This is a genomic window from Anaerovibrio sp. (assembly GCF_024697385.1).
GTDB lineage: Bacteria > Bacillota > Negativicutes > Selenomonadales > Selenomonadaceae > Anaerovibrio.
The window spans coordinates 1-51304 of record NZ_JAILFV010000037.1; the positions used below are offsets into that span (position 1 = coordinate 1).

43 protein-coding genes are annotated in these 51304 nt (G+C 43.9%); 4 read left to right on the forward strand and 39 right to left on the reverse strand.

The annotated features are described in order from the left end of the window. Nucleotides 1-158: 158 nt before the first annotated feature. Both K6C05_RS01815 and K6C05_RS01820 read right to left on the reverse strand, forming a co-directional pair. A complete protein-coding gene (locus tag K6C05_RS01815; RefSeq protein WP_296730662.1) occupies nt 159-407 on the reverse strand; it encodes a hypothetical protein in 249 nt (82 codons plus the stop codon). Next, nucleotides 400-2298: a hypothetical protein gene (locus K6C05_RS01820; RefSeq protein WP_296730664.1), complete on the reverse strand. Its 1899-nt coding sequence runs from the start codon at nt 2296-2298 to the stop codon at nt 400-402. The genes K6C05_RS01815 and K6C05_RS01820 overlap by 8 nt, the downstream gene beginning before the upstream one ends. Between K6C05_RS01820 and K6C05_RS01825 the strand changes: the two genes are divergently transcribed. Beyond that, nucleotides 2269-3483: a Fic family protein gene (locus tag K6C05_RS01825; protein ID WP_296730666.1), complete on the forward strand. Its 1215-nt coding sequence runs from the start codon at nt 2269-2271 to the stop codon at nt 3481-3483. The two genes, K6C05_RS01820 and K6C05_RS01825, sit on opposite strands and share 30 nt — an antisense overlap. A 270-nt stretch (nt 3484-3753) precedes the next feature. On the opposite strand, the gene rd is transcribed toward K6C05_RS01825, so the two are convergent. The 8 genes from rd to K6C05_RS01865 form a co-directional block, all read right to left on the reverse strand. Beyond that, nucleotides 3754-3918, reverse strand: a complete 165-nt coding sequence (gene rd / locus K6C05_RS01830) for a rubredoxin (RefSeq protein WP_296730667.1) — start codon at nt 3916-3918, stop codon at nt 3754-3756. A 101-nt stretch (nt 3919-4019) separates the two neighbouring features. After that, entirely contained in the window at nt 4020-7808 is a 3789-nt protein-coding gene (locus K6C05_RS01835; RefSeq protein ID WP_296730669.1) for a PolC-type DNA polymerase III, read from the reverse strand. A 126-nt stretch (nt 7809-7934) separates the two neighbouring features. Beyond that, nucleotides 7935-9338, reverse strand: coding sequence for an FAD-linked oxidase C-terminal domain-containing protein (locus K6C05_RS01840; protein WP_296730670.1), 1404 nt, complete (start codon nt 9336-9338; stop codon nt 7935-7937). Continuing rightward, entirely contained in the window at nt 9335-10531 is a 1197-nt protein-coding gene (locus K6C05_RS01845; RefSeq protein WP_296730671.1) for an electron transfer flavoprotein subunit alpha/FixB family protein, read from the reverse strand. Before K6C05_RS01845 ends, K6C05_RS01840 begins: the two co-directional genes overlap by 4 nt. Before the next feature lie 12 nt (nt 10532-10543). Then, complete coding sequence (locus tag K6C05_RS01850; RefSeq protein ID WP_296730673.1) at nt 10544-11335, reverse strand: electron transfer flavoprotein subunit beta/FixA family protein; 792 nt, start codon at nt 11333-11335, stop codon at nt 10544-10546. Between the two features lie 107 nt (nt 11336-11442). Continuing rightward, nucleotides 11443-11619 (reverse strand): hypothetical protein, encoded by a 177-nt coding sequence (locus K6C05_RS01855; RefSeq protein ID WP_296730674.1) that lies wholly within the window; start codon nt 11617-11619, stop codon nt 11443-11445. A 44-nt stretch (nt 11620-11663) separates the two neighbouring features. Continuing rightward, a complete protein-coding gene (ldhH, locus tag K6C05_RS01860; protein ID WP_296730676.1) occupies nt 11664-13826 on the reverse strand; it encodes an L-lactate dehydrogenase (quinone) large subunit LdhH in 2163 nt (720 codons plus the stop codon). Beyond that, nucleotides 13826-14440, reverse strand: a complete 615-nt coding sequence (locus K6C05_RS01865) for a lactate utilization protein (protein ID WP_296730677.1) — start codon at nt 14438-14440, stop codon at nt 13826-13828. The genes ldhH and K6C05_RS01865 overlap by 1 nt, the downstream gene beginning before the upstream one ends. 379 nt (nt 14441-14819) lie before the next feature. Here K6C05_RS01865 and K6C05_RS01870 point away from each other — a divergent pair, with 379 nt between their 5' ends. After that, a complete protein-coding gene (locus K6C05_RS01870; protein WP_296730678.1) occupies nt 14820-16454 on the forward strand; it encodes an L-lactate permease in 1635 nt (544 codons plus the stop codon). Between the two features lie 318 nt (nt 16455-16772). Here the strand turns inward: K6C05_RS01870 and K6C05_RS01875 are convergent, their stop codons facing one another. From K6C05_RS01875 to K6C05_RS01905, 7 genes are all read right to left on the reverse strand, one after another. Beyond that, nucleotides 16773-17174 carry a zinc ribbon domain-containing protein gene (locus K6C05_RS01875; protein WP_296730680.1) on the reverse strand — a complete coding sequence of 134 codons (402 nt, stop codon included), beginning with the start codon at nt 17172-17174 and terminating at the stop codon, nt 16773-16775. Between the two features lie 92 nt (nt 17175-17266). After that, nucleotides 17267-18187: a protein translocase subunit SecF gene (gene secF, locus K6C05_RS01880; RefSeq protein WP_296730732.1), complete on the reverse strand. Its 921-nt coding sequence runs from the start codon at nt 18185-18187 to the stop codon at nt 17267-17269. A 28-nt stretch (nt 18188-18215) separates the two neighbouring features. After that, entirely contained in the window at nt 18216-19463 is a 1248-nt protein-coding gene (gene secD / locus K6C05_RS01885) for a protein translocase subunit SecD (protein ID WP_296730681.1), read from the reverse strand. 148 nt (nt 19464-19611) lie between these two features. Further along, nucleotides 19612-20199, reverse strand: a complete 588-nt coding sequence (locus tag K6C05_RS01890) for a 5-formyltetrahydrofolate cyclo-ligase (RefSeq protein ID WP_296730683.1) — start codon at nt 20197-20199, stop codon at nt 19612-19614. Continuing rightward, nucleotides 20199-20543, reverse strand: a complete 345-nt coding sequence (yajC, locus tag K6C05_RS01895) for a preprotein translocase subunit YajC (protein WP_296730685.1) — start codon at nt 20541-20543, stop codon at nt 20199-20201. The genes K6C05_RS01890 and yajC overlap by 1 nt, the downstream gene beginning before the upstream one ends. 15 nt (nt 20544-20558) lie before the next feature. After that, on the reverse strand, nt 20559-21689 hold the full coding sequence (tgt, locus tag K6C05_RS01900) for a tRNA guanosine(34) transglycosylase Tgt (protein ID WP_296730686.1): 1131 nt from the start codon (nt 21687-21689) through the stop codon (nt 20559-20561). A 163-nt stretch (nt 21690-21852) separates the two neighbouring features. Next, nucleotides 21853-23190 carry an MATE family efflux transporter gene (locus tag K6C05_RS01905; protein WP_296730688.1) on the reverse strand — a complete coding sequence of 446 codons (1338 nt, stop codon included), beginning with the start codon at nt 23188-23190 and terminating at the stop codon, nt 21853-21855. Between the two features lie 355 nt (nt 23191-23545). Here K6C05_RS01905 and K6C05_RS01910 point away from each other — a divergent pair, with 355 nt between their 5' ends. Then, nucleotides 23546-24004, forward strand: coding sequence for an Hsp20/alpha crystallin family protein (locus tag K6C05_RS01910; protein WP_296730691.1), 459 nt, complete (start codon nt 23546-23548; stop codon nt 24002-24004). Nucleotides 24005-24164: 160 nt separating this feature from the next. Here K6C05_RS01910 and K6C05_RS01915 read toward each other — a convergent pair whose 3' ends face one another. From K6C05_RS01915 to K6C05_RS01980, 14 genes are all read right to left on the reverse strand, one after another. Beyond that, nucleotides 24165-25337 (reverse strand): MFS transporter, encoded by a 1173-nt coding sequence (locus K6C05_RS01915; RefSeq protein WP_296730693.1) that lies wholly within the window; start codon nt 25335-25337, stop codon nt 24165-24167. Nucleotides 25338-25365: 28 nt separating this feature from the next. Beyond that, entirely contained in the window at nt 25366-28803 is a 3438-nt protein-coding gene (locus tag K6C05_RS01920; protein ID WP_296730695.1) for a DNA polymerase III subunit alpha, read from the reverse strand. Between the two features lie 294 nt (nt 28804-29097). Further along, the gene (locus K6C05_RS01925; protein WP_296730697.1) at nt 29098-29580 is read right to left on the reverse strand and encodes a hypothetical protein; all 483 of its coding nucleotides are present in this window, start codon (nt 29578-29580) and stop codon (nt 29098-29100) included. 234 nt (nt 29581-29814) lie between these two features. Next, the gene (gene rbsK, locus K6C05_RS01930) at nt 29815-30726 is read right to left on the reverse strand and encodes a ribokinase (protein ID WP_296730699.1); all 912 of its coding nucleotides are present in this window, start codon (nt 30724-30726) and stop codon (nt 29815-29817) included. A 6-nt stretch (nt 30727-30732) separates the two neighbouring features. Continuing rightward, entirely contained in the window at nt 30733-31740 is a 1008-nt protein-coding gene (locus tag K6C05_RS01935) for a LacI family DNA-binding transcriptional regulator (RefSeq protein ID WP_296730701.1), read from the reverse strand. A 10-nt stretch (nt 31741-31750) separates the two neighbouring features. After that, the gene (gene rbsD, locus K6C05_RS01940) at nt 31751-32146 is read right to left on the reverse strand and encodes a D-ribose pyranase (protein ID WP_296730702.1); all 396 of its coding nucleotides are present in this window, start codon (nt 32144-32146) and stop codon (nt 31751-31753) included. 12 nt (nt 32147-32158) lie between these two features. Then, nucleotides 32159-33205: an ABC transporter permease gene (locus K6C05_RS01945; RefSeq protein ID WP_296730703.1), complete on the reverse strand. Its 1047-nt coding sequence runs from the start codon at nt 33203-33205 to the stop codon at nt 32159-32161. A gap of 18 nt (nt 33206-33223) precedes the next feature. After that, the gene (locus K6C05_RS01950) at nt 33224-34783 is read right to left on the reverse strand and encodes a sugar ABC transporter ATP-binding protein (RefSeq protein ID WP_296730705.1); all 1560 of its coding nucleotides are present in this window, start codon (nt 34781-34783) and stop codon (nt 33224-33226) included. A gap of 14 nt (nt 34784-34797) precedes the next feature. Then, complete coding sequence (locus K6C05_RS01955; RefSeq protein ID WP_296730706.1) at nt 34798-35439, reverse strand: DUF2291 domain-containing protein; 642 nt, start codon at nt 35437-35439, stop codon at nt 34798-34800. Nucleotides 35440-35528: 89 nt separating this feature from the next. Beyond that, nucleotides 35529-36521 (reverse strand): D-ribose ABC transporter substrate-binding protein, encoded by a 993-nt coding sequence (locus K6C05_RS01960; protein WP_296730708.1) that lies wholly within the window; start codon nt 36519-36521, stop codon nt 35529-35531. 82 nt (nt 36522-36603) lie between these two features. Next, a complete protein-coding gene (glpK, locus tag K6C05_RS01965) occupies nt 36604-38091 on the reverse strand; it encodes a glycerol kinase GlpK (RefSeq protein ID WP_296730710.1) in 1488 nt (495 codons plus the stop codon). Nucleotide 38092: 1 nt separating this feature from the next. Next, complete coding sequence (locus tag K6C05_RS01970; RefSeq protein WP_296730711.1) at nt 38093-39022, reverse strand: transketolase C-terminal domain-containing protein; 930 nt, start codon at nt 39020-39022, stop codon at nt 38093-38095. After that, on the reverse strand, nt 39015-39836 hold the full coding sequence (locus K6C05_RS01975) for a transketolase (RefSeq protein WP_296730713.1): 822 nt from the start codon (nt 39834-39836) through the stop codon (nt 39015-39017). The genes K6C05_RS01970 and K6C05_RS01975 overlap by 8 nt, the downstream gene beginning before the upstream one ends. Nucleotide 39837: 1 nt before the next feature. Continuing rightward, nucleotides 39838-41238, reverse strand: coding sequence for an L-fucose/L-arabinose isomerase family protein (locus K6C05_RS01980; RefSeq protein ID WP_296730716.1), 1401 nt, complete (start codon nt 41236-41238; stop codon nt 39838-39840). Between the two features lie 397 nt (nt 41239-41635). On the opposite strand from K6C05_RS01980, the gene K6C05_RS01985 reads away from it, so the two are divergent. Further along, nucleotides 41636-43396, forward strand: coding sequence for an NFACT RNA binding domain-containing protein (locus K6C05_RS01985; protein WP_296730717.1), 1761 nt, complete (start codon nt 41636-41638; stop codon nt 43394-43396). A gap of 142 nt (nt 43397-43538) precedes the next feature. Here the strand turns inward: K6C05_RS01985 and K6C05_RS01990 are convergent, their stop codons facing one another. From K6C05_RS01990 to K6C05_RS02025, 8 genes are all read right to left on the reverse strand, one after another. Then, nucleotides 43539-45200 (reverse strand): DUF6056 family protein, encoded by a 1662-nt coding sequence (locus tag K6C05_RS01990; RefSeq protein ID WP_296730719.1) that lies wholly within the window; start codon nt 45198-45200, stop codon nt 43539-43541. 14 nt (nt 45201-45214) lie between these two features. Next, nucleotides 45215-46243: a glycosyltransferase family 2 protein gene (locus tag K6C05_RS01995; protein ID WP_296730722.1), complete on the reverse strand. Its 1029-nt coding sequence runs from the start codon at nt 46241-46243 to the stop codon at nt 45215-45217. A 19-nt stretch (nt 46244-46262) separates the two neighbouring features. Beyond that, nucleotides 46263-47111 (reverse strand): ChbG/HpnK family deacetylase, encoded by an 849-nt coding sequence (locus tag K6C05_RS02000; RefSeq protein ID WP_296730723.1) that lies wholly within the window; start codon nt 47109-47111, stop codon nt 46263-46265. 119 nt (nt 47112-47230) lie between these two features. Further along, nucleotides 47231-48559 carry a replication-associated recombination protein A gene (locus K6C05_RS02005; RefSeq protein WP_296730724.1) on the reverse strand — a complete coding sequence of 443 codons (1329 nt, stop codon included), beginning with the start codon at nt 48557-48559 and terminating at the stop codon, nt 47231-47233. Between the two features lie 2 nt (nt 48560-48561). Next, nucleotides 48562-49026, reverse strand: a complete 465-nt coding sequence (gene dut / locus K6C05_RS02010; RefSeq protein WP_296730725.1) for a dUTP diphosphatase — start codon at nt 49024-49026, stop codon at nt 48562-48564. Between the two features lies 1 nt (nt 49027). Further along, a complete protein-coding gene (gene hfq, locus K6C05_RS02015; RefSeq protein WP_296730727.1) occupies nt 49028-49267 on the reverse strand; it encodes an RNA chaperone Hfq in 240 nt (79 codons plus the stop codon). Between the two features lie 18 nt (nt 49268-49285). Next, nucleotides 49286-50230: a tRNA (adenosine(37)-N6)-dimethylallyltransferase MiaA gene (miaA, locus tag K6C05_RS02020; RefSeq protein ID WP_296730728.1), complete on the reverse strand. Its 945-nt coding sequence runs from the start codon at nt 50228-50230 to the stop codon at nt 49286-49288. Between the two features lie 84 nt (nt 50231-50314). After that, nucleotides 50315-51304: aspartate-semialdehyde dehydrogenase (locus tag K6C05_RS02025; RefSeq protein WP_296730730.1), on the reverse strand; the 990-nt coding region annotated here is incomplete at its 5' end.

Genomic DNA, 51304 nt, shown 5'->3' on the forward strand with positions numbered 1-51304 from the left:
AAAGGTCAATACGCTATCCTTGCTGGTATCAGTTACCTCCAGCCCCAGCAAAGGCTTTAAATCGTTAATATCCAGTGTCACCTTTTACCACCTCCCGAATTTCTGCAATATAAAACCGCCTGATTTCTCAGACGGTTTATTATGGCGTTACGATAATATTATGCAAAGTATGGTTCTATATCAAATTCTGAATCAATATAGAGAGCACCAATGTAATAATCATTACTTACCATTAATTCTTTACCAGTATGATAATACAATCTCGATAAACTGCCATCAACATCTTCCAGTTCTTTGCCTTTCATAAGACTCGGAATATGTTTTTCAAGTGCAGCACACTGTCTAGCATAAAGTTCTTTATCTGGTACATTACAAATGGTGTAATGAAATTTATATTCTCTAGCCATTATGATCACCCAACCCATACTTAGCGTTTACAGTGGCATTAGTTTTCATCGCCGTATTGTAAATATCCTCAATTGCTTGCTCACGAGTCATTTTCTTATCACGCATTTTATCTTTTAATAACTGTTCAAAAGACTTATTCGGATGCTTTATATCCAAATCTTTACGTGCCTCTTGATCCGCCATTAAATCTCTAGCTTGTGTGCGATAATTATTCCTCAACGAACATGCTTGACGTGCTTGTTCTTCCGTGGATTTAGTCTTATCAACCTTTTCATAAATCCGCTCATCGTGATAAACATACCACTCACGAACTGTTTTGTTATCTAGCTTACCAATATATTCCTTCAGCTCATCGAAATTCTTTTTCTTGATTATATCAGCTTCTAAACCATCTTTCCATGCTTTTCCGGAAGAATTTTTAGGAATTTTAGCCCCTGTTTTTTCAAAGGCTTCCCTCATCATTTTATCCAATGAATCAGGGAGCTTCTTGCCCTTCATGAACGCATTGAAAGATTCAGCAAAACACTCCAGAGGGTTTTCTGTAGCATAGCCACTGACCTTTGCGGCCTCAACCTTACCAGCCAAGGAGTTATTCCAAAAGTATTCATTGTTGATCTTTACAGATTTCATGCTTTTACTACCAAACAGATGGAACCCTTTTTCCCAATAGCTTAGAGTATCATGCAAGTAATGTCCGTACTCGTGAATAAGGGTATCATCTATAGTTTCTGCAACAGCATATCTATTCTGTGTTAATTCAGCTTTCGCATAATTGATAGAACTCTGAGCCATAGCCTTACGGCCTTTATCCTCGGCATTCTTGTAATTCTCCTCTGCACCTTTAAGCTGATTTTCATATACTTCCTTCAGACTGGCCTTTCGGTCCTTATACTGCTGCTCAACAAATTTCCTGTGCTGAACATACTCAGCAGGATTAGCAAAGGTTTCATTCAGATATATTTTCTTCTTGTTCCAGTCATAAGTCGCATGTGCTTTACTGCCCAACATTTTGAAGAATCCTGGACGATATTCAACACCTGGCAGCATAGGCAAATTGTAATCTTTAACCAGCATCTTGGCCACATTATAAACAGTGTCCATTGCTTCTATGTCCATTTCAGGACTAAGTTTAATACCACTGGCAAGGTTCTCTCCAAGTATCTTACTCTCAATTTGCGCTTGGTAAACACTGCGAGCCGCTTTTATAGCCGCCTCAGTTTCCTGCATGGCTTTGAGTGCCTTATCCCTTAATTCAGATGCCTTAAGCGCAGCTTTATGAGACTCCTCAGTAGCATTAATAATAAACTCCAAATCAAGCTCGCTTGCCTTCTCCTGTGCCTTTTCATATTCAGCCAGTCGTTCAGCATGAAGCTTTTGTACGGCATCATAGTCGGATTTGAAGAAACGTTGCTCCAGTGTATGCCCATTAAGCTTATCTATCACTGAATCAACAGATGGTACCTTACTTTCCACAGGTTCATCTGATATCGGATTTGAATCAGTTCTCTCGGTTTGTTTACCGGAAATAGGAGCCTCATACTTCTTCTCCCATTCCCGATAAGTCATATCCTCTGAGACAAGGATAGTTTTCCCTGTTTCCGGGTTCCTGGCAGCTCGTTTTCCCAGCATTTCCATATCATCAAAGTATGGTGCGATGCAGGAACGGCACCAGCAATGCATAGGCGGGGCATTTGTCCCCGGCTTATAACGCCATTGTTCAAATTTTTCTTTTAAAAAGAAAAATCTTCCAATTAGCGTTTCAACGAGGTGGGAGATATGCTCACCACCTGTTAAAGCTTGTCTCCCCCCACCTATAGAGGGAGGGGACATCTTACACCGAGTTATAAAAGGAGAATAAAAATGGAATATGTTAGCCTGAAAAAAATACATTATACACAACCGGATAAAGAAGATATTACATATCTACAGCGTTTTAATTCCGAATTTTCACGGCATTTTGGTATCGACATAAAACAATATAATCATAAAAAAGCATATCCAGCTTTTATGTGTTACACGGAAGTTATGATGCTTCTACAAGAAAAAATCAATCAGAAATATGAAAAGTTCTTGTATATAATAAATTCCGTTCCGCCTGTAGTACTTCAGCAATTTTCGTTAATGTGTATCGTAGATGAAGTTCAATCTACTAATGACATAGAGGGTGTAAAAAGCACCCGTAGAGAAATTGCCAAAATTCTGAATGAAGCTTCTTCCACAAGCAGCCGCATGGGTAGTGTTGTTCATAAATATCAAAATTTACTTACTAAGGATGATATTCCGTTTAGTACATGCCAAGATATACGAAACTTCTATGATAGTTTTGCGCATGATGAAGTTGTAAAAGAAGTTCCAACCAATAGACTTGACGGTAATATTTTCCGCAGAGATTCGGTTGATGTTACATCAGCTACCGGAAAGGCCATCCATCGTGGGCTTTATCCTGAGTCAAAAATTATAGACACTATGGCACAAGCTCTATCCATATTACATAATGAAGATATACCAGCTCTAGTTCGTATTTCTATATATCATTATCTTTTTGCTTATATACATCCATTCTATGACGGCAATGGACGGACAGATAGGTTTATAACAGCATATTACCTAGCCAAGCATTTTCATCCGTTGATAGCCCTTCGATTATCAGTCACAATAAAACGCTACCGGAAAAAATACTATTCTTTATTTGAAGAAGCTGATAGTGAATTAAATCGTGCAGATCTAACCCCCTTTATTGAGGGATTTATGGCTATGTTCTTAGCTTCATTTGAAGATACCATCAGATTATTGACAAGAAAACGGGAGCAATTGAAGCGTTATGAAAAGAAACTAAACGATATCTATTACGGAGACGAGCTAACAGAAAATATATATTATATTCTGTTGCAAGCCGCGCTCTTTTATGGACAGGGTGTTACCATACAAGGTTTGATGTCAGTTACCGAAAAATCACGAGTAACCATCCAAAAAAGAATTGACGCCATTCCTGACCACCATTTAATAAAAACAAAGATTCAAAACAAATATTATTATAAGTTAAATCTAATAATTCTCAAGACAGAAGAAGCATAAAAAAACCGCCCCCTGCGCCAACAGGAGACGGCCCGGAGCAATCAGTCCACAGGGGCCCAATCACACTACCCAGTATGATTATAACGCCATTGTTCAAATTTTTCTTTTAAAAAGAAAAATCTTCCAATTAGCGTTTCAACGAGGTGGGAGATATGCTCACCACCTGTTAAAGCTTGTCCCCCCACCTATAGAGGAAGGGGACATCTTACACCGAGTTATAGTTTATCTTAATAAGCGTATCAATTTTATCCGTGAATGCCGGATAAACCATTAATCATCCATCTTGACAAACACATCCTTGCCCAGACCACATATAGGACATACCCAGTCTTCAGGCAAATCTTCAAAAGGAGTACCAGGAGCTATCCCGCTGTCCGGATCACCCTCCTCAGGATTATAAACATAACCACATGGCTCACACTGATATTTGCTCATTACTAACCCTCCCTTCTCACATTTTTGCTGTTAAACCAGCATTCTATACACTATTAGTTTTCTACATAATAGACAAATTTCCTGTCTGCGTAATAAACAATTTAAAACAGGCTGAGCTGATCACTTTCATCCATACCGTCCAAACAGCCATGAACCCGTAGGGCCTCTATGCTTGTTTTTGTTATTCCCGTTCTCTTTTTAAGGTTTTCAATGGAGGTAAAGGCCCCGACCTCACGCTTTTCCACTATTGACTTAGCATCTACGCCACCAAGCCCGTTAAGTGTGGTAAATGGTGGTAACAGGGCATTTTCCTCGGTGACCATCTGAAACCGGTCAGCCCCTGATTTATACAAATCCACCTTTTTTACCTTGAAGCCCCGTATATACATTTCCCAGGCCAGCTGGAGAACTATGTAAAGCTCCTCCTCCTTATTATCCATCTTATCCTTGGCTTCCAGCTCCTCCATTTTCTTCCTTACGGCTTCCTGTCCCGCTGCAATTATATCAGAATCAAAGGCAGCCGCACGAATGGAGAAATAAGCTGCATAATAAGCCAAAGGATAATGAACCTTACAAAAAGCAATACGATAGGCCATCATAACATAGGCCGTAGCATGTGCCCTAGGGAACATATACTTGATTTTCTGGCAGGATTCTATATACCATTCAGGGATACCGGTTTTTCTCAATGATTCTACCACATCAGGAGCTATTCCCTTGCCCTTGCGGACCTTTTCCATGGTTTTAAAAGCCAGAAGAGGTTCAACACCATTGTGCATCAGATACATCATGATATCATCACGGGCAGCAATGGCATTTTGCAGGGTACAGGTCCCGGCCTTAATAAGGTCCTGGGCATTACCCAACCATACATCTGTACCATGGGAAAAACCTGATATGCGAACCAAGTCCGAAAAACAGCTTGGGTTGGTATCGGCAATCATCTGTCTGGTAAAGTTGGTCCTAAACTCAGGTATTCCAAAGGTACCGGAATTAGCCCCTAGCTCCTCCTCTGTCACCCCAAGAGCATTGGTGCAATTAAACAGGCTGAGCGTTGCCGGATCATCAAAAGGTATTGTCTTTGGATCACGGTGAGTAAGATCCTCCAGCATCTTTATCACTGTAGGATCATCATGGCCCAGAATATCCAGTTTTACAAGACGGCTGGATATGGAATGATAATCAAAATGGGTGGTGATGGTAGCTGATGTCTTGTCATCTGCCGGATGCTGCAATGGAGTAAAGAAATGAACATCCATATCCCTCGGTACAACCATGATACCTGCCGGATGCTGTCCTGTGGTACGCTTTACACCATTACAGCCAATAGCAACCTTGTTTATATAGGCCTCCCTTTTGGTCTGCCCCTTTTCCTCATAATACTTTTTGACAAAACCATAGGCTGTCTTATCGGCCACAGTACCAATGGATCCCGCACGAAATACATTATCCTTGCCAAACAGCTCCTCGGTATACTTATGGGCAACAGGCTGATATTCACCAGAGAAGTTCAAATCAATATCAGGTACCTTGTCTCCATCAAAGCCCAGGAACACCGCAAATGGTATTTCATGTCCGTCCTTGATCATATTGGTGCCACAGATAGGGCAGTCCTTGTCCGGAAGGTCATACCCACAGCCATAGGAACCATCAGTAATAAATTCGCTGTGCTTGCAATGTGGGCAGCGCCAATGAGGTGGCAACGGATTAACCTCGGTAATATCCGTCATGGTAGCCACAAAGGATGAGCCTACAGAACCTCGGGAACCTACAAGATAGCCATCAAGATTGGACTTGCGCACCAGTTTATGGGCTATGAGATACAACACGGAGAAGCCATGGGCAATAATAGGCTTTAATTCCTGATCTATTCTGTCCTGAACTATCTTTGGCAGCACCTCACCATAAAGACTCTTGGCCTTATCATAGGTCATCCTTGAGATTTCCTCATCTGCACCTGGAATCATCGGTGAATACAGCTCATCAGGAATTGGCTTAAATCTCTCACACATTTCTGCTATTTTGCGGGGATTGGTAACAACAGCCTCATAGGCCGCCTCTTCTCCCAAATACTTAAATTCTGCCAGCATTTCCTCCGTTGTCCGCAAGAAAAGCGGTGGCTGAAGATCAGCATCAGAAAAGCCCTTTCCCTTCATGAGAATCGCACGGTAAATCTGATCCTCAGGATTGAGAAAATGCACATCGCAGGTAGCAATCAGCGGCTTATGAAGCTCCCTGGCCAGTTCTGCCACCTTTAAGTTAATTTTTATCAAATCGTTGTCATCCCGGATATCAGGAAAATCATCACTGCGTACCAGGAATTCATTATTGCCTATTGGCTGAATCTCAAGATAATCATAGAAATCAGCTATCTTCAGAAGCTCCTCATGACTTTGCCCGGCAACGATAGCACGGACCAGCTCACCAGCCTCACAGGCTGAACCGATAATAAGTCCCTCCCGATACTCCTGGATAAGCTGCCGTGGCAGCCTTGGAGTCCTGTGGAAAAATCTGAGATGGGACATGGTGATAAGCTTATAAAGATTGCGCAGCCCATTGGGATTTTTCGCCAGAATTATAATGTGATTTGCCCTTTTCTGCTCATAATCCTCCCCCACCAGATATCCTTCCACACCATAAATAATCTTGATATCAAGCTTGTTACGATGGACAGTCTCCATGGCTTCAGGAAAGGCCTGTACCACACCATGGTCGGTAATGGCAATGGCTGGCCAACCCCATTTTTCCGCAGTTAGTATGAGGGATTCTGCCGAAGCTACAGCATCCATATTGCTCATGGTAGTATGACAGTGAAGCTCCACTCTCTTTTCCTCAGCTGTATCCTTGCGTTTTTCCTCATCTATCAGCAGGACACTGTCTGCAAAGAAAACATAATCATTATCATACTTGTCATAGCGCACTGATCCGCTCACCTTGATAGTGCGTCCTTTTTTGGCAGCACTTTTAAGGCGGTCCAGGACCTTATCAAAATCCTCAACTGCTTTGAAGAAGGCTTTACAGTTAATTCCCTCGGAATTGTCAGCTATAGCAAAAAAAAGCAGGTTGGTAGACTGAAAATTTTTACCGTCAACACCAGCAATGGTTCCCTGTATGATTACGCTTTTCATTTCACCGGCAATCTCGGAGATAGGCGTTATTTCCCCAAAAATACTTTCCCCGTATACCTGTGGCGAATCATCAGCGCCAATATGCACAGTCTTGCGCCGTTTACTAAAGCCTTTATTCCCCTTCTTGTCGGCATGCTCATGATCAGAGCCACCCCCCTGGGTTGTTTTCACATTGGAATTTAACGCCGCTGCAAGGGCAGCCTTGTATTCTTCAGTTTCATAAAAATCCTCTTCATCAGGTACTTCGATCTCTTCGAATATAGCCTGACATCTAAGATTGATAGGATAGCCTATTATCTTGATTGCAGCGTCCTTAAGCATCTGAAAGATATTATGCTCCTCCAGAAGATACTTGCCGAATTCACCATGCACCTGCAATAATATACTGTCCTTGTTATATATGCGTTTTGAATGAAGCAGCACAATACGAATGCCCTGATTCCCCCTGGACACATTTGCCACCAGTTTTTCCCAGTTCTGTTCCACTATTTTGCTCAGCTTCATAACAGACTGGTATATAAGTACCCTGGCCACCTTATTTTTCTCTGCTACAAAGTCTGCTACCCGATCCAACAGGGACTCGGATACCTCCGGCATTGACCATACCAGTATTTCCCATGTGTTGCTGCTGAGGGAAATTTCTACATGACGAATAAAGCTCCCACTAAGCAGCTTTTCCTCTTCGCTATTTAAATTCATTCCCTGGGCCAGATCTGATAAAAGCCTGCTACTCTTGGGAACAATACAATATTTACCACTCATATCCAAAACAACTCCAAAAATATCACTCGTTATTATTATACAAAAAAAAGAATCCGTCGCAAAATTTCTTTTGCAACGGATCCAAAAAGAAAGGGGAACTATCAAATTGACAGCTATAAAATACAATTAATCAAAACATACCTTGTGAGGATTCAAAATGTTGTTTGGATCGAAGGCCTTCTTGATACCCTGCATCAAAATCATGGATTCCTTAGGGAGACTCTCCTTCAGATAAGGCTTTTTGGCAAAGCCGATACCATGCTCACCGGATACCTGGCCTTTAAGCTCACGAGCCTTGATATACATACGCTCCATTGCATTGCCAAGCATTTCAGCCCACTTCTTGTCGTCCATATCATCACGAAGGATGTAAACATGCAGGTTACCATCACCGGCATGACCAAAGCTCTTAATGCGGATACCCATTTCCTTCCTCAGGTCATGGATGAATTCAACGAACTCATTTACGCAGCTTCTAGGTACAACTACATCAACCTCATCCATCATAGTGGTGGAACCCTTGATAGCCTCAAGGAATGCACCTCTGGCCTTCCAGATGGATTCAGCACGCTCGTCAGTATCTGCAATAAGGAGATCCAATGCCCCCTGCTCCAGACAGATCTGAGCTACACTGTCATAGTACTGACTGATTTCATCAACAGTTGCACCATCAAACTTGAGAAGGAGATATGCATCTGCCTGATTATCCGGGAATTTCTTGCCCAGATACTCCTCAGAGTCCATAATAACCTCGCGCTCCATAAACTCAACTGCAGTAGGAATAACCTTGGAGCTTACAATAAGTGGAACAGTACCGATTGCCTGTGCCAAGGTAGGGAATGGAATCAAAAGTGATACATTCTTCTGAGGCAAAGGCAACAATCTGAGAATTGCCTTGGTAACCAGGCACAAAGTACCCTCGGAGCCAACAATCAAATCTTTCAAATCATAGCCGGAGCTGTTCTTAACAACCTTGCCACCCAATTCCATAATGGTTCCGTCGGCCAATACGACTTCAAGTCCACGTACATAGTCTCTGGTAACACCATATTTAACAGCTCTCATACCACCGGCATTAGTGCTGATATTACCACCGATAGTGGCGGTCTTCTCACCTGGATCAGGTGGATAGAAGAGACCCTTCTCTTCAACATACTGTGCAATTTCCATCAGCAGTACACCTGGCTCTACGGTGAGAGTCAGATTTTTCTCATCCAGCTCAAGGAAATGGTTCATGAGAGTTGTATCAATCATGATACCCTTTTCAACAGCAACAGAAGAACCTACCAGACCGGTACCTGCTCCTCTAGGAGTCACTGCAATATGCTTATCATTGGCATATTTCATTACCTTGGAAGCCTCCTCGGCAGAGGTAATACGAACTACCATCTCCGGATAGGAAGACTCAGAACTCAACTCATCATGACTATATTCTTCATTGATTTCATCAGCCCACAGAATGCGCTCACGAGGCACAAACTGGCTAATCGCCTCTAAATCGGAAGCATCTAAAACCTTGTATTCGCTCATGCCGTAACACCCTTTCCCTGTTTAACCTGTTCAATTAGCTTTGGAATCACATCGTAAATATCACCAATAACAGCATAATTTGCTACTTTAAAGATGCTGGCATTAGGATCGGTATTGATAGCAAAGATATTATCGGAATTATTCATACCTGCCACAAACTGAATTGCACCGGATACACCACAGGTGATAATAAGTCTTGGACGAACGGTACGACCGGAAAGGCCAATCTGATGCTTGGCATCAAGCCAGCCAGCTTCGGCCAATGGTCTGGTGCATGCAATGTCACCGCCAAGGGCATCAGCCAACTCCTTGACCAAATCCAAATCTTCCTTTTTCTTCAGGCCACGGCCTGCAACAACGAGGATATCAGCATTTTCAATGCTCTTCTCCTTCTGTTTCTGGGTAATACCAAGAACCTCAGTACGGGTCTTGAGCTTGTCAGATGCCACCTTAAGAGTAACGATTTCACCTTTGGCATCTGCAGTGCGCTCAGGAGCATCCATGATCTTGTAACGCACGGTAGCCAGCTGAGGTCTGGAATTTGGTGTCAGGATTTCGGCCATGATGTTACCACCAAATGCAGGACGAATCTGAACCAAATCAGTATTCTCGTGAATATCAAGAATAGTGCAGTCTGCAGTAAGACCGGTATTGAATCTTGATGCAACTCTTGGTGCCAGCTGACGGCCTACAGGAGTAGCACCTACCAGAATGGCAGTAGGCTTGATTTCGTTTACGAAGGTCTCAAAAGCTGCAGTATAGGATTCCATCTGGAATTCCTTCAGCTCCGGGGCATCAATGACAAATACCTTGTCAACGCCATAATGAAGCAATTCTTCAGCCTTTTTGCCAATACCGCTGCCGATAAACAAGGCATAAACAGGATGATTGATCTTCTTGGCCAACTCACCGGCTTTACCAAGAAGCTCCAGGGTTACCGGATGTATTTCACCATTTACATGGTCAACATATACAGTGATACCCTTCCACAAAGACTTGTCTACGGACTTTACTTCTTCCTCGATATATTCCATTACGCCAGGCTGACCCTTTTTCACACACAGCTTACAGAGCTTACAGCCTGCATTAACTTCCAACTTGCCATCATTTTCTTCCAAAGCGTTAAAAGGGCAAATGGAAATCATTTCCTTGATATCAGTAATTTTTTCCTGATGTACTACCAGTTTTCCCATTTTTAATCCCCCTTATCCTAACAATTTTCTGCTCTTAATAGCACCGTAAATTTTCTCTGCCAAAACATCAGCAGGATCATCCCAGGTAACCTGAACCTTGTCGGATGTAGGTGGGAATATACGCTGAACCTGAGTAGCGGAACCATTCAGTCCATAGTTATTCTTATTCTGGTCTTCCATATCCTTTAAGGTATACATCACAATCTCACGACTCTCAGTATCCTTCTTCTTCAAATATGATGGAAGGCGTGGCTGAACAATATCCTTCTGAACAGTAATCAGGCATGGAAAGGAAACCTTCAAATGCTCAATATCTTGTGCCATTTCCATATCTACAAGTATATTGTCACCCTCAACACCTTTGATTTCTTTTACATTACATACACAAGGGATATCCAGCTGTTCGGACACCTCAGGACCAACCTGAGCTGTATCTCCGTCTGTAGTCTGGAGCCCACAAAGAATAATATCAAATTTACCGAATTTTTTTATACCCTGTGCAAGGGTATGTGCAGTAGCCAATACATCAGCTCCGCCGAAGGCACGGTCGGATACGATTGCACCTGCGTCTGCACCCATTGAATACGCTTCCTTAATGATTGCCTGTGCTGGTGGTGGTCCCATGGTAATTACACTCACTCGGCCACCATATTTCTCCTTCAGCCTAAGTCCACATTCAAGCGCATACAAATCATACGGATTCATCTTGCTGTCTGCACCATTACGCTTTAATACTCCGGTAACAGGATCAACCTCTACTTTGTTAGAGCCTGGAACCTGTTTAATACACACCAGAATTTCCATGAATAGTCCTCCTCAATTACACCTCATACTTTCATTACATCACCTGTGGCAGGAATCCCCCCGCCACAGGCAACAAACCCTTATATTGTATAATATTACGCCATTGTTTAAATTTTTCCTCTTTTTAAGAAAAATCTTTCAATTAGCGTTTCAATGAGATCCGAGAAAACCCGCCCCATATCATGGTGAAAATTTCCCTGATACAGGTGAGAAACAACACCTCCGACCTCATCATAACGCCGATATACTGATTGAACCGTGTCATAACCAATAATCAACGCCATTAACTAATTAAGAAACAAGCATCGACGGCACCTCTCCGTCTGTATTACAGCCTTTCAGCCAGCACATCAGCGATATGCTTAACCTTGATACCGGTATCCTGCTTATCAAGACCTCCACCTATCTGCATCATACAGGATGGACAGGCAACTACACAGGTAGTAGCACCGGTGGCCTTTATATTTTCAACCTTTTCCTCCAGAAGTGGGATTGAAACCTCTGCATACTTCATACCGAAGGAACCGGCCATACCACAGCACTTGTCACAGTTCTTCATCTCTACAAGCTGAACTCCAGGAGTTGCATCCAGCAGTGCCCTTGGTTCTTCAAATACGCCCAAGCCACGCTTCATATGGCAGGAATCATGATAAGTAACCTTCTCCCCACCACTTGCAGGAATCAGCTTGCCCATTGCTTTATATTCCTCAGCAACAAAGCTGGAGAACTCACGAACCTTTGCACAAAATGCCTTGGCTCTAGGTCCCCATACAGGATCATCCTTAAAGAGACTCTGATAGGTTTCAGCCAAAGTTTCAGCACAGGTTGGACATGCTGAAAGAATAACATCCGGATTAACGGACTCCAATGCCTCAATATTGCGCATAGCAGCCTTTTTACCGGTTTCACGGTCACCCACACCGATGATAGGCTTACCGCAGCAGCTCTGTCCCATTGGATAAACGACTTCCATACCCAAATTCTGCAGAACCTTGACAACATTTTCACCAGTGTCTGCAAAGACAAAGTCTGTATTACATCCGCTGAAGAAGGCAATCTTCTTCTTTGGATTGGAAGGATTCTGCTTTTCCAGTCTGGCCATGCGGTCTCTCAATGGATTATCGGCAATTGTTGGCAAGCTTCTGCCCTTGGTCATTCCGGCAAAGAACAATGGCAGGTGACGGATGTATTTACCTGACTTGAATGGTGCCTGACCAACGGAACCAGCCTTTAACAACAGCTTGTGGAACAATCCTCTGTCGTTAAGTACCTTATCAAAGAAGGACTTATCCATGGTAGGTGTACCATGCTCCTTCACATAACGATTTCTGAGCTCATCAATAAGATCAGGAATCGGTATCTTACCAGGACAAACCGTAGTACAGGTACGACAGCCAATACACAAATCACTAAACTGACTGAAGTTGTCGATACCATTCAACAAACCTGTAAGAATAGCACCTATACCACCTGAGTAAATGTGTCCATATACATGTCCACCAACCAGAGTCCATATTGGGCACACATTAAGGCAGGATGCACAGCGTACACACTGGTAAACCTGCTTCATGACAGGATCATGGGCAGCCTCCAGACGACCATTGTCCAACAGGATAACATACTGTTTTCTGTCTTCCTCTACCCACTTACCATCCTTTTTAGTCATGACAGGAGTAGGTCCATCAATCATGGTCATATAACTGGTCATCTTCTGGCAGGTACCATTTCTTGGCAACAGGCGAAGAATCTTTGCTGCGTCCTCAGTCTTCGGAATCAGCTTTTCATAACCAATGAGAACCACATGGATCCTAGGCAGTGTAGTTACCAGACGGGCATTACCCTCATTGGTAACAAGTCCTATGGCGCCATTTTCAGCGATGCCAAAATTAGCTCCTGTAATACCCATATCTGCCTGCAGGAATTCCTGACGCAGGGTCTGACGGGCTTTTTGAATCATATAAGGAATATCTTCTCCTGGAACCTCTTCCTGTAGCTCCTTCTCGAACATTTCCGCACATTGATATCTATTAAGGTGTATTGCCGGCATTACCATATGGGATGGTTTGTGTCCGGCTATGGCAATCATCCACTCACCCAAATCGGTTTCCTTTACGCGAATATCATGTTCGGTAAAGCATTCGTTCAGGTGAATTTCCTCAGATGCCATTGATTTTGATTTAACGACTCTCTTAACGCCATTTTCCTTACATATTTTAATAAGGAACTTTTTGACCTCGTCGCCATCCTTGGCCCTGAAAACTTCACCGCCGCGAGCTTTGACATTTTCTTCAAACTTGTCAGCCAGCTCTTCAATATGATCCACTGCATCCAGCTTCATAAGGCGTAAGTTTTCACGAAGCTCTTCAATGTCCTGTCCAGCATAGGATTTCAGGCGGGAACCTGGATACTGATCTGCAAAGCGGGATAAAGCATCCTGCATGATGTCATCGTTCAGCTTTGCCTTTATTTCTTTTTTCAGATCACGAGCCATTACTCAGTCCCCCCTTCATTCTCTACAGCAATAATTATCAGTTTGTTCGGGCCATGAACACCCAGACTCAGAACTCGCTCAATATCTGCTGTACGGCTAGGACCGGTAACGAAACCGCAATATCCTTTTTTGAATACTTTACCAATTATCTGGCAGGCTGTTGTAACATTTTCTACCATATAATTAGCATTGACAAAAACGATATTTACAAAAGGAAGCATGCTGGTAACCCTTGCCTCATAGGAATAATTATCAACACACAGGCTTCCCGTTTCTCCTACACCAAATTCTGCTGTTGAAATTCCCACATCCGCACTTGCTGCATGCTCTGCAATATCAAATTTGTCGGTGTAAACACTCGTCTGGGCAGTAGACAACCGGGAGTAAATTCCGGCCAGGACAGGATTTTCCTCTCCTCCTACCGCGATGATTTCTTTTGGAGAAAATTCCTTTAAAACTTTCTTCAACGCTTCTTCAGCGGCAGCATAATCCTTTACCTTGTAGATTTCAGCAGCTGCTGCTTTGGCGTTATCTGCGAAATCCTGCCAATATTTAGCATTTACCAACCCATCAATAAATGCCTCCTTAGGCCAATTCACACACACCTTTTTCATTAAATACTCTCCCTTCAGAGAAATTCATCCAATAAAATCATCAAACCATTTCTACTTGTTTTTTATTATAATATGACTGTAATTGTCTGTCAATATGATTAAATGCATGCGAAACAATTCTCTTTTTATATTAAATAATTTTAAAAAAAACAAAATAATTCAAGTTTTTTCCATTTTTTACTTGATTATTATTGACTAATAAAATATAATTATGACCAAATCATACTACAATATTTATTTTTAATAAATATGCGTAAGAATCATCTTACAAATTGAGGTTCATTCATAGTGTGTAACTGTCAAACCATTTCTATTACAGTTTCGTCTAATGCCATAATACATTAGATATTTATGAGTGAAATGTGAGGAGATGATGTTTGTGTTAGCTATCATTGCCGCAATACCAATTATTCTTACCATTATATTGACAGTAGGCGTCAACATGCCAGCCAAAAAGGTACTGCCAATTGCATGGTTCTCAATTTGTATTATTGGTCTTTTTTACTGGCAGATGGATTTTCTCCATATAGCTGCCTATACCATTACCGGATTTCTGGGGTCAATTGATACGCTGTTAATTATCTTCGGTGCGATCTTACTTATGAACATGCTGAACGAAGCAGGCGCAATGCGCAGAATCGAAGCCATGTTCAATGGCATCTCTGAAGATGCCCGCATCCAGATGATAATCGTTGGTTTTGCCCTATCAGCATTTATTGAAGGTGCTGCAGGCTTTGGTACCCCACCGGCAATTTGTGCACCATTATTGATTGGACTTGGTTTCCCAGCCATGGCAGCTGCTACAGCCTGCCTGATACTGGATTCTCCACCGGTTTCCTTCGGTGCAGCCGGTACACCAACTAATGTATGTGCAGAAATTCTGAAGGATACACTCCCTACTATCGGAGTAACTGACCTTGAAGCGTGGAAGCTGGATTTGTCCTGGGCTACTGCAGTTGGTCTTTCTGCCGGTACCTTCTTTGTAATAATGGTTGTTTTAGCAATTATCACCAGACAATACGGTGAGGAGAAATCCTTCCTGAAGTATTCTATGCCGGTATTACCATTTGCATTATTCACTTCTATTGTCTTTGATATTTTCTATCTTATTGTTGCTAGATTCATCGGTTCTGAGCTGGTTTCCATCTGTGCAGCTGCTGTTACTATATTTGCTACTCTTGCTGCAGCAAAAACCGGCTTCCTGGTACCAAAAACCATCTGGCGTTTCCCTGGTACTGAACGAAAGGCTTCCGATTCCGAAGCAGATGATGGAAAGCCTACGATGTCACTGTTAAAGGCTTGGACTCCATATCTTCTGATTGCCCTCTGGCTGGTACTTACCAGAATACCTGAGGTTGGTCTCAAGGGTCCAATAACCAGTTTTGTATTCTCAATGAACAATATCATGGGTGTTGAAGGTGCTGGCTTTGCCATGAAGTATCTGAACAACCCTGGTCTGTTCCCGTTTGTACTGGTTGTATTGATTTCAATTCCTCTCTATGGTCTGAATATGTCCCAGGTAAAGGATATTGTAAAGAAATCCTACAATCAGCTCTATGGTGCTACCATAGCCCTTCTCTTTGGTTTCGCAATGGTTTACATTTATCGTTATTCCAATGCCAACCCACTGGGCTGGGATTCCATGCTGGTATCCATGGCAAAGGGCATGGCAGATCTGGCAGGTGCCAATTATGTATTTGCCGCACCATTCATTGGTACCATCGGCGCATTCATGTTTGGATCCAACACAGTATCCAATATCATGTTTACCCCACTCCAATTTGAAACCGCTACAATCCTTAACATACCTCAGGTATTCATTGTAGCCCTTCAGAATCAGGGTGGTGCTGTCGGCAATATCGTCTGCATCAATAATATTGTTGCTGTATGTGCGACTACGGGTATTATAGGTGCAGAAGGAAAGCTGATAAAAGCAGCCGTAGTTCCTTGGATTATATGGTTTATTGTACTGATGGCCGCAATGCTTGGCGCATTACACTTTGGTATAATTTAACCAGTTAATATATTAAGCAATCTTTGTTAGTAAGTGGTTTACCACCCCGATAAATCATTTATTATATATTCCCTTTATCTAACTAATCCTAGTTAAAGAGCGCTGACAAATTGTCAGCGCTCTTTACATTGCAAGCATTTATACCATAGTATTCCCTCCTCCATAGTATCAATATTTTATCTCCCTGGATAATAGTTTGACTGCAGACAGAAAAGGCCATCACCCCGTCTTCATTTGGTACGGGATGATGGCCTTTTTCTCGCCTGCTGCCGGGACAACCGCCTTAGCAGGTCATCATGACAGAAATTTATTCACTTTTCAGAGCTGTTCGCCATTATTTATCTTTTGGACATCAATATAGGTCCAAACCATACTGGCAATCCAACAAGGGAGTCCCACAAGACCACCGGTGAGCACTCCACCAACAATTGCTATAACAATCAAAATAGCCGCGTGCTTTACATTGGTGTAGAGCATCCCCAAAGGGCCAAACAAAAAGCTCAACAGCATGGCTACCACCATATTTTTTCTGGCTGGTGGATCCATCATAGGTGGCTGCTGATACATCTGATTATTTTGTACCGTAGGATTATATTGTGGTTGTGTTAATTGTGGCTCCTGTGCTGCCTTATCAACAGTAACTGTTGTGCTACCACAGAATGGACAAAACTGTGCATTGTCTTCTATGGACTTGCCACATTCAGGACAAAATTTTCCCATTTTAATCACGCTCCTCTGTACAGTTTTACTTCTATTGTTCAACCTTTGCTCCCCTTCAGGTAAAGCAAAATTTCCAAACGACTGAATCTTTTTTACACCTCAGCTGGCTCAGCAGGCTTTTTTGCAGCCTTATCCTTCTCACCCATATTACGCAATATTACCCACAATGGGCTTGCAATAAAGATTGAGGAATAGCATCCGCTGAAGAATCCACATATCAGTGCAAAGGCAAAATCCTTGGTAGTATCTCCGCCAAAGAAATACAGGGCAAAGGTAGTAAACAGACAAGTGAACACCGTATAGAGGGAACGGGTCAAAGTCTGGAAAATACTTCGGTTTGCCAAAGCGTAAAGATCACCGCCACGGCGGAAATGCAGCTTCAGATTTTCCCTGATGCGGTCAAAAATAACGATGGTATCGTTGATTGAATAACCAACAACTGTCAGAACTGCAGCAACAAAGGATGAATCCACCTGTTTCTGGGTAAATGAGAAAATACTCAATACCACGAGAATATCATGAACCAGGGCCATAACTGCAGAAATACCAAAACGCCATTCAAACCTGTATGAAACATAGATAATAATCAGGACCCAGGAGATGACAGTTGCCAGCAGAGCATCCATAATAAGCTCGCCACCAATTGTAGCACCAACCTTTTCCTCACGCAGTACGGTATAGTCACCTATCTTTTCCCGCAGGCTGGCCATGACCTCCTTGCGTTCATTCTCCTCAATATCCACTGTACGAATCATGACATTTTCAGAAGATTCTACATTACTGGCCTCTCCTGAAAGCTGAATAGTAGCATTATCCAAGCCATATATTTTCAGTACATCACGAACCTCCGGCAGGGTTACCTGCTTCTCAAAACGCAGGTCCATTATAGTACCACCGGTAAAATCAATACCAAAATTGAAGCCATTGGTAAACATGCTGATAATACCAGGTATGATTATCAACAGTGAAATGGTGAACCAGATCTTGGACCGGTGCATTATATCAAATGGAATTTTAACCTCAGGTTCAAGCTTCTTTACCTTAGCCAAGTTTGGTCACCTCCTCAGTTTTTTCCGGCAGCTTGTTTATGCCATATATCCTTGGATTAGCAAACAGGTTGGCTGCTATCAGATTCTTAATCATAAACTGAGTCAAGGTAATGGCCGTGAACATGGACAAAACAACACCCAAACCCAAGGTGATGGCAAAGCCCTTGATGCTTCCGGTACCAAAACAGAACAATACTGCCGAGGCAATAATTGTAGTGATATTTGAATCGAATATTGTAGTAAACGCCCTACTAAAGCCGGCGTCCATGGAAAGTCTCAGGGTTTTCCCCGTGAGATATTCTTCCTTGAAATGCTCAAATATAAGCACATTGGCATCAACCGCCATACCAATTGACAGGATGATACCTGCCACACCAGGCAGTGTCAGGGTAGCATCCAGCATTTTCAGGCTGAACAAAAGAATTATTACATATGCCATAAGGCTGATGTCTGCAATAAAACCAGGCAACCGATAGAAAAGCATCATAAACAATACTACAGCACCCAGACCAATAGCAAAGGCTACAACTGACTTATCCTTGGAATCCTGTCCCAGGGAAGGACCAACTGTACGAGTCTCAATTATATTTACCTTTACAGGCAACGAACCGCTTCGCAGGAGAATAGCCAGATTGTGGGCTTCCTCCAGGGTCTTGTTGCCGGTGATAACAGCCTTGCCGCCCATAATAGGCTCATTGACTCTTGGATTGGTCAGAACCTCTCCATCAAGGAGTATGGCAATATTTCGGCCTACATTTTTTGATGTCAGATCAGCGAACTTATCGCCACCCTCAGGACTGAATTCCAGCTCAACCAGATTCTGCCCCTGCTGGTCAGTCTGTTCACGGGCATCCTTCAGGTCAGTACCTGTAAGAACGGTTTCTCCCTTGTCATTCTTGAATTCCAGCATAGCCGTCTTACCAATGACCTGAATAGCCTTATCCGGATCCTTGATACCAGGCAACTCAATGATAATTCTGCGCTCACCCTGACGCTGAACGATTGGTTCGGCCAGGCCAAGCTCATTTACACGCTTTTCCATGATGCGAACTACGCGCTCCATGGCATCCTCATTAACCTGAGCTTCAGGTGTATCCTCTGCTTCCAATACCACATGGGTACCACCCTGAAGGTCAAGTCCCTGTCTGATGGACTGTGCTAACGGCGATACGAAAGCAAAGAATATGCCGATTGTAATTCCAACAGCAGCCAAGACCTTTAATAAACTGTCCTTTCTCAACTACTTCCATCCTTCTTTCAAATATTTTTTGGTAAAGCATTTTATGAGTCTTATTCAGCGACAGCTTCATGTCAACTGAATTCCGGCGGGATTTCCACATCCACTGCAGGTTGCATATTTCATGCAGCAAACAAGGCGATATGCCCCCTTAACACCGGAGCAGTCCAGCTTTGGTAAGAATATAATCAACCGTAATATCATGGTTTTCAGTTTCAAACTCATCCAAAAGCTGGCACTCATAGGCCACAGCAAGTTTATCAGCATTGGGGCAGCCATGGAGAAATATATCATAATATCCCCCGCCCATGCCGATCCTATGACCCTTTTTATCAAATGCAGCACCAGGAACTATGATCAAATCAATTTCATTTTGGTCTATTTCCTGATACAAATCATCCCTGACGGTCATTATATCAAAAGCACCCGGGACAAGCTCAGTGATGCTGTGCAAGGCTGCAGCAGTCATAATTCTGCTGTCTGCATCATAAATATATGGCACACACACCCTTTTACCATCCATTATAGCCTGACAAAGAATATCCCGGGTGTGGACCTCATCTTCAACAGATACATAACAAAATACTACCTGAGCATCCTTGTATAAGTCCATTTCCTTAAGCTGCCCGGATATTGCCAGACTTTCAGCAACGCGTTCTCCATGAGTCAAGGCGCGTCTCCTGGCTAATGCTTCATGGCGCAGTTTTTTCTTGTAAAACCTTAAGGACTCGTCCTGCATTATTTATCCTTTGCCTGGGAAGCCTTGTAAGCCTCAGCCGCTTTTTGCTGCTCCTGCTCCAATTCTTCCTTGTTTTCATAATCAGTACCAATCATTGATTTGGCAATTTCAATGGAAACCCCTTTAGCCACCTCGAGCATAACAGTGTTTTCCTTGACCTCATCCACTACCCCCAGAATACCGCCACGGGTAACCACCTTGGTCCCTTTTTGCAGTCTGGACAGCATATCCTGCTGCTTTTTTTGCTGCTTTTTCTGAGGACGATATAACAGCAGATAGAAAAGTACCACCATGAATATAATAGGCGCATAACTGGTAAGTACCGCAAAATCATTCTCATCCATTTCCTTATCCCTCCTTTAGTCTGCGTTCCTGGCAGAATAATTATATGAATCGAGGAAATTTCGACGAAATTCGCCAAATCGTTCCTCAATAATTGCCTGACGCATCTCCTGCATAAATCTTTGTAAAAATCTGAGATTATGCAATGAAAGCAACCTAAGGCCAAATATTTCGTTGGCCCTCACCAGATGTCTGATATAAGCCCTGCTGAAGTTACGGCAAGCATAACAGTCACAGCCATCTTCTAGTGGGCCAAAATCACTGGTATACGCGGAATTTTTAATCACCAGCCGTCCCTGCCATGTCATGGCAGTACCATTTCTGGCTACGCGGGTAGGGAACACACAGTCAAACATATCTATTCCGTGCATTACACCCTCCACCAGGCAATCCGGGGTTCCAACTCCCATGAGATACCTTGGCTTATTGGCCGGCAGCTGTCCCACTGTATGATCAAGCATCTCATACATCAGCTCCTTGGACTCCCCTACACTAAGGCCTCCCACTGCATACCCCGGAAAATCCATTTCCACCAGTTCATTAACACTACGGGTACGCAAATCCTTGTACATTCCGCCCTGAACAATACCAAAAAGCCCCTGGTGCTCATTGGTCATGGCATCCTTACACCTCTGGGCCCACCTTGTAGTCCTGGCCGTAGATGCCTTTGCGTATTCATAATCCGCAGGATAAGGAATACATTCATCAAAAGCCATGATAATGTCCGAGCCCAAATCCATCTGTACCTTCATGGATACCTCAGGTGACAGGAATTTTCTGGAGCCGTCAATATGCGACCTGAAGGTCACTCCCTCCTCGGTGATTTTTCTGAGCTCCCCCAGACTAAACACCTGAAAACCGCCACTATCTGTAAGAATAGCCCCATCCCAGTTCATGAATTTGTGAAGTCCACCTGCTTCCCTTACCAGGGCTGAGCCCGGCCGCAAAAACAAATGATATGTATTGCTGAGTACAATACCTGCCCCCAGTTCCTTCAACTCCTCAGGAGATACCCCCTTCACTGACGCCTGGGTTCCTACCGGCATAAATATCGGAGTAGGAAAACTGCCATGAGGTGTATGTATAATACCGGCCCGTGCTCCGGTGAGCGGATCCTGCTTTATCAATTCATATGTTATTGCCGGCAAGTAATCGCCTCACTTTCAATAAAAATAGTATTTATCAATACTCTAACTGAATTATCATATCATAAAAAGCCTGTTCTTTCAACAAATGCAAAAGAACAGGCCTGTCCCCCCTTCGCGAGACTATACCGAAATATTATGTCCAATATGCAGTTTATTATCTACATCAATAATATTGATAACGCTCCCGATATCTTAGTACCATAAACACTCCTAAAAAGATGGAAAGTACTTCCACCACCACTATTATTGCCCATAAAGAATTACCGCCAAAATACAGTGGCAACAGTATAATCAGCGACACCTCAAAGACAACAGAGCGCATTATTGAAAGTATGGCAGATATTTTGCCATTATTCAGGGCAGTAAACAGCGTAGAAGCAAAAACATTGAGCCCCATTAAAATGAATGCCAGATCAAATATCCGCATGCCGATGCAGGCCAGATCATACAGCTCTGCATCATAGCTCACAAAGATATCGGCCAACAGATTGACGGAAAGTTCGGCCAGTACAGTCAGGATTACCCCTGAGAGAAACATCAAAACAGTGCTTCGGTGGCACAGACTTTTTAATTCCTGCACATTGTTTGCCCCATAATGATAACTGATAATAGGTGATACCCCCATGGCATAACCAAAGTATATACCCACAAAAATGAAGTTTACATACATTATTACACCATAAGCAGCTACCCCATTAGTTCCCATATATGCAAGCAGCTGGATATTATACAGCATCCCCACCAATGATGAAGCCGCACTGGAAAAGAATTCACTGGAACCATTGGTACAAGTCTTATAAATAACCGGCCAGTTCCAACTTGTCTTCCCCAAGCGCAGAACAGTTTTATTAGGCATAAGAAAATATATGATTGGAATAAAACCACCGATAATTTCGCTGATGGAAGTGGCCCAGGCAGCACCGGCCAGTCCCCAGTCCCAGACTCCAATAAACAAAAAATCAAAAATAATATTCAGGACGCCGGCCAACACAGTAATCCAAAATCCAAACTGAGGCCTTTCTGCCGTGATTAAAAAGCTCTGGAACAGGTGCTGGAGCATAAATGCCGTCATTCCGACCATACTTATACGGGCATACAGTACACTATGCGGAAGCAGCTCTTCATTTGCTCCGAGAATGACAGCCACCTCCGGAGCCAGAAAATATCCCACCACGGATGTTAAAAGTCCCAACACTATCAATGTATAGGTAATCAATGAAAAAGCCCTGTTGGCCTGTTCTTTTCGCTGTTGTCCCAGCTTCATTGATACCAGGGCTGCACCACCGGTTCCAAACATAAATCCCACAGAGGAAAGTAACATCAAAAATGGCATCATCAGATTTAGCGCGGCAAATGGTACTGCTCCGGCATAATTTGATACAAAATAGCCATCAACTATAATATATATTGATGTAAAAATCATCATTAAAATTGAAGGCCGAGTAAAGCGCAGCAGCCTTTTATAATCATAATGGTCTGATAGTTTTAGCTGTCTGGACATAATCAACCTCCTTGTCTGAAACAATAAAAATAATATGACTCATACAAAATGAATTACAGCCTTCGCTGCCAGTTTTTCATCAACTTTTACCAGTGAAATAGTATTTATTGTATACGAGTATTAATAATTTGTCAAAAATACACTACGACCTCAAAGGTCAAAATGCTTTTCAAAAGGAAGAAAGCCTGTATTGATCAGCCTCAACGCAAACTACATAAAATTTTTAAAAATTTATTTTTTGACCTATTGACTTTTTGACTTTTAGTTGTATAATAACAATCAAGGAAGGGGAAAAAGAAAAAGACCCCGACCTTACCAAACAACAAAAATATCTGAATGAAAGGGGATCGTTATTATGTTTGGCATTGTTCCATTTGCAGGAAGAAATAATCTGGCAAGAGAGGAAGACGGTTTCGATCGCCTGTTCAACTGGATGAATCAACCGCTTTCAAGCATCTTCAGCGACACAGGTTTCAGCGGAAAATCTTTCAATGTAGATGTTAAGGATAATGGGAGCAGCTATGAATTAAAGGCTGAACTTCCTGGCTTCACTAAGGAGGATGTTCATCTTTCCTACCAGGATAATTATCTGACCATCTCAACCAGAAAAGAAGAATCAAAGGATGAAAAGGATGATCAGGGCAACTATATACGCCGCGAGCGTTATTGTGGCAGCATGAGCCGTTCCTTCTATATTGACAATATCGACGAGAATAAATGCAACGCCGAATTCAAGGACGGAATTCTGACAATTACCATGGAGAAAAAGGATGCTGCACAGATTGAAGCCTCCCACGAAATTCCAATCCATTAATTGTTCCTTCTTATCCAAGCATCAATATGCACCATGTTTTCATGGAGGTGATGCTGAATAATAAAAATACACTTCAAAGCAAAATCCGACTTCACTTATGATTGAGGAAGCCGGATTTTTGTTGTCTGAAAATAATAATACCGACATAGCCCGGATAATGTCATCTATCCCTGTAAGGTGTGGCGATTATGAGTATAATGGCCAAAAATACCGGAACAATGCTTATTAAAAGGGACGCATCCAATCCGATATAATCCCCTAACACAGCTGTTACTGCGGCACCTATACTACCAATACCATAACAAAACCCCATCATCATACCACTGGCTACACCAATATAATCAGGCATAAGATGTCCAGTCCAGACTATAGAACTAGGCTGGGGTGCCATCAAAAGGGCCCCGGCCAGAAACAGGGCAATTATTGCCATTATTCCCGCATTTGGCATCAGGAAAAAATATACTACCGGGAATATTGATAATACCAAGGAATAAATCATGACCTTCTTGTGATTTGTCCTGTCCCCTATCTCACCGCCAAAAAGTCCGCCTATAGCAGAACCTGCCAAAAAAACAGCCAAAAGAGTTCCTGACATTATAGCAGACAGGCCCTTGCTCTGCATAAGCAGTGGCAAAAATGTCACCACAGAGACATGGGCCCAGCACCTGAACCCCATGGACAGATTCAGCCATACCACATCCCTGTTTTTGAGTATCCCCTTAAAGTCTGTTTCCACGGCATCACCTGCGGTACTCCTGCCCTTTGATGGCATATTCCACAAGTTGGTATAAATATATGCTGCGGCCAGGATAACCCCGGGCAAAATAAGTACCGGTAAAGTCTCCAGGGAAAAACGGTCCAAAAAAGCCACCACCAGCACCGGAGCAAGTGCAAAGCCTATGTTACCACCTGCTACATAAAAGGATACGGAACGCCCCATATTCAGCTTATTGCTGACCTTTCCCAAAAGGGAGGTCCCCAAAGGATGGTATGCCGAAACTGCTACCCCCAGCAAGGCACACAACAGAAACAATACCGGTTTATTAGGTGAATATCCTACAAAACATATGAACACTCCGGAAAGGGCCACTGCATACACCATAGCCCGACTGTAGTTATGCCTGTCAAAGAAATAACCAAAAATAGGCTGCAGCAGATTTGCCGTTATTGACAGCACCATGACCAACAGGCCACACATGGTGAGTGACATATCCATCTTCACCATGATTATCGGCAGCAAAACCGGCAAAAAATTATTATAAAAATCAATCATGAAATGGCCACCGGATAACAGGAAAACTCCCATCCCCGGACTACATTTTATTTCATCCATACAAAAGTCCTCAACTTTCTCTAATAAATCATCTGGACTTAACAGAATCATCTCCCAGGATTTCCTTCAGCAGGGAAAATGCTTCCTCTGAACCATCAATCCACATGGACTGCTCCGTCTTTATCATTTTCTTTTGTTCAGGATAATAAACATACACCACATGGTCCCCATGATGGGTTGTAAGCACATTCTTTACGGCTTTATATACAGCCTCATTATCATGTGCCGGACTGATTGCCAGATAGACATCCGGCTTATAATCCTCCAATAGGCATATCCTGTCCGCCAGCAGCTTGACACCCTCATCCGTATAATTGACCTTTCCTGCTATCATAACTGCAGAATCAGGCTCCAGGTAATTAATACTGCTGTAAAATACCTTTGGAAATACCACAACTTCAATGGAATGAGAAAAATCTTCCGCCGTCAGGAAGCACATGGTATCTCCTTTTTTTGTGGCAATGCGCTTGGCAGATGTAATCATCCCACCTATTTTGACAGTTTTACCATTCTTGATTTTTCCGGCTATCACATTGCCAATCCCGATGAAGCCTTTTATAACATCGGCATATTCATCCAAAGGATGTCCTGTAATATAAAATCCGGTTATTTCCTTTTCCCACATCAGCATGGTCCTCTGATCCACCTCAGGAATATCCCGCAGCTTCACCTCGGAAACATCACTGATTTCCTCATCATCAAAAAGTCCCAGTTGACCTGTAGCTTTATCCTTCTGAACCACGGCAGCTGCATCCACTGTCTGGGGCAGGACATCCAGCAGCTGCGAGCGGCGTGCCCCTATGGAATCAAATGCCCCACATTTTATCAGACTTTCAATTACCCGTTTATTTATTGTCCGCATATCCACCCGGGTACAAAAATCCATAAGGGATGTAAATGGTCCCCCGTTATTTCGCTCATCAACAAGATTTTTCAGTGCTGCCTCACCCACATTCTTGACAGCTGCCAGACCAAAGCGGATAGCAGACCCATCTACGCTAAAGTTGACGGAGCTGACATTAATATCCGGTGGTAATACCTCTATTCCCATACGGTGGCACTGTTCTATATATACACTCACCTTGTCAGTGGTGTCCATGACGCTTGTAAGCATGGCAGCCATGAATTCCTCGGAATAATTGGCCTTGAGATAAGCTGTCTGCCAGGCAACATAGGCATAAGCGGCACTGTGGGATTTATTAAAGCCGTAATCAGCAAAATGAGTGAGCAAATCAAATATCTTGTTGGCCAGTTCACCATCTATGCCATTTTCTTCACAGCCCTTCAAGAAATTTTCTTTCTGGGCCATCAGGATAGCTGCCTTCTTTTTGCCCATGGCACGGCGCAACAAATCTGCCTGTCCCAGGGAAAATCCGGCCAACACCTGAACAATCTGCATAACCTGTTCCTGGTACAGAACCACACCAAAAGTTTCCTTCAATATGGGCTCAAGGAGTGGATGCATATAGTGAACCTTTTTGGTGCCATGGCGGCCATCAATAAAATCCTCCACCATGCCACTGCCCAAAGGCCCCGGCCGATACAGGGCCACCAGTGGAATAAGGTCAGTAAACCCCTCAGGCTTCAGTTCTTTTATTATATTGGTCATGCCGCTGGATTCCATCTGAAATACTGCAGAGGTATCCCCACGGCACAAAAGATCGGAGGTTTTTTTATCCACGAGAGGAATATGTCGAAGATCAACATCAACCCCCTTGTTATCCCTGATATTTTTAATGGCATCATCGAGAACCGTAAGGGTACGGAGCCCAAGGAAGTCCATTTTCAGCAGCCCCAGTTCCTCCACATGATCCTTGTCATACTGAGTAACCAACGTCCCCTCTGACACCATCACCGGCAGATAATCTGTCAGTGGATTGCGGGCAATTACAATGCCGGCTGCATGGGTTGATGAATGCCTAGGAAGGCCTTCAACTCCCATGGCAAAATCCAAAAGGCGATGAACTTCCTGTGAATCCTCATATAAGGCTTTCAGCTCCTTGGTATTATCAATTGCCTTGCGGATGGTAATACCCAATTCATTTGGAATAAGCTGGGTCACCTTCGATACATCACTGAAAGACATATTAAGTGCCCTGCCCACATCCCTGATGGCGCCCTTGGCAGCCAGAGTACCAAAGGTCACTATCTGGGCCACATGATCCTCTCCATAACGCCGTTTTACATACTCTATGACCTCTTCACGGCGGACATAGCAAAAATCTACATCTATATCAGGCATAGTAACACGCTCAGGATTAAGGAAACGCTCAAACAGCAGTGAGTACTTCAAGGGATCAATATCCGTTATCCCAAGCAGATATGCCACAATACTGCCTGCAGCGGAACCACGCCCTGGTCCAACAGGAATATTTTCCCCACGGGCATAATTTATAAAATCCCATACTATCAAAAAATAACTGTCAAAGCCCATGGTGTGAATAACACCCAACTCATATTCCAGTCGGTCCCTGACTTCTTTTGTTTCTTCCGGATAATGGGAAGACAGATTTTCCTCACACAGACTCCTGAGATACTGCTCATCAGTCATTCCCTCAGGAAGGGGGAAATTAGGCAGATGACGGCTTTCAAAATCAAATTCTACATGACACCGTTCGGCAATCCTTACTGTATTGCTTATTGCCTCAGGATAATCCCCAAACAAGCCGGCCATTTCCTCAGGGCTCTTCAGATAATATTCATCACTGGAAAAACGCATTCTCGCCGGATCATCCACAGTCTTTGCCATCTGAATACACAGCAAAATATCATGAAACTCACTGGCTTCCCTGGTAAGATAATGAGCATCATTGGTGGCCACAAGGCCGATATCATATTTATGGGCCAACTCAATCAGGCCCTTATTGGCCTGGCTTTCCTCAGGCATCCCATGATTTTGTATCTCAATAAAATAATTTTCCTTGCCAAAAATCTCAAGGTATTCCTTCAGTGCAATTTCAGCCCGTTCCATATTTCCGCGGAGGATCCATGCCGGAACTTCGCCGGCGATGCAGGCGCTAAGACATATTATCCCCTCACTGTGCTGGCGAAGGAGCTCCTTATCAATTCTCGGTTTATAATACATGCCTTCAATGTTGGCCTTGGATACCAGCTGGACAAGATTTCTGTATCCCACATTGTTTTCGGCCAACAATATCAGATGATAATACCTGGTTCCATCAACCTCATAGTTTTCCCGCCTGTCCCTTGGTGCAATGTAAACTTCACAACCGATGACAGGATTGATACCTTCGTTTTTTGCCGCCTTATAAAAATCGATAACACCAAACATGGAGCCATGATCAGTAATAGCCAAATGCTTCATCCCCAGCTCCCTGGCCTGTTTTACCAGAGGCTTGATTCTGTTGGCCCCGTCCAACAGGCTGTATTCCGTATGAACATGAAGATGGGCAAATTGGATATTGTCGGTTTTGTTTTTATTATTTTCAGGCATACTTTCTTCCATGCTTAATCCTCCAACATATACTTAATATTAAATTATAACGCTATTATTCATATTTTGCCACCGACAAAATCATCCGGGAAAATATGCAAAAAAATAACGGGTACTAAGAGTTCCGCCATAAAAACGAATTTCTCAATACCCGTTCCTTACTGTAACAAGGAAAGTACCATTGAAGAATGTTGATTTGCCTGTGCCTCTGGCCATCCAACCCATTGCATCACCCAAAGGCAGGGCAGGATGATGTGACTATTGGAGGAAGGCACATCCTTTACTTGCGTATAACCAGAACATTATTTAATAGCCATGCCTCTGGCCATCCAACCCATTGCATTGCCCCAAGGCAGGGCAGATCTGCGCGCCGCCGCTGGAGACAATCTGCACGCCGCCGTACATGGTGGTCACGGTGCCGCTGGCCGTTCCTCCGTTGCTGGCAAAGACCGTCTGCGTGCCGCCGTCCATGGTTTCCACGGTGCCGATGGCCGTTCCTCCTGTGCCGCTGGCAGTGACCGTCTGCTTGTCGCTGGAAACCATGGTGCCGCCGTTTTCAGTCCAGGAGCTGGTCTCACCATTCGTTACCGTTTGCTCAGCAGCATAAGCCCTGCCATAGCAGGCTCCCTGTATTGCCTCGGCATAATTATGATTCTGGGCTTCCTTATTGACATTCTGTGCTAATTCCACATAGGGCAGAGCAACAGGAGCTATAGAGTTCAGCATATTGACAATGGACACTGCCACCGCCAGTTTTTTCTCCATGTTTTTCCTTCTCGATTTTTTCATAAAACACACACCTCTAAAGACTGATCAAAACAATATGTTCCTTTTAAAAAATATATAAATAAAACAATTAATTCAATAAAGAATCAAAAAGTGATGAATAATCCCAAAAAGTGGTCAATTTATTCACAAAAATCAGGACTAATAATGTAGGAATTTTTAATTATTCATAACACAAAAAAGAGCCGCAAATAATTACGACTCTTCGTGCATTAATTTTAAGGAAAATTTCAATACCTATTTCTTTAATTTGTCAAATTCATCCCTGGTTAAATAAGAATCCTGTGTTCCTTTACGGGTTACACTGAAAGACGCATATTGGGAAGCCTCCTTCATGGCTTCCGGAATACTACCTGTCCGGGAGTAATTCTCAACAAAACAGCCTATATAAGAATCTCCTGCTCCGGTGGTATCCACTGCTTCTACTTTTTCAGCAGGAATTACCAGATAATCGTCCTTGGACAACCACATGGAACCCTTGGAACCCATAGTGACTATTACATTCTTGAGCCCCTTATCGACCAATATCTGAGCCGCTGTCTTGACCTCTTCAATATTACCTGTAGGCATACCTGTGAGTATGGACAGTTCTGTCTCATTGGGAATAAAGAAATCGCACAGACAAGCCTTCTCAAGGGAAAGCTCTTTTGTAGCCGGGGCCGGATTTAAAAGTACCGGAACATTCAGCTTGTTACCCATATCTATGGCTGCATATACAGTTTCCATCGGAATCTCCAGTTGAAGCACTATAAGGCCACATTCCCCAAGAGCAGCCTCTGCATCCTCAATCACCTCAGGTGTAAGGCAGGAATTTGCGCCCTTATGAATCAAAATACGATTTTGGGAGGAATCATCCACAATAATCGTTGCAACACCACTGGCAACATCGGTAGCAGTCCATACATAATTTGTGTCAATATTGTTTTCCAAAAAATTATCCATGGATTTTTCGCCGAATAAATCATCGCCAATAACTGTTACCATCATTACATCAGCACCAAGCCTGCCGGCAGCGATGGCCTGATTTGCCCCCTTGCCGCCACAGGCAGTATGAAATTCTGTAGCTTCCCTGGTCTCACCTGCTTCAGGAATATGATCAATATAGGATACAAGATCCATGTTGGTTGATCCAATAACTGCTATTTTCATAATATTTCACCCATCATTTCTCGTTCCGACACTCCCCCTGATTACCAGGCTGTTATAAAGTCTGGTGCAGGAATGTACCTCTTCCCTGTTTTGAATCTGTGCTATCAGCCTGCGCACTGCCAGTCTGCCCATAGCCTTTATATCCACCCGGATTGTAGTCAGCCCTGGTGCAAAAGCCTCACCCAGATTAATATCATCAAACCCGATTATGGAAATATCCCCAGGGATGGAAAAACCATTTTTCTGCAATGCCTGCATAGCTCCCAGAGCTATCATATCATTATCTGCAAAAAAAGCTGTTGGCATTTTTCTACCTTCAGTAATAAAGCGGTTTACGCCTTCAAATGCTCCAACCACTGAAGGCTTAACGGTGTAAGTCAGGTCATCTGACACCGGCAGGTCATTTTCCCATAAGGCCCTTTTATACCCCCGCCCTCTGGAAATAAAATTGCGTATACGGGTATCCCCCCGAAGATAACCAATTTTTTTATGGCCATTTTCAATCAGATAGTTCATGGCCTTTACAACCGAATCCTCATTATCCATCAGTACTGTATCAAAATACAATGATTCGAAATAATTGTCTACCATAACCAGGGGAACACTGGCATCAGCAAACCTTGAGGCATCTGCTTCATTCATTTCAGTTCCCACCAACAGGACAGCAGACATGGTATCATTTAGCAAGGTACGGACATTATCCTCATAATCACTGTGATGACGATACAAATTAACAATGGAGACATCATACCCTGAATGTCTGCTTTCAGCTTCTATGCTGTCCAGAAGGGTGGAAAAAAACGGGGATTCATTAAATACCGCTCCGCTATCACGGTAAGTAACCATCTTGATGCGTTTAATTCTGTCCTCCTTGACATATCCACATTCCCTGGCTATTTTTATTATCCGTTCAGCTGTATCTTTATTGACACCTCTCTTATTGCTGAGAGCATTGGAAACGGTTGCTACTGAAAAACCAGACAATTCACTGATTTTCTTTATATTTACTTTCATAGTCATTCCCCTAAAATACTACTCCAGAACGCAATATCACATTGGCATATGGGGAAAACTCACCCGTGCGCACTGCAAACTTGACCCTGGATGACATTTTTTTTAAATTATCATGGGACATGGTCTCCATGTCAAGCCCTTCCAGCTTTTCTATAACATATTTCATAAGGTCAGGATTTTTTTCCTTCATTTCATCAGCAAGATAGTAATATTCCACCTCCATCTCACTTAGGAGTGCATCTAATGCCTGCCTAAAGGTCGGCACACCAGGCGAAAGGGCCAGGTCAACAATGGCAACGCCCTCCGGAATAGGCATTCCGGCATCACCAACCATTACTAAATCTTTATGCCCAAGTGTCGCAACCAAATAAGAAAGATCTGCATTTAAAATCCCGGTTTTTTTCATTGGAGTCTCCTCTCAGCTTTCTGCATCCTTTGATTCATTCCTTGCCTGCAGGGCCATCTTTGCCTCCATATTGCGCTGGAACTGATCAATGATTACTGCAAGAATGATAACCAGGCCCTTGATAATCATCTGCCAAAATTCAGATACACCGCACATTACCATACCATCTGAAATGACACCTATTACAAAGGCACCGACTATTGTGCCACCGATCGTACCAATACCACCTGCCATGGAGGTACCACCCAGTACCGCTGCAGCGATGGCATTCATTTCCCAGGTCTCACCAGTCGCCGGATGAGCAGCTTCCAGCTGGGATGCAGTAATCAGACCAACTATGGCTGCACATACTGCCGAAAAGATATACACAAGGATTTTAACCTTATCAACCTTAACACCGGAAAGTCTGGCTGCCTTTTCGTTACCGCCAATGGCAAAAATATGCCAGCCAAATACCGTCTTCTTCAGCAGGATATGTGCCACAATGGCAATAACCACCAAAATCAATGCACCAACTGGGATTTCGGCGATACGGCTCCCGAAAAAGCCAAAGCCTGTATTGCCCAGGGCTTCATTACCGGCAAGGCTGGAATAGGTCGCACCACTGGAATGAAGCATTGCCCAACCGCGGGCAATATACATAGTACCCAAAGTGGCTATGAATGGAGCAACACCGAACTTTGTAATAATGATACCGTTCAACCAGCCTATAAATGCCCCGACAAAAACAGTAAGAATTACTACCAAAGGGACACTGAAATAAAGGGTTACACCGGCGAATTCCAGTGTAAGTCCATTCTGGATCATACCACCTGCGATCATACCGGCCAAACCTACCACGGCACCGACTGATAAGTCGATACCACCTGTTATGATAACATAGGTCATGCCAATAGCCAAGATGCCATACAGTGCCACATGCTTTGCCAACAGCAGCAGGGTATTGGTCGACAGGAAATTATCATTTGCGAAGCTGAAGAAAATCAACAGCAAAACCAGCACTATTAAAGTTCGACCCTTCAAAAGGGTCATCATCATTGATGATTTATCCTTAAACATTTAAGTTTCCACCCTTTCTTAATCCTTCTTTACGGTGTTATGCCCTTCATAGGATGCCATAACAAGCCTATCCTCTGTAATCTCATCCCCTGAAAGCTCAGCCGTCTTAATGCCATTGGACAGAACTATTATCCTGTCAGCAATGGATTTTATCTCTTCAAGCTCCGAAGAAATTACCAATAATGACAAGCCTGAATCCGCAAACTGATTCATTATTTCAAACACATCTGTTTTTGCACCAATATCGATACCACGACTTGGCTCATCCAAAAGAAGGATTTTCGGATTTGTCATGATGCCCTTGCCTATTACTACCTTCTGCTGATTGCCACCTGATAGGGATAATATAGGCAGCTTCTTGTCAGAAACCTTAATATGTATATCCCTTATGGTGTCATCAATAGCTTTTTCCTCAGCACTTTCTTTAAGGAAGATACTCTTGGCATATCTTTTTAGGCTGGATAATGAAAGGTTCTTACCAATATTCATGGTCTGGACAAGGCCTTCACGCTGCCTGTCCTCCGGAATAAGTGCAAAACCACGATCAATCTGCTCAGTTATACTGTTAATCTTTATGAGCTCCCCGTTCAAGAGAACCTGTCCGGTATGCTCAGGGCGCAATCCCATAATGCTCTCGAATATTTCTGTACGCCCGGCCCCCATCAGACCATATATACCCAGGATTTCTCCCTTTTTCAGCTGAAAGCTGACCTTATTCAGGAGCCAGCCTCCGCCCTTTTTCGGCAGGGACAAATCCTTTACCTCAAGGACAGTAGGCCTGGTGGACCAATCGATATTTTCCTTTCGCTTTGGATAGCTTTTGCCCTGGCCAACCATTTTCTGGACAATCCAGGAAATATCAATATCCTTTACTGCTGCACTGTCTACCAGTTTACCATCACGCAGTACAGTAACATAATCCCCAATCTGCATTATTTCTTCCAGCCTGTGGGAAATATATACTATGGAAATCCCCTCAGCTGTAAGCTCCCGCATGATCTTAAAGAGTACCTGTACCTCCTGCTCGCTGAGGGAGGAGGTAGGTTCATCCATAATGAGAATTTTCAGGTCGTCCTGAATAAGATTACGGGCTATTTCTATCATCTGCTGCTGCCCTACCCGCAAATCACCAACTATGGTATAAGGATTTATGGGATGCTGCAGCTTCTCCATTATGCGTTTTGTTTCCCTGATGTGATATTCATTATCTATGCCAACAGCACCCTTTTTATGCTCCTTGGCCATAAATATATTCTGATATACTGCCAGGTTTGGAAAGAGATTCAATTCCTGATGAATGATACCAATACCATGATCCCTGGCTTGGGTGACATCATCAAAATGCACCTTTTCCTTTCCCATGAACAATTCGCCTTCGGACTCCTGTTCAATGCCGGCAATTATTTTCATGAGCGTGGATTTACCGGCACCATTTTCTCCAATAAGTACATTGACCTTTCCTTTATACACATTGAAGGATACTTCATCCAGAGCCTTGGTACCCGGATAAATCTTGCTGATTTTTTCAGCGTGAAGGCAAACCTCAGGTGATGCCCCATTGGTTGTAGTTTCTGCCATTGCAGCTGCCTCCTTTACTTAACGATTAATTCTGCCGGAGTAATAAGAATTTCATCCGGCTTGTCAACAGTGAAAGCACCGGTGAATTCAACAGTCTTCCCATTGAGCTCGCTAACCTTGGCCGGAGCAATTACATCCTTTGCCACAACATCATGAATGCTCTGGGATATTTTAGCCCAATCTACCTGATTGGTGTAATCTTCATACTTAATAAAGCTGAGGCTGTCCCGGAGAGCTGAGCCCTTGAACACACTACCAATCTGCAGTTTGACAACCATAGGGCCACTATATCCGTCCAGCTTAACAACCATGTATCCAGCTTTTTTCTCTGTATTGACCTCGGTAATCTGGCCCTGCCCTTTCACTACAAAGCTCAACTCACCGGAATCACCCATGGAATACTTGCCGTATTTACCTGCTACGGCCTTCAATGTACCATTTGCCTCGTTCAGAAGTTTTGGCAGTTCCACTGCATTTTCCTTTAATTCAGGTACTGCCTGAGATTCCCATATTTCTTCCACGGAGCTGGCAGCATCAAATTTTTTGTTGCCGGTAATCTCATCCTCATGACCAATCTGGACTACCTTGACGCAGCCAGTTAAGGAGAATACCATTACCAGGCAGATCATTAAAATTAAGCTAATTCTCTTCTTCATAATTGTGTACTCCTCGTTTTCCAATTTTTAAGGAAAAAGGGTGAACCGCCTATTGTCCACCCTCACCTATGCTCTTTAAGCCCTAAGAATTACTCTTTGTATACGAAAGTCTTCAGCTTGTCTACATTCTTTGCAGTAATTGCAATGCAGTCTACCAGCTGCTTTTCATCCAAACCGGTGGAGCCAGTCTTGAGATACTTATCAGCCTGCTCAACTGCCATTTCAGCAATCTTTGCAGCCTGCTGCAAAGCAGTACCGGTCATGTCGCCAGCCTTGATAGCAGCAGCGGCCTCATCAGAACCGTCAACACCGATAATGGCGATTTTGCCCTGAAGTCCTGCATTCTTAACAGCAGCTACAGCACCAACAGCCATGGTATCGTTACCACAGATAATACCCTTGATGTTAGGATTGGACTGGAGAATGGTCTCAGTCTTCTGGAAGCCTTCGGTCTGCTCCCAGTTTGCAGTCTGCTGGGCAACCATCTTCATATCCTTGTACTGATCGATAACTTCATGGAATGCCTTGGAACGAACACCTGCATTAGTATCGGATTCCTTACCGAGCAACTCAGCATATTCGCCCTTCTCGCCCATCTTCTCTACAAATGCTTCAGCAATAGCCTTTGCACCCTGATAGTTGTTTGCTACAATCTGGGAGATTGCAACACCGCTTGCATTGATTTCGCGGTCAATCAGGAAAGTAGGAATACCGGCCTCACGAGCCTTCTTAACAGCGGCTACGGTTGCATCAGCACCTGCGTTATCGCAGATAATTGCTGCAGCCTTGTCGGAAATTGCGTTCTCAAAAAGTTCAGACTGTTTGGTAGCATCGTCATCATGAGAAACCATTTTTACTTCATAACCAAGTGCTTTTGCCTTAGCAGCAGCTGCATCGGCCTCAGTCTTGAAGAACGGATTGGAATGAGATGGCGTGATGATATAGATAATATTGGAGCCGCCCCCCTTCAGCGCCTTGTCCCCAGCATTATCGGCTTTCTTGTCTGCACCACAACCGGCAATAAGCATTGCCATCATGCACAGTGACGCTACCAGCGCCAGCACCTTCTTGAATTTACCCATCTTGTTTTTTCCTCCTTTTAATAGTAATTGGAAAACGGTTTATGACTTATCAGGGCTAGGCATTACCCTGCTAAATCCAAAATCACTCGACATGGACCAGAACCCTTTTCACAGCGGTTTTCCAGCCACTGATGAGATGATATCGCATCTTTTCATCCATTCCCGACATGTAATTACTTCGATAAATGGATTTAAAAACCTTCTCTTTTTCATAAAATCCTGTTGCAATACCTGCTGCATAAGCTGCTCCCATAGCCGACAATTCTTCCGTAGCTGAAACCTCAACAGGCTTATTAAGAATATCCGCCTGAAACTGCATCAGATAATCATTCCTCGTCGGTCCACCATCAACCCTGAGGGCTTTTATGCTCTTGCCGGATTCCTCTTCCATGAGGCTGACAATATCGGCAATCTGATATGCTATGGAATCTACCACAGCCCTAATAATTTCGGCCTTGCCGGTAACCCGGGTAATTCCCGTAAACATACCTGTTGCATCACTTTCCCAGTAGGGCGCTCCCAGTCCGGAAAATGCCGGAACAAAATATGTTTTGTCGGCAGAAGCGGCCTTCTTGGAGAATTCAGCTGTTTCCCCGGCACTGTCAATCAATCCCACATTGTCCTTCAGCCAGCTGATTGATGCCCCGGTATAGTTGATGTTTCCCTCCAGGACATATTCCGGTTTACCACCTATGCTCCAGGCCAGGGATGTAACAAGCCCTTTTTTGCTCTCGATTGGCTCATCCCCTATATTCATCATGACTGATGAACCTGTACCATAGGTTGCCTTTGTCATGCCCGGCAGGTGACACCCCTGTCCAAAAAGGGCAGCGTGAGAATCCCCAAACACCCCATGAATAGGTACCGGTGCATCCAGTAATCCATCAAAATCTGTATATCCATACAGGGCATCCGAATCACACACTTCAGGTAACACTGATGTACTTATACAAAAACTGCGACATATATCATCATCCCATTTCAGGGTGTTGATATTGAACAGTTCTGTCCTTGAAGCATTAGAATAGTCAGTTTTATGGACCTTGCCACCGGAAAGCTTATATACCAGCCAGCTGTCCATGGTTCCCATAGCCAGGGAATTATCCTGCATTTTTGCCTTTACCTGAGGTACATTATGTACCAGCCAGGACAACTTGGCTGCCGAAAAATAAGGTGAAAGCGCCAGACCGGTTTTTGTCTTTACCTTTTCGGCAAAGCCGTCACGGTCCAACTGCCGGCATATATCTGCCCCTCTGGCACACTGCCATACTATGGCATTGTATAGAGGCTTGCCTGTATTTCTGTCCCAGGCCATGGCTGTTTCACGCTGATTGCTTATGCCGACCGCCGCCAGATCACCGGCAGAAATATTATTTTGTTCAAAAAGCTCCTTGGCAATGGCCAACAGATTATTCCAAATCTCCTCAGGATCGTGCTCAACCCAGCCCCTGTCGTCGATAATCTGCCGATGAGGCCTGTCAATTCGGCAGACAATCCTGCCTGACTCCTCGAAGAGCAATGCCTTGGTCCCCTGAGTACTCTGGTCTATTCCCAAAACATATTTTGCCATATCAAAGCTGCTCCATAACAGTTTTTACAATTCCTTTTGCATCCAGGCCATAATAGCTGAATACTTCTCTGGACTTACCGGTAATCACCGGCTCATCAGGCAATGTCAGGTTCACTACCTTGACTGGGGCGTTGCCGGCTACTATCTGCGCAACAATAGAACCCATACCACCGTACATGGTATGCTCTTCCACGGTGACAATGAGTTTAGTCTCCTTGGCAGCCTTGATTACAGCATCCCTGTCTATTGGCTTTACGCAGTACATGTCAAGTACCCTGGCAGAAATCCCCTTTTCTTCCAACTCCTGTGCAGCTTTCCTGGCATCCCCCACCAGCTCGCCACAGGCAATAATAGTAACATCTGAGCCATCCTTTACCAGTGTGGCCCTGTCAAGCTCAAAGGGAACATTTCCTTCCTGATAAACATCCTCTACAGCATTTCGTCCGATGCGGATATAAGCAGGTTTATCATCCTTTAGCAATGTCCTGATAAGGCATTCTGTCTGCAGGCGATCGCTTGGCAGATATACCCTCATATTAGGCATGGAACCCATGGTAGCAATATCTGTAGCAGAATGGTGTGTCATCCCCAGGGCGCCATAGCTTACACCACCACTGATACCAATCAGTTTAACATTGGTATTGGAATAAGCTACATCCACCTTGGCCTGTTCCATGCTGCGGGTGGAAAGGAAGCTGGCCGGTGATACGGCATATGCCTTCTTTCCGCAGGAAGCCAATCCGGCCGCAACAGAAACGAGGTTCTGTTCGGCAATACCTATTTCAATAAACTGCTCAGGCCGTTGCTCCGCATAAGGCTTCATCCCTGCAGAACCCCTTGAATCACTGCACAGTACCACAATATCCTTGTCCTTGGCTGATTCCTCCAGCAAAACATCATTTATGACCTGTTTATTTGCTATCTTATTCATACTGTGCCCTCCTTTCAGAAAGCTCCTTCATAGCCTGCTGATACTCAGCCTCATTAGGAACCTTGTGGTGCCATGCTGCTTTGTTTTCGATGAAGGACACTCCACATCCCTTGGTGGTGTTGGCAATTATAACGGTAGGCTTGCCGGCCGTACCCTTGGCAAGGCTGACAGCACTGTCTATGGCCGTTATATCATTTCCCGGGATTGACAATACATTCCAGCCAAAGGCAGCCCAACGATTCTCCTGACTGTCAGCTGTCATAACTTCCTCTGTGGTCCCTGAAATCTGCAGCCGATTGCGGTCCACAAAAGCTGTCAGATTATCCAGATTATAATGGGCTCCTGCAGTAATGGCTTCCCAATTGGAGCCTTCTGCCATTTCTCCGTCCCCCAGGACCGCATATACTCTGTAGCTGCGGTTGTCCATCTTACCGGCCAGGGCCATGCCAACTGCTACTCCCAGGCCGTGTCCTAGGGAACCGGTATTCATTTCCACACCATTTATCTTATTGTTTGGATGACCAATATACTTGGATAAATATCCGGAATAGGTATCAAAGAGTTCCTTTTTGTCAAAAAATCCCTTATCCGCCAACACACAGTATAATGCTTCCACAGAATGTCCCTTGCTCAATACAAACCGGTCCCTATCCGGGTCATTGATATTTTCAGGACTTACATTCATCTGCTTGTAATAAAGGTCCACCAGTATGTCGGTAACACTAAGGTCACCACCAATATGGCCACACCCCGCCTTGTAAATCAGATCAATTATATCCTTACGGATATCAATCGCCTTTGCTTCAAGATTCATTTTATTCACCTCTCAAATATGCCTTTACATCTTCTTCAACAGGATCATAAAGATCAGGCTTTACGCCTATATATTTGCAGGCCTCATAAAGTACAGGCACTACATTCTTATGGATGCCGACACAGTGATGAATATATGGTCCCTCAACCACCTTGGCTTCGAGCCGCTTGATATTCTCCACCTCAATCCACAAATATGTTCCCATGCACTTAGGGCCTTCAACTCCCTTGGCATTTCCCAAAAGCATGGAATATTCACCATTATCTCCATCAAAACGGCAAAGGGTAATATCACCATGACGGGCTTCAGCAGTAAGGGCACCAGGATGATCAAAGGCCAATGGATAGGTAAGCTGGGCTTTTTCCTTGGCAATTGATATAGGCCATGGACCGCAATGCTGGAGCAATTCACCATTTTCTATATCCGGATGGCGAATGGTCCAGTCAGCAAAGAAAGATCGGGTGGTTCCCATTCCTGCAGCCTCCACCAGAAGAGCCGTAATAGCACCATGAATATCGGTTTCACATACCACAGGAATTCCCTCATCATTCAGAAGGGCATTGGCGGCACACGGCATAATCCCCAGCTCTGACTGCAGGGCATTCCAGCACTGAATTCCAGCCGCATTACAGCCATACTTCTTAATCAGATTAGACATTCCTACCTTGAGGGCAGCCACATTGGTCAGCTCATCATCCTTGATTTTAATCTCCATTTTTTCACGGCAATAATCTACTACCTTCTGCACCTCTGTACCCTCTGCCTTGGCTGCCTTTACGGCATCCATAAGCTCAGGCATTGGTATTGGCGCCAACTGAATATTGAACCGCTCCAAAAGCTCTCCCTCATTGCACATAGTCGTCCAAAAGTCGTAAGGGCGGGGTGCAATCTGAAGAATCCTGATATTCCTGAAGGTCCTTACTACATTGCATACTGCCAGAAAATCCCGGATACCACGCTCAAATACAGGATCACTTAACCGACAATTTGTCATATAGGTAAATGGAACCTGAAAACGGCGCAGCACCTTACCGGTTGCAAAGAGACCACATTGAGTGTCACGAAGTCTCACACCATTTGGTTCAGGACGCTCATCAAGAGGCCCCCACAACAATACAGGTACATTCATATCCTTAGCCAAACGACCACAAAGGTATTCAGTACCAAAATTACAATGTGGCAAAAAGAGTCCGTCAATCTTCTCCTTCTTGAACTTTTCAACAATTTTCAGCCGATCATTCTCGTCGTACAGGAGCCCTTCTTCATTGATATCATCAATATCAACAAACTCGATTCCCAGCGCCTCCAACCGTTGGCGGGTAAGCCCACGGTATTTGATGGCATCCGGCGCACTGAAAATACTGCGTCTGGTAGGTGCATACCCCAACTTAATCTTATCCATTCATTTACCCCCCTGAATCTATATACATTTACACAATACACGATCCCATTTCCTGAATTTGTAAAAAATCAGTATTTTTTCAAAAACATTATAGCATTTTATATATAAATTTTACAATAATTTTTTAGTGTTTTTTAGTATATAGCGCGAAATCAATATTATTTAGCATTGTTTTATTATTATACTCCTGTAATAAAAGTTTTTCTAATATAAAACATAACTAATCAGTCTAGCATTAATAATTAGCTTAAAAGCTTTAACTAAAATATTTTTATAAAATTTAAGTATTTTTTTACAACCTGTTCTTCAAGCCCACAATTTGACCGTGTATATTCTAAATGGTATTCTTAATCTGTATTATCTAATGGACATCACATTTTATGGAGGAATTATCATCATGAGTTTAGATGGTCTTTCAATGTACCCACTTGTTCAAGAGCTCCAAGGCGCTATCACCGGTGGACGCATTGATAAAATAAATCAGCCAAACAAGCAATCCATTATCATATCGTTGCGACAGCCAGGCAAAAATCTTTTACTGCACATATCAATCAACCCGCAAAATCCTGCAGTTCACATCATTGAAAAGGCCCCGGATAATCCTCCTGAGCCTCCAATGTTCTGCATGGTACTGAGAAAGCATATTGAAACTGCCCGTATAGCCGACATCACTCAACACGGTCTGGACCGTATTATAACAATTACCATGGATGTAATGGCAGCCGGCGGACAAATCGTGAGCAAAGCCCTTGTTATTGAGTTAATTGGAAAATACAGCAATATCATACTGGTACAGGACAATATCATCATAGATGCACTGCGCAAGGTGGGTACCAACTCCAGCCGTATACGCACAGTGCTGCCCGGGGGCCAGTACATTTTGCCTCCGGCACAGGACAAGCTGAATATTCTAAGAGATTCCACAGAACATATCGCATCCACCATATACAGTAAAAAGGAGTTGAAGCTCAGCAAGGCTGTTTTGGACACCTGCCTTGGTTTTGGTCCGGTATCGGCAAGGGAAGCAGCTTTTGGCGCTGGCATTGCCGCCAATTTACCCGTAGAGGATATGGATGATGCCGACTGTGCATCTCTGAAAAGCTCCCTGGATGAACTGAAGAACGCTCTTTCCTCTTCGGAAAACAAGTCGTGTATCGTATTGGACAAAAATAAAAAACTATTGGCCACAGCAGCCTTTACTCTTCATTATTTCACTGATAATAACACTGTCCTCACCTTTGACAGCATCAGTGAAATGCTGGCAAAGGCCTCTGAGCTGTCGGGAAGCTATCAGCCCCCCGACAGGGAAAAGTTCACCAAGCTTATAAAAAACGAGCTTTCCCGTGCCCAAAACAAAGTAACAAAGCTGGAAAAGGATATTGCCGATTCTGACAACGCCGAGGAATACCGCATAAAGGCTGACAATCTCATGACATATCAGTATCAGCTCCAGGACAGGGCTGATGAAAGTATAACCGTAGACAACATTTATAGTGAAAACGGTGAAAGCATCACCATTTCCCTTGATCAGCGGTTATCCATCAGTCAAAATATACAGGCCTACTACAAAAAATATGATAAACTGAAAAGGGGTAAAGCTCTTTTGGAGGAGCAACTGACAAAATGCCATGAGGATATAAAATACCTTTCCTCCATAGAAGCTTCCCTGAAAGCATCATCCACCATCGCTGAGATCAGTGATATAAAAAGTGAACTCATAGCCGGAGGAATTCTGCATGAAAGCATGCGAAAGCACGCGGCTGTAAAACAGTCCCAGCCTTTTAAATTCACTGCACCGGACGGCACGCAAATACTGGTAGGAAAAAACAATTATCAGAATGACCGGCTGACATTCAAAATCAGCAACCCCGATGATATGTGGCTTCATACCCAGGAAATCCCTGGGTCCCACGTTATAATCCGCTGTCAGGGTGAGGAGCCTTCTGAAAATACTCTCCTGACTGCAGCCTGCCTGGCCGTGCATTTCAGTCAGGCAGCAGGCTCTTCCAAGGTACCTGTGGATTATACCCGATGCAAATTTATCAAAAAGCCTTCCGGCGCAAAACCGGGATTTGTAGTTTTTACCAGGCACAACACTCTTTATGTAACCCCTGACGAGGAAATAATGCAGCCCTTATTGAAACAGATAAACATATAAAAAAGTACAGGTTCTTCCGGAAAAGGGAAGTACCTGTACTTTTTTTACGCCATTTTTAATTATACCTTGAAGAAAATGCCTATTCGATTTCATAATTTTTCACTGGCTGGCCCCGAAAGGCAGAAAAAACTCACCGGCAATATCACTTGCCCTTCAGCTGAATATCATCAATACCATAATAATTGCAAAGACATTTTTTACTGAAGGCGTTATCATAATCCACAAAAAAAACATGGCGCAAGGCCCTGTTTGTTATCTGAATCGGTTCAAGGCTCACCACGGCAGCCCCATCAGAGGCCGCTTCCTGCACAATCTTAGTGCGCAAACTTTCCTCATGGTAAACCGTATTCATCACCACTAAGGCCGAAACCATTGTAAACATGCCTATACCAACGGCACCGGCATATAAGGCCGGCCTGGCATATTTACCAAAATAATCACCTATTTCAGGGGTATGCATAACTGAAATAGCTGCTATAATAATCATCCCCACCGAACTGAATGTTGCCCTGGCCGGAAAGGTAGGTGCAGCCAACATGACCAGGTTGTTAAAGATTGCCAATGCAATCATGCTCCCGGCATAGCGTACCGATGGCCACCTGTTCCATATATCAACGGGTCTGACATTTTGAGCCAGTATCATCCTGTTATACCTGTCGAATCCCATTTTTGTTTTGACCACAGAATAAATCAAAAAAACAACCAGCCAATATATGGCCATCTCCTCAAAGCCGCTGAATATATTATTGATTTTCTCCATTATCCCCGGTTCCGTAAGACCGGCAGGTACCAAAGCCAGTATATAGAAAGCGTCCCTGAGCTTCCAGGCCACGAAACTGCCATTAAAATATGATATTACCAAAATCAGTATCATACCCATAATCAGCCATTGGCCCATACTGATTCCGGCAGGCTTTTTTTCCATGATCACTCCCTGCTGCACAGCCAAAATAGAACTGAATATCCTCCACGACGTAAGCAGCAGCAAAATAATGGGAAATATATAAAGTATCATTTCACCGTTTCCGGCAAACTGATTACCTACGTGCAGCAGAAAGCCTTCGTCCTGCTCCTGAATCCCGTATCGGACATAATTGCCGGGAGCTGCCAAAAGACCCACTGCACCAAGGAAAGCACCGAAAAAGCCCGAAACCATCCAGGCCTGCAGTCTCTTCTTCCTGTATAAATAACAGGCAATTCCCCCAGCTGTACATACCACGGTAACGGCCAGATTTTCCACGGACCAACCGGCAAGGACGCCCAAAAGAAACATGGGAAGTGCCATCCACTCCTTAAAATTTGGAGCCTTTTGGGTCAAAGAAATATTATAGGGCAATAAAAACAGTGCCACCGGTACTGCAGACCACAAATACACCGTGGACCCACTTTTCCAAATTGCCACTTCCCCAAAATGCGGAAAGGAAAGCCAGGCCAGGAGCCCTGTCAAGGCCAGCATAACCGGGTTTCCTGTCAGTTCCGTTTTCCTGATGGCATGAAGGTATATGAGTGCCACCAAAGCTACAAACATCAATCCATTAACAATATCAAACCAGGTTTTTCCTATCCACAGGAATAAAACCAGACAAAATACTGTAACCATTCGTCCACCATGAACAAAATAGTGGTGAACCACAGAATTCCATACATCACCAAAATTTTCGATATGAATATTGGTCATATATATCATGGAATAATCATAATCATCACGGTGCAGGGGCATCAGCATGTTAAGCACCAGCATCAGCACAAAGATAGTCGCAAGCACATAGAAAGTCTGCCACATACACTTTTTATTCCGTGACAAGTATATCACACTCCTTATTCTTGGCCCTCATGTTCTTTCCCATTATCACAGGGTGTCGGCCTTTTTTTCCTGACGGCCCTTGAAAAGGTATTGCCGGTATTATCATATATCACTTTATCTCCATTTAGTTCATCCACCAGATAAGGCGGTCTTCCCTTGCTCTCGGCAAACACCCGCCCAAGATATTCTCCTATTATCCCCAGGGAAAGAAGCTGCACGCCCCCCAAGAACAACAATACCGTCATCAAGGTTGGGTACCCGGCTACAGGATCACCATAGCACAGGGCATTAAAAAATACGAAGCACATATAGGTAAGAGCCAGAACTGATACCCCAATTCCCAGCAGGGTTGTCATGCGAAGGGGTGCTGTAGAGAATGAGGTAAGGCCTTCAATAGCAAGATTAAAAAGCTGTATATAAGACCATGTAGACTTACCGGCTGCTCTGGGCTGAACAGTAAAGGGAATTTCCTTCTTCTTATATCCCACCCAGGTATAAAGCCCCTTGGTAAATCTTTGGCTCTCACGCAACAGGCACATAGCCGCAACACAGCGCCTGTCAAGCAGGCGAAAATCCCCCACATCCCGCTGCAGCTTATGTTTTGAAAATACGCCCATCACCCTGTAAAACAGATTAACCATATTTCGCTTAAACCATGACTCATCAGTCCGATTAGTCCGTCTGGTACATACATCATCATAGCCCTTGTGCCACCAGTCAACCATTTCAGGAATCAGCTGGGGTGGATGCTGCAGATCTGCATCCATAATAATCACCGCATCACCATCAGCATAATCCAGCCCGGCAAGCATGGCTGCCTCCTTACCAAAATTGCGTGATAATCCAATATATGACACATTATCATTTTTTGATGCTAATTGTCTCAATACAGCCAAGGTATCATCTGTACTGCCATCATTTATAAACAAAAAACTGAACCTGCAGTTTTTTACTTCGCTAATACTTTCAGAGACCTTACTGTAAAAATGCTCAAGCACCTCCTGCTCATTAAAGCAGGGCACAATAATAGTGATTGTTTCCATCTTAATGACCTATCTCCCTTTAGTCTTGTACCAAGGCCCTAAAATTTGTAATCTCTATATGATTTGTATGAAGTGTGTTCAAAATATCCGGGGAAAGCATTGCATCAAGCTCTGCCTCAAAATCGTGCTCCCAGCCGGTATCCCTGACAAGCTGACCGTTTATTACCCCGGGGTGCATCATGACCTCCGTGGTTCCAGGCTTCAAATCCCTGATCAGCGATGCCAGATACTGTGTTGAAACAGCTTCTCCTGCTACAATACCTGCAAAATGATCAGGTGCCGCCAGTCCTCTGGCCAATGCTTTTCTCCCAGCCAGAATGGCCAGGGTTCCCAGTCCCAATCGTCCAATCATTTGCCCCAGACCACCAAATTCTCCTGTAAAAATAGGAGTCTTGGGAATGCGAAGAGCCTTTATCCCCGAGGCCTGCACCAAATCCAGCACAATATCAATAATCCCCGGCAGGGTATGCATATGCTGATGACTGTCAGCATGGGTAAGACTTAAGCCTGTCTGCTGCATCTTGCTCAGCTGTCCCCCAAGTTCAGAACGAACTTCCTGCATATTGATACTGCCACTGAGCCATTTCTTCACAAAAGCTGCATGATTATCGGCAAACACACCTTTTTCGTTAACCAAGGATGGGATTTCCCCCGGAGGCAATACAGGAAAGCCATTCACCAGGGTAAAATGAATTCCTACCCCCAATTCTGAATGATGTCTGCCAATATCCACCGCCTGATCAAAGGCCTCAGCACCCGGCATCAGGGTTGCAGAACGGAGGATTCCCTTTTCCACAGCTTGCTCAACGGCCTCGTTTATCAGCTTATGTCTGCCAAAATCATCAGCATTGATAATTAAACGCTTCATCTATATCAATCCATTTCCAAAATTATCGTATTAAGGGTGCCTGCCTTCCCTCAAGGCAGAAAGCAAGCACCCTTAAATCAAAGAATCAATTCAGCTAAAAAATATGAACAAATCTCATTTTATTTGTATCTTTCAGGCCAACAGGACTTGAGATATTCCCCCAGCCTTGCTTCCCGACCATTGGAGGTCGGGTGATAATAGGTAATTCCCTTCATGGCAGTTGGCAGGTACTGCTGCCTTACAAAGTGATGAGGATAATTGTGGGCATATTTGTAATCAATCCCATGTCCCAGCTTGGCAGCTCCTTTGTAATGGGAATCCCGAAGATGCTCAGGGACACTGCCACAATCACGGTGACGGACATCCCCCAGGGCGGCATCTATCGCCATATATGCCGCATTGCTTTTGGGAGCTGATGCCACATATGTAACCGCTTCTGCCAACGGTATCCGGGCCTCGGGCATCCCCACAAACTGAACTGCCTGAACCGCTGCCATGGCCACCACCAAAGCAAAGGGATCGGCATTGCCAACATCCTCAGCCGCACAAATTGCCACACGACGGGCTATAAAATTTATATCTTCACCGCCTGCCAGCATCCTGGCCAGATAATGAATTGCAGCATCAGGATCGCTGCCTCTCATACTCTTGATAAAGGCTGATACAGTATCATAGTGGTTATCACCCTTTTTATCGTAGCTCTGCAGCCGTTCACCAAAAATACTGCCCAGCAGCTCCATTGATAACTCACTGCCATCCTCAGCCATGGCCGCAGCCTGCTCCAAAAGATTAAGCGCCATTCGTCCATCGCCCCCGGACAACTGGGCTATGGCATCAAGGACCTGATTAGTGGCCTGCAGCTTTCTTTTGCCAAGGCCCCGTTCACTATCCGAAAGTGCTAATCTCATAATATGCATCAGGTCACTATCCGACAGGGCAGACAGCCGTACTATCCGCACACGGCTAAGAAGTGCATGATTAACCTCAAAAAAAGGATTTTCCGTGGTGGCACCGATCAGGACAAGTCGCCCATCTTCCACATATGGCAGGAGTACATCCTGCTGACTTTTATTGAAGCGATGAATCTCGTCTATAAAAATTATTGTCTTCTTTTGATAAAACCGCCGCTGCTCTGCTGCTTCATCGACGATTTTCCGTATATCACCAATGCCGGCTGAAACAGCATTAAGCTTTTTGAAGCAGCTGTCGGTGATGGTCGCAATCATCTGTGCCAGGGTGGTTTTGCCTGTTCCTGGCGGACCATAAAGAATTAAAGAAGGAAGCTGGTCCTTCTCAATCATCTTTCTCAGATATTTCCCTTTGCCTACAGCGTCTTCCTGCCCCACAAACTCATCAAAGGTTCTTGGCCGCATACGCTGGGCAAGGGGCTCATACTTGCTGTTGTCAGACTGCTCAGCCGCTGCAAATAAATCCATACCCAAATCCATGTTTACACCCCGGTGGAACCAAAACCACCTTTTCTTTCTGATCCTGCTCCGGCATCATCACCATCAACAGTCAGATATTTGTAGAAAATACCCTGGGCAATACGGGTGCCCTTTGAGATAAAAAACTCTTTATTCCCGTGATTTATAAGAGGGACCATAATATGCCCCTCATTATCAGGATTATTATAATAATCGGAATCAATTATTCCCTGGCTGTTGATGCAGGAAACCGTATTCTTGATTGATATACCTGACCGGACATGTATCCCCAGGTATTCATCTGGAGCCATATACGCCTTGAGTCCTGTAGGAACCAGCACCACCTTGCCCGGCTCCAAAACAGTATCAGTTGCTGCTTCTATATCATAGCCGGCACTGCCACCTGTCTTACGCCGTGGCAGGTTTATGTCTTGCGCAGCAAAGGCCCCAACTACCTCAAAGCCTCTTTTCCTTTCTACTGTGCTCATTTTATTCCTTCTTCTCGATACCTATATTCTCCAGTGGTCGTCCGGGAGTAATTGTAGAAATTGCATGCTTGTAAACCAGCTGCTGTTTGCCCATGGAATCAATAATTACAGTAAAATTATCAAAGCCCTTGACAAAACCCTTTATCTGAAAACCATTTATCAGGTGAATTGAAACCTGTATGTTTTCCTTTCTTACCTGATTCAAAATACTATCCTGCAAATTGATTACCTTAGATGTCATAATACCCCTCCTCCAGTTCTATTGAAAAAATCTCCCTATATTCCAGACAACATTATCCGCCAAGCCATTACCACGGTACAAATATGGATGAAACCAATGAATATAGGGCATCTTCCTGTACCAGGTGAGCTGTCTCTTGGCAAAATGTCTTGTATTTCTCTTTATAAGGTCGACAGTATCCTCCAGAGACCTCGACCCTGTCACATATCCAAGCATTTCCTTATAGCCGATGCCCCGCATGGACTGTGAATCCGGTGACAGTCCCTGATTCAGCAAGTCCCTGACTTCGTCTGTCAGCCCCTGCTCCACCATGGTATCGACCCTTCTGTTTATTCTATCATAAAGCTCTTCCCGTCGCCAGCATAAGCCGGCAACATATACATCATATACCAGTTCCACCTCATGGGAATCAGAAATCTGCTCCCCGCCGATATGGTATACCTCCAGGGCTCTCACTACCCTGCGGAAATTATTGACATGAATTCTGTCTGCCGCTTCAGGATTCACCTCCCGAAGCATATCATGAACATATTGTTTCCCCTTTTCGGCCCCCAACTGTTCAAGCTTTTGTCGATAGGAATCATCCCCTGCCGTTTTATTGAACTGATAGCCTTCTATAAGGGATTTTATATATAGTCCGGTACCACCAGCCAAAATGGGAATTTTCCCCTGGGAATTCAACTCAGAAATCAGCGGCTTGGCCATACCAACGAAATCGGTTACATTGAAGCCTGCTTCCGGTGGCAATATATCAATCAAATGGTGCCTGATACCGCCACGCTCTTTAATATCAGGCTTCGCAGCTCCAACATCAAAGCCTCTGTATACCAACTGGGAGTCACCGGAAATAATTTCCGTATCAAGTCGCCTGGCAAGCTCAACAGCCAATCCGGTCTTGCCGGAAGCAGTAGGCCCCAGCAGAACGATAAGTTTTTCCTTTTCATTGTTATACATCGCTGCCATCCCCAATTCTTCCTAATAAAAAGACTACTGCCAATAATAATATACTACAAGCAGTAGTCAATGCAACCTAACCCAAAATTGTATTTATTTTTTTATCATATCATGCTCGATCATATATTCAGCAATCTGAAGGGCATTCAATGCAGCACCCTTGCGAATCTGGTCACCACATACCCAGAAATTCAATCCATTTTCAATGGAATAATCCTTACGGATACGACCGACTTCCACATCATCCTTCCCGGAAGTCATAAGTGGCATTGGATATTCCTGCTCATCAGGATTATCCCTGAGAGTCACACCTGGGAATTTGGCCAGCACCTCACGGGCTTTTTCCACAGATACCTCATCCTCGAATTCCACATTTACAGACTCAGCATGACTGCGATATACAGGAACACGAATTGTGGTTGCAGTGATGCGCATATCATCATCATTCATGATCTTTTTGGTCTCATCAATCATCTTCATCTCTTCCTTGGTGTAGAGATTATCCTTGAATACATCAATCTGCGGAATAAGGTTGAATGCTATCTGATAATGCTTTTTAAGGGCAGCCCCAGGCAATATATTGGCAACCACCTCTTTGCCATCATTGATATCCTTTACCTGCTGCTCCAACTCAGCCATGGCTTCCTTACCGCCACCGGAAACAGCCTGATAGGTAGAAACAACTACCCTCTTGATTTTGGAAGCATCATAAAGAGGCTTCAGTGCCATCACCATAATAATGGTAGAACAGTTTGGATTGGCAATAATACCTTTATGCCAGGAAATATCCTCCGGATTAACTTCAGGTACAATCAATGGCACCTCAGGGTCCATGCGGAAAGTACTGGAATTATCAATGACTACAGCCCCAGCCTTGGCAGCTGCAGGACCCAATGTTTTGCTTATGGAACCACCTGCAAAGAGGGCTATATCCACATCATCAAAGGAGTTTTCTGTAGCCTCCTCAACGGTATATTCCTTGCCCATAAACTGAATTTTCTTGCCGGCAGAGCGCTTTGAAGCAAGCAGCTTGAGCTTTGCGAAAGGAAATTTACGCTCCTCTATAAGATTCAGGAATTCCTG

Excerpts from the sequence above, each read along its gene's own strand:
- K6C05_RS01980 (WP_296730716.1), bottom strand. The coding sequence starts at position 41,238 with ATGGATAAGATTAAGTTGGGGTATGCACCTACCAGACGCAGTATTTTC.
- K6C05_RS01820 (WP_296730664.1), bottom strand. The coding sequence starts at position 2,298 with ATGTATTTTTTTCAGGCTAACATATTCCATTTTTATTCTCCTTTTATA.
- K6C05_RS01960 (WP_296730708.1), bottom strand. The coding sequence starts at position 36,521 with ATGGGTAAATTCAAGAAGGTGCTGGCGCTGGTAGCGTCACTGTGCATG.
- K6C05_RS01975 (WP_296730713.1), bottom strand. The coding sequence starts at position 39,836 with ATGAATCTTGAAGCAAAGGCGATTGATATCCGTAAGGATATAATTGAT.
- K6C05_RS01845 (WP_296730671.1), bottom strand. The coding sequence starts at position 10,531 with ATGGGAAAACTGGTAGTACATCAGGAAAAAATTACTGATATCAAGGAA.
- hfq (WP_296730727.1), bottom strand. The coding sequence starts at position 49,267 with ATGACATCTAAGGTAATCAATTTGCAGGATAGTATTTTGAATCAGGTA.
- K6C05_RS01910 (WP_296730691.1), top strand. The coding sequence starts at position 23,546 with ATGTTTGGCATTGTTCCATTTGCAGGAAGAAATAATCTGGCAAGAGAG.
- glpK (WP_296730710.1), bottom strand. The coding sequence starts at position 38,091 with ATGGCAAAATATGTTTTGGGAATAGACCAGAGTACTCAGGGGACCAAG.
- K6C05_RS01905 (WP_296730688.1), bottom strand. The coding sequence starts at position 23,190 with ATGTCCAGACAGCTAAAACTATCAGACCATTATGATTATAAAAGGCTG.
- miaA (WP_296730728.1), bottom strand. The coding sequence starts at position 50,230 with ATGGCAGCGATGTATAACAATGAAAAGGAAAAACTTATCGTTCTGCTG.
- K6C05_RS01815 (WP_296730662.1), bottom strand. The coding sequence starts at position 407 with ATGGCTAGAGAATATAAATTTCATTACACCATTTGTAATGTACCAGAT.
- K6C05_RS01865 (WP_296730677.1), bottom strand. The coding sequence starts at position 14,440 with ATGAAAAAGGTGTGTGTGAATTGGCCTAAGGAGGCATTTATTGATGGG.
- K6C05_RS01855 (WP_296730674.1), bottom strand. The coding sequence starts at position 11,619 with ATGGCGTTGATTATTGGTTATGACACGGTTCAATCAGTATATCGGCGT.
- K6C05_RS01945 (WP_296730703.1), bottom strand. The coding sequence starts at position 33,205 with ATGTTTAAGGATAAATCATCAATGATGATGACCCTTTTGAAGGGTCGA.
- dut (WP_296730725.1), bottom strand. The coding sequence starts at position 49,026 with ATGAGCACAGTAGAAAGGAAAAGAGGCTTTGAGGTAGTTGGGGCCTTT.
- K6C05_RS01950 (WP_296730705.1), bottom strand. The coding sequence starts at position 34,783 with ATGGCAGAAACTACAACCAATGGGGCATCACCTGAGGTTTGCCTTCAC.
- K6C05_RS01825 (WP_296730666.1), top strand. The coding sequence starts at position 2,269 with ATGGAATATGTTAGCCTGAAAAAAATACATTATACACAACCGGATAAA.
- K6C05_RS02005 (WP_296730724.1), bottom strand. The coding sequence starts at position 48,559 with ATGGATTTGGGTATGGATTTATTTGCAGCGGCTGAGCAGTCTGACAAC.
- rbsD (WP_296730702.1), bottom strand. The coding sequence starts at position 32,146 with ATGAAAAAAACCGGGATTTTAAATGCAGATCTTTCTTATTTGGTTGCG.
- K6C05_RS01890 (WP_296730683.1), bottom strand. The coding sequence starts at position 20,199 with ATGCAGGACGAGTCCTTAAGGTTTTACAAGAAAAAACTGCGCCATGAA.
- K6C05_RS01935 (WP_296730701.1), bottom strand. The coding sequence starts at position 31,740 with ATGAAAGTAAATATAAAGAAAATCAGTGAATTGTCTGGTTTTTCAGTA.
- K6C05_RS01955 (WP_296730706.1), bottom strand. The coding sequence starts at position 35,439 with ATGAAGAAGAGAATTAGCTTAATTTTAATGATCTGCCTGGTAATGGTA.
- K6C05_RS01835 (WP_296730669.1), bottom strand. The coding sequence starts at position 7,808 with ATGAGTGGTAAATATTGTATTGTTCCCAAGAGTAGCAGGCTTTTATCA.
- K6C05_RS01925 (WP_296730697.1), bottom strand. The coding sequence starts at position 29,580 with ATGAAAAAATCGAGAAGGAAAAACATGGAGAAAAAACTGGCGGTGGCA.
- rbsK (WP_296730699.1), bottom strand. The coding sequence starts at position 30,726 with ATGAAAATAGCAGTTATTGGATCAACCAACATGGATCTTGTATCCTAT.
- K6C05_RS01840 (WP_296730670.1), bottom strand. The coding sequence starts at position 9,338 with ATGAGCGAATACAAGGTTTTAGATGCTTCCGATTTAGAGGCGATTAGC.
- K6C05_RS01985 (WP_296730717.1), top strand. The coding sequence starts at position 41,636 with ATGAGTTTAGATGGTCTTTCAATGTACCCACTTGTTCAAGAGCTCCAA.
- K6C05_RS01850 (WP_296730673.1), bottom strand. The coding sequence starts at position 11,335 with ATGGAAATTCTGGTGTGTATTAAACAGGTTCCAGGCTCTAACAAAGTA.
- K6C05_RS01875 (WP_296730680.1), bottom strand. The coding sequence starts at position 17,174 with ATGGGAAAATTTTGTCCTGAATGTGGCAAGTCCATAGAAGACAATGCA.
- K6C05_RS01920 (WP_296730695.1), bottom strand. The coding sequence starts at position 28,803 with ATGGAAGAAAGTATGCCTGAAAATAATAAAAACAAAACCGACAATATC.
- K6C05_RS01995 (WP_296730722.1), bottom strand. The coding sequence starts at position 46,243 with ATGGAAACAATCACTATTATTGTGCCCTGCTTTAATGAGCAGGAGGTG.
- K6C05_RS02000 (WP_296730723.1), bottom strand. The coding sequence starts at position 47,111 with ATGAAGCGTTTAATTATCAATGCTGATGATTTTGGCAGACATAAGCTG.
- K6C05_RS01915 (WP_296730693.1), bottom strand. The coding sequence starts at position 25,337 with ATGGATGAAATAAAATGTAGTCCGGGGATGGGAGTTTTCCTGTTATCC.
- rd (WP_296730667.1), bottom strand. The coding sequence starts at position 3,918 with ATGAGCAAATATCAGTGTGAGCCATGTGGTTATGTTTATAATCCTGAG.
- ldhH (WP_296730676.1), bottom strand. The coding sequence starts at position 13,826 with ATGGCTCGTGATCTGAAAAAAGAAATAAAGGCAAAGCTGAACGATGAC.
- K6C05_RS01970 (WP_296730711.1), bottom strand. The coding sequence starts at position 39,022 with ATGAATAAGATAGCAAATAAACAGGTCATAAATGATGTTTTGCTGGAG.
- yajC (WP_296730685.1), bottom strand. The coding sequence starts at position 20,543 with ATGGATGAGAATGATTTTGCGGTACTTACCAGTTATGCGCCTATTATA.